This window comes from Echinicola rosea (genome assembly GCF_005281475.1).
In the GTDB taxonomy this organism is placed as follows: Bacteria; Bacteroidota; Bacteroidia; order Cytophagales; family Cyclobacteriaceae; genus Echinicola; species Echinicola rosea.
On the sequence record NZ_CP040106.1, the window covers coordinates 1,220,932 to 1,278,602 of the forward strand.

At 44.7% G+C, this 57,671-nt stretch carries 52 protein-coding genes (2 of these 52 only partly in view); 21 read left to right on the top strand and 31 right to left on the bottom strand.

Annotation, left to right across the window (positions count from 1 at the left end; genetic code table 11):
- The 3 genes from FDP09_RS05145 to FDP09_RS05155 all read left to right on the top strand — a co-directional run.
- Window positions 1-1,115: the 3' portion of a thiolase family protein gene (locus FDP09_RS05145; protein WP_137401629.1), read on the top strand. Its footprint begins 61 nt before the window's first position; only the last 1,115 of its 1,176 coding nucleotides appear in the window; the start codon falls outside the window, past its left edge; it ends in the stop codon at window positions 1,113-1,115.
- A 129-nt stretch (window positions 1,116-1,244) separates the two neighbouring features.
- Window positions 1,245-1,595, top strand: a complete 351-nt coding sequence (locus FDP09_RS05150) for a four helix bundle protein (protein ID WP_137401630.1) — start codon at window positions 1,245-1,247, stop codon at window positions 1,593-1,595.
- A gap of 59 nt (window positions 1,596-1,654) precedes the next feature.
- Window positions 1,655-3,454 carry an acyl-CoA dehydrogenase family protein gene (locus tag FDP09_RS05155; protein ID WP_137401631.1) on the top strand — a complete coding sequence of 600 codons (1,800 nt, stop codon included), beginning with the start codon at window positions 1,655-1,657 and terminating at the stop codon, window positions 3,452-3,454.
- 1,006 nt (window positions 3,455-4,460) lie between these two features.
- Here FDP09_RS05155 and tnpA read toward each other — a convergent pair.
- On the bottom strand, window positions 4,461-4,922 hold the full coding sequence (gene tnpA, locus FDP09_RS05160) for an IS200/IS605 family transposase (protein ID WP_137401632.1): 462 nt from the start codon (window positions 4,920-4,922) through the stop codon (window positions 4,461-4,463).
- Window positions 4,923-5,478: 556 nt separating this feature from the next.
- On the opposite strand from tnpA, the gene FDP09_RS05165 reads away from it, so the two are divergent.
- On the top strand, window positions 5,479-5,697 hold the full coding sequence (locus FDP09_RS05165) for a hypothetical protein (RefSeq protein ID WP_137401633.1): 219 nt from the start codon (window positions 5,479-5,481) through the stop codon (window positions 5,695-5,697).
- Between the two features lie 55 nt (window positions 5,698-5,752).
- On the opposite strand, the gene FDP09_RS05170 is transcribed toward FDP09_RS05165, so the two are convergent.
- Both FDP09_RS05170 and FDP09_RS05175 read right to left on the bottom strand, forming a co-directional pair.
- A complete protein-coding gene (locus FDP09_RS05170) occupies window positions 5,753-8,053 on the bottom strand; it encodes a hypothetical protein (protein ID WP_137401634.1) in 2,301 nt (766 codons plus the stop codon).
- Window positions 8,013-9,011 carry a hypothetical protein gene (locus FDP09_RS05175; RefSeq protein ID WP_137401635.1) on the bottom strand — a complete coding sequence of 333 codons (999 nt, stop codon included), beginning with the start codon at window positions 9,009-9,011 and terminating at the stop codon, window positions 8,013-8,015. The genes FDP09_RS05170 and FDP09_RS05175 overlap by 41 nt, the downstream gene beginning before the upstream one ends.
- Before the next feature lie 1,115 nt (window positions 9,012-10,126).
- Between FDP09_RS05175 and FDP09_RS05180 the strand changes: the two genes are divergently transcribed.
- Window positions 10,127-10,792 carry a class I SAM-dependent methyltransferase gene (locus FDP09_RS05180; RefSeq protein ID WP_137401636.1) on the top strand — a complete coding sequence of 222 codons (666 nt, stop codon included), beginning with the start codon at window positions 10,127-10,129 and terminating at the stop codon, window positions 10,790-10,792.
- Between the two features lie 101 nt (window positions 10,793-10,893).
- Here FDP09_RS05180 and FDP09_RS05185 read toward each other — a convergent pair whose 3' ends face one another.
- From FDP09_RS05185 to FDP09_RS05235, 11 genes are all read right to left on the bottom strand, one after another.
- Complete coding sequence (locus FDP09_RS05185) at window positions 10,894-11,226, bottom strand: hypothetical protein (RefSeq protein ID WP_137401637.1); 333 nt, start codon at window positions 11,224-11,226, stop codon at window positions 10,894-10,896.
- A gap of 15 nt (window positions 11,227-11,241) precedes the next feature.
- On the bottom strand, window positions 11,242-11,706 hold the full coding sequence (locus FDP09_RS05190) for a hypothetical protein (protein ID WP_137401638.1): 465 nt from the start codon (window positions 11,704-11,706) through the stop codon (window positions 11,242-11,244).
- A gap of 167 nt (window positions 11,707-11,873) precedes the next feature.
- Window positions 11,874-12,689 carry a GNAT family N-acetyltransferase gene (locus tag FDP09_RS23975; protein WP_229683358.1) on the bottom strand — a complete coding sequence of 272 codons (816 nt, stop codon included), beginning with the start codon at window positions 12,687-12,689 and terminating at the stop codon, window positions 11,874-11,876.
- Between the two features lie 27 nt (window positions 12,690-12,716).
- Complete coding sequence (locus tag FDP09_RS05200) at window positions 12,717-14,396, bottom strand: N-acyl-D-amino-acid deacylase family protein (protein WP_137401639.1); 1,680 nt, start codon at window positions 14,394-14,396, stop codon at window positions 12,717-12,719.
- Window positions 14,397-14,770: 374 nt separating this feature from the next.
- Entirely contained in the window at window positions 14,771-15,181 is a 411-nt protein-coding gene (locus FDP09_RS05205; protein ID WP_137401640.1) for a hypothetical protein, read from the bottom strand.
- Between the two features lie 329 nt (window positions 15,182-15,510).
- Window positions 15,511-15,777 carry a hypothetical protein gene (locus FDP09_RS05210; protein WP_137401641.1) on the bottom strand — a complete coding sequence of 89 codons (267 nt, stop codon included), beginning with the start codon at window positions 15,775-15,777 and terminating at the stop codon, window positions 15,511-15,513.
- A 70-nt stretch (window positions 15,778-15,847) separates the two neighbouring features.
- On the bottom strand, window positions 15,848-16,186 hold the full coding sequence (locus FDP09_RS05215; RefSeq protein WP_137401642.1) for a hypothetical protein: 339 nt from the start codon (window positions 16,184-16,186) through the stop codon (window positions 15,848-15,850).
- A gap of 286 nt (window positions 16,187-16,472) precedes the next feature.
- Window positions 16,473-17,060, bottom strand: coding sequence for a sugar O-acetyltransferase (locus FDP09_RS05220; protein ID WP_308421003.1), 588 nt, complete (start codon window positions 17,058-17,060; stop codon window positions 16,473-16,475).
- A gap of 196 nt (window positions 17,061-17,256) precedes the next feature.
- Window positions 17,257-17,670: a response regulator gene (locus tag FDP09_RS05225; protein WP_137401643.1), complete on the bottom strand. Its 414-nt coding sequence runs from the start codon at window positions 17,668-17,670 to the stop codon at window positions 17,257-17,259.
- A 15-nt stretch (window positions 17,671-17,685) separates the two neighbouring features.
- Window positions 17,686-19,467 (bottom strand): PAS domain S-box protein, encoded by a 1,782-nt coding sequence (locus tag FDP09_RS05230; RefSeq protein WP_137401644.1) that lies wholly within the window; start codon window positions 19,465-19,467, stop codon window positions 17,686-17,688.
- A gap of 349 nt (window positions 19,468-19,816) precedes the next feature.
- Window positions 19,817-20,287, bottom strand: a complete 471-nt coding sequence (locus tag FDP09_RS05235) for a DoxX family protein (RefSeq protein ID WP_137401645.1) — start codon at window positions 20,285-20,287, stop codon at window positions 19,817-19,819.
- A 404-nt stretch (window positions 20,288-20,691) separates the two neighbouring features.
- Here FDP09_RS05235 and FDP09_RS05240 point away from each other — a divergent pair, with 404 nt between their 5' ends.
- Both FDP09_RS05240 and FDP09_RS05245 read left to right on the top strand, forming a co-directional pair.
- Window positions 20,692-21,405: a ZIP family metal transporter gene (locus FDP09_RS05240; protein ID WP_137401646.1), complete on the top strand. Its 714-nt coding sequence runs from the start codon at window positions 20,692-20,694 to the stop codon at window positions 21,403-21,405.
- Between the two features lie 22 nt (window positions 21,406-21,427).
- Window positions 21,428-21,997, top strand: a complete 570-nt coding sequence (locus tag FDP09_RS05245) for a pentapeptide repeat-containing protein (RefSeq protein WP_137401647.1) — start codon at window positions 21,428-21,430, stop codon at window positions 21,995-21,997.
- Between the two features lie 1,255 nt (window positions 21,998-23,252).
- Here the strand turns inward: FDP09_RS05245 and FDP09_RS05250 are convergent.
- The 8 genes from FDP09_RS05250 to FDP09_RS05285 form a co-directional block, all read right to left on the bottom strand.
- A complete protein-coding gene (locus tag FDP09_RS05250; protein ID WP_137401648.1) occupies window positions 23,253-23,834 on the bottom strand; it encodes a DinB family protein in 582 nt (193 codons plus the stop codon).
- A 63-nt stretch (window positions 23,835-23,897) separates the two neighbouring features.
- Window positions 23,898-24,506, bottom strand: a complete 609-nt coding sequence (locus FDP09_RS05255; RefSeq protein WP_137401649.1) for a GNAT family N-acetyltransferase — start codon at window positions 24,504-24,506, stop codon at window positions 23,898-23,900.
- Window positions 24,507-24,745: 239 nt separating this feature from the next.
- Window positions 24,746-25,447 (bottom strand): ABC transporter ATP-binding protein, encoded by a 702-nt coding sequence (locus tag FDP09_RS05260; protein ID WP_244940522.1) that lies wholly within the window; start codon window positions 25,445-25,447, stop codon window positions 24,746-24,748.
- Between the two features lie 123 nt (window positions 25,448-25,570).
- Complete coding sequence (locus FDP09_RS05265; protein ID WP_137401651.1) at window positions 25,571-26,455, bottom strand: ABC transporter ATP-binding protein; 885 nt, start codon at window positions 26,453-26,455, stop codon at window positions 25,571-25,573.
- Between the two features lie 4 nt (window positions 26,456-26,459).
- Entirely contained in the window at window positions 26,460-27,551 is a 1,092-nt protein-coding gene (locus FDP09_RS05270) for an ABC transporter permease (RefSeq protein ID WP_137401652.1), read from the bottom strand.
- 21 nt (window positions 27,552-27,572) lie between these two features.
- Entirely contained in the window at window positions 27,573-28,964 is a 1,392-nt protein-coding gene (locus FDP09_RS05275; RefSeq protein WP_137401653.1) for a CmpA/NrtA family ABC transporter substrate-binding protein, read from the bottom strand.
- Window positions 28,965-28,988: 24 nt separating this feature from the next.
- Complete coding sequence (locus FDP09_RS05280) at window positions 28,989-30,260, bottom strand: alginate export family protein (protein WP_137401654.1); 1,272 nt, start codon at window positions 30,258-30,260, stop codon at window positions 28,989-28,991.
- A gap of 183 nt (window positions 30,261-30,443) precedes the next feature.
- Window positions 30,444-31,157: a Crp/Fnr family transcriptional regulator gene (locus FDP09_RS05285; RefSeq protein ID WP_137401655.1), complete on the bottom strand. Its 714-nt coding sequence runs from the start codon at window positions 31,155-31,157 to the stop codon at window positions 30,444-30,446.
- A gap of 275 nt (window positions 31,158-31,432) precedes the next feature.
- Here FDP09_RS05285 and FDP09_RS05290 point away from each other — a divergent pair, with 275 nt between their 5' ends.
- Window positions 31,433-31,807: a UDP-glucuronosyltransferase gene (locus FDP09_RS05290; RefSeq protein WP_137401656.1), complete on the top strand. Its 375-nt coding sequence runs from the start codon at window positions 31,433-31,435 to the stop codon at window positions 31,805-31,807.
- 3 nt (window positions 31,808-31,810) lie between these two features.
- On the opposite strand, the gene FDP09_RS05295 is transcribed toward FDP09_RS05290, so the two are convergent.
- On the bottom strand, window positions 31,811-32,041 hold the full coding sequence (locus FDP09_RS05295) for a hypothetical protein (RefSeq protein WP_137401657.1): 231 nt from the start codon (window positions 32,039-32,041) through the stop codon (window positions 31,811-31,813).
- A gap of 108 nt (window positions 32,042-32,149) precedes the next feature.
- Between FDP09_RS05295 and FDP09_RS05300 the strand changes: the two genes are divergently transcribed.
- From FDP09_RS05300 to FDP09_RS05315, 4 genes are all read left to right on the top strand, one after another.
- Window positions 32,150-33,055, top strand: coding sequence for an AEC family transporter (locus tag FDP09_RS05300; protein ID WP_137401658.1), 906 nt, complete (start codon window positions 32,150-32,152; stop codon window positions 33,053-33,055).
- A 265-nt stretch (window positions 33,056-33,320) separates the two neighbouring features.
- Window positions 33,321-34,799, top strand: coding sequence for an IMP dehydrogenase (gene guaB, locus FDP09_RS05305; protein WP_137401659.1), 1,479 nt, complete (start codon window positions 33,321-33,323; stop codon window positions 34,797-34,799).
- A 259-nt stretch (window positions 34,800-35,058) separates the two neighbouring features.
- A complete protein-coding gene (gene pnuC / locus FDP09_RS05310; protein WP_137401660.1) occupies window positions 35,059-35,679 on the top strand; it encodes a nicotinamide riboside transporter PnuC in 621 nt (206 codons plus the stop codon).
- Window positions 35,663-36,199 (top strand): AAA family ATPase, encoded by a 537-nt coding sequence (locus FDP09_RS05315; RefSeq protein WP_137401661.1) that lies wholly within the window; start codon window positions 35,663-35,665, stop codon window positions 36,197-36,199. Before pnuC ends, FDP09_RS05315 begins: the two co-directional genes overlap by 17 nt.
- 309 nt (window positions 36,200-36,508) lie before the next feature.
- On the opposite strand, the gene FDP09_RS05320 is transcribed toward FDP09_RS05315, so the two are convergent.
- Window positions 36,509-37,564, bottom strand: a complete 1,056-nt coding sequence (locus FDP09_RS05320) for an NTPase (RefSeq protein ID WP_187328801.1) — start codon at window positions 37,562-37,564, stop codon at window positions 36,509-36,511.
- 151 nt (window positions 37,565-37,715) lie between these two features.
- On the opposite strand from FDP09_RS05320, the gene FDP09_RS05325 reads away from it, so the two are divergent.
- Together FDP09_RS05325 and FDP09_RS05330 are read left to right on the top strand one after the other, a co-directional pair.
- Window positions 37,716-38,606: a M28 family peptidase gene (locus FDP09_RS05325; protein ID WP_137401662.1), complete on the top strand. Its 891-nt coding sequence runs from the start codon at window positions 37,716-37,718 to the stop codon at window positions 38,604-38,606.
- Window positions 38,607-38,675: 69 nt separating this feature from the next.
- Window positions 38,676-39,785, top strand: a complete 1,110-nt coding sequence (locus FDP09_RS05330; RefSeq protein ID WP_137401663.1) for an acyltransferase family protein — start codon at window positions 38,676-38,678, stop codon at window positions 39,783-39,785.
- 467 nt (window positions 39,786-40,252) lie between these two features.
- On the opposite strand, the gene FDP09_RS05335 is transcribed toward FDP09_RS05330, so the two are convergent.
- Window positions 40,253-41,413, bottom strand: a complete 1,161-nt coding sequence (locus FDP09_RS05335; protein WP_137401664.1) for a homogentisate 1,2-dioxygenase — start codon at window positions 41,411-41,413, stop codon at window positions 40,253-40,255.
- 186 nt (window positions 41,414-41,599) lie between these two features.
- Here FDP09_RS05335 and FDP09_RS05340 point away from each other — a divergent pair, with 186 nt between their 5' ends.
- Both FDP09_RS05340 and FDP09_RS05345 read left to right on the top strand, forming a co-directional pair.
- Window positions 41,600-43,858, top strand: coding sequence for a TonB-dependent receptor family protein (locus tag FDP09_RS05340; protein ID WP_137401665.1), 2,259 nt, complete (start codon window positions 41,600-41,602; stop codon window positions 43,856-43,858).
- Window positions 43,859-44,095: 237 nt separating this feature from the next.
- Window positions 44,096-46,339 carry a S9 family peptidase gene (locus FDP09_RS05345; protein ID WP_137401666.1) on the top strand — a complete coding sequence of 748 codons (2,244 nt, stop codon included), beginning with the start codon at window positions 44,096-44,098 and terminating at the stop codon, window positions 46,337-46,339.
- A gap of 3 nt (window positions 46,340-46,342) precedes the next feature.
- On the opposite strand, the gene FDP09_RS05350 is transcribed toward FDP09_RS05345, so the two are convergent.
- Window positions 46,343-46,909 carry a Crp/Fnr family transcriptional regulator gene (locus FDP09_RS05350; protein ID WP_137401667.1) on the bottom strand — a complete coding sequence of 189 codons (567 nt, stop codon included), beginning with the start codon at window positions 46,907-46,909 and terminating at the stop codon, window positions 46,343-46,345.
- Window positions 46,910-46,950: 41 nt separating this feature from the next.
- Window positions 46,951-47,433: a GNAT family N-acetyltransferase gene (locus FDP09_RS05355; protein ID WP_137401668.1), complete on the bottom strand. Its 483-nt coding sequence runs from the start codon at window positions 47,431-47,433 to the stop codon at window positions 46,951-46,953.
- A gap of 593 nt (window positions 47,434-48,026) precedes the next feature.
- Between FDP09_RS05355 and FDP09_RS05360 the strand changes: the two genes are divergently transcribed.
- A complete protein-coding gene (locus FDP09_RS05360; RefSeq protein WP_137401669.1) occupies window positions 48,027-48,308 on the top strand; it encodes a hypothetical protein in 282 nt (93 codons plus the stop codon).
- A gap of 243 nt (window positions 48,309-48,551) precedes the next feature.
- On the opposite strand, the gene FDP09_RS05365 is transcribed toward FDP09_RS05360, so the two are convergent.
- The 3 genes from FDP09_RS05365 to FDP09_RS05375 form a co-directional block, all read right to left on the bottom strand.
- Window positions 48,552-49,694 (bottom strand): cysteine desulfurase family protein, encoded by a 1,143-nt coding sequence (locus FDP09_RS05365; RefSeq protein ID WP_137401670.1) that lies wholly within the window; start codon window positions 49,692-49,694, stop codon window positions 48,552-48,554.
- A 144-nt stretch (window positions 49,695-49,838) separates the two neighbouring features.
- The gene (gene glmM / locus FDP09_RS05370) at window positions 49,839-51,230 is read right to left on the bottom strand and encodes a phosphoglucosamine mutase (RefSeq protein ID WP_137401671.1); all 1,392 of its coding nucleotides are present in this window, start codon (window positions 51,228-51,230) and stop codon (window positions 49,839-49,841) included.
- Window positions 51,231-51,299: 69 nt separating this feature from the next.
- Complete coding sequence (locus tag FDP09_RS05375) at window positions 51,300-51,530, bottom strand: hypothetical protein (protein WP_137401672.1); 231 nt, start codon at window positions 51,528-51,530, stop codon at window positions 51,300-51,302.
- A gap of 74 nt (window positions 51,531-51,604) precedes the next feature.
- Between FDP09_RS05375 and mazG the strand changes: the two genes are divergently transcribed.
- Both mazG and FDP09_RS05385 read left to right on the top strand, forming a co-directional pair.
- The gene (mazG, locus tag FDP09_RS05380) at window positions 51,605-52,405 is read left to right on the top strand and encodes a nucleoside triphosphate pyrophosphohydrolase (protein WP_137401673.1); all 801 of its coding nucleotides are present in this window, start codon (window positions 51,605-51,607) and stop codon (window positions 52,403-52,405) included.
- A gap of 128 nt (window positions 52,406-52,533) precedes the next feature.
- Window positions 52,534-54,309 (top strand): chloride channel protein, encoded by a 1,776-nt coding sequence (locus FDP09_RS05385; RefSeq protein ID WP_137401674.1) that lies wholly within the window; start codon window positions 52,534-52,536, stop codon window positions 54,307-54,309.
- Window positions 54,310-54,791: 482 nt separating this feature from the next.
- Here FDP09_RS05385 and FDP09_RS05390 read toward each other — a convergent pair whose 3' ends face one another.
- Window positions 54,792-55,262 (bottom strand): Fur family transcriptional regulator, encoded by a 471-nt coding sequence (locus FDP09_RS05390; RefSeq protein ID WP_137401675.1) that lies wholly within the window; start codon window positions 55,260-55,262, stop codon window positions 54,792-54,794.
- 234 nt (window positions 55,263-55,496) lie between these two features.
- On the opposite strand from FDP09_RS05390, the gene FDP09_RS05395 reads away from it, so the two are divergent.
- Window positions 55,497-56,747, top strand: a complete 1,251-nt coding sequence (locus tag FDP09_RS05395; RefSeq protein WP_137401676.1) for an aspartyl protease family protein — start codon at window positions 55,497-55,499, stop codon at window positions 56,745-56,747.
- 102 nt (window positions 56,748-56,849) lie between these two features.
- Window positions 56,850-57,671 carry the beginning of a PAS domain-containing sensor histidine kinase gene (locus FDP09_RS05400; RefSeq protein WP_137401677.1) on the top strand. Its footprint extends 2,472 nt past the window's final position, so 822 of the gene's 3,294 nt are visible here — the first part of the coding sequence; the start codon lies at window positions 56,850-56,852; its stop codon lies beyond the right edge, outside the window.

The window sequence follows — 57,671 nt, forward strand, 5'->3', positions numbered from 1 at the left end:
TCCGTTTTTATCGGCCGGATGATCTGGCCGTGGATGTGATCAAGAAGTTGATCACCGATACACCTGGCCTGGAGCCGGAGATGGTGGATGACCTGATCGTAGGCAATGCCGTGCCTGAGGCGGAACAGGGCATGCAAATGGGAAGGATGATCTCCCTAATGGCACTGGGCAAAGTGGTACCGGGATTTATCATTAACCGTTACTGTGGCTCGGGCTTGGAGGCCATCGCACTGGCCACGGCCAAGATCAAATCGGGAATGGCGGACTGTATCATCGCAGGCGGCACCGAGTCCATGTCCATGGTACCCATGATGGGCTATAAAACAGCGCTGAACTGGAAAATTGCTTCCGAACATCCCGACTATTACCTCAGTATGGGGCTGACCGCCGAGGAATTGGCCAAAGACTACAATATCTCACGGGAAGATGCCGATCAGTTTGCTGTGACTTCTCACGAGCGTGCCATCAGCGCCATCAAAGAAGGTAAGTTCAAAGATGAAATAGTCCCGATCAAAGTGGAAGAAACCTATGTGGACGAAGCTGGTAAACGACAGAAACGATCGTTTACCGTGGATACCGATGAAGGGCCACGACCTGGGACAAGCATGGACGTGCTGGGAGGATTAAAACCTGCATTTAAGCAAGGAGGACAAGTCACTGCGGGCAATTCCTCGCAGACATCGGATGGTGCGGCCTTTACCATAGTGATGTCTGAGCGGATGGTCAAGGAACTAAACCTAGAGCCGGAAGCACGACTAGTGAGTTACTCAGTAGCAGGTGTAGATCCTCGCATCATGGGCATCGGCCCGAAAGAAGCCGTGCCAAAAGCACTGAAGCAGGCAGGAATGAAAATGAGCGATATCAGCTTGGTAGAGCTGAATGAGGCTTTTGCCGCACAGGCGCTTGCCGTGATCCGGGAGCTCGACATGGACCCAGAAGTTGTCAATGTCAACGGCGGTGCCGTAGCACTTGGCCATCCATTGGGCTGTACTGGCGCCAAGCTCACGGTGCAAATGATCAACGAGCTTCGCAGAAGAAACCAAAAATACGGCATGGTCACCGCCTGCGTCGGAGGCGGCCAAGGCGTAGCCGGCGTGGTGGAATTGCTGAAGTAGAAGTTAGTAATGAGTCTTAAGTCTTGAGTAGTGAAACTTGAGATTTGAGATGTGGATTCTGAATAGGGGCTACTTTGTCGAGTAGCACGCTGAATAGTTAAAGAGATTTTTAAATTAAAAATATACATCATGAATAATTATAAAGAATTAAAAGTATGGAAAAGAAGCATTTTTTTGGCCAAAGATATTTACGTTTTGACAGCTACTTTTCCACACGTTGAGAAATATGGTCTTGTATCCCAAATGAGGAGGTCAGCTGTTTCTGTGGCTTCCAATATTGCGGAGGGAGCAGGAAGAGGTTCGGATCGAGAATTTCGACGATTTATGGATACAGCTTATGGTTCACTGTGTGAATTAGATACGCAGTTGTGTATTGCGAAACTATTGGATTTAGTGAATGATTCTGTATTCAAATCCTTGGAGAAGGAAATCAATGAAATGCAAAAGATGAGCTATTCGTTGATCAAAAGTTTGAAATAGCGATCAAACGGACAGTAGCCAGGCTCAATACTCTTTACTTACGACTCAATACTAACGACATGACTACAAAAACCAATACAATCAACGGCGGAGAGTTCCTTATCCGTGATACAGAGGCAAAGGACATCTTTATTCCTGCAGAATTTTCAGAAGAGCAGCGCATGATGGCGCAAGCTTGCCAAGATTTTATCGATACGGAGATTTTGCCGAAGGCTGAGGAAATCGATAGCATGAAAAATCCTGATTTAGTACCGGGCATTTTGAAAAAGGCCGGTGAGCTAGGACTATTGGGCATTTCGGTGCCCGAGGAATACCAAGGATTGGGCATGAGTTTTAATACGTCCATGCTGATAGCGGATATTATCGGTGCGGCGGGATCATTTTCGACCACCTACGGGGCGCATACTGGTATCGGAACGTTGCCGATCCTCTATTATGGTACCGAGGAGCAAAAGCAAAAGTACCTACCAAAATTGGCCACTGGTGAATGGGCAGCATGCTACTGCCTCACCGAGCCGGATGCCGGATCAGATGCCAATAGCGGCAAGGCTAAAGCAACGCTCACCGAAGATGGCAAACATTACCTGCTCAATGGTCAAAAGATGTGGATCTCCAATGGTGGCTTTGCGGATTTGTTTATTGTCTTTGCCAAAATTGGTGACGACAAAAACCTCACAGCCTTTATCGTAGAGAAGGATTTTGGTGGCATTACCATGAACGAAGAAGAAAAGAAAATGGGCATCAAAGGCTCATCCACTCGCCAGGTGTTTTTCAACGATTGCAAAGTTCCTGTGGAAAACATGCTTTCTGATCGGCAAAATGGCTTCAAGATTGCTGTGAACATTCTCAATATCGGTCGGGTGAAGCTTGGTGCGGGCGTGCTGGGAGGCTGCAGGCAGGTGATCAAAAACGCCCTGCAATATTCCTCGGAAAGAAAGCAATTTGGCGTAAGCATCAATACTTTTGGTGCCATGAAGTCCAAGTTGGCCGAAATGGCGGTGAAGACCTATGTCAGCGAATCGCTTTGCTACCGTCTGGGCCAAAATATCGAGGATCGGATTGATGCGCTCATTGTAGAAGGCATGGAGGTGAACCTGGCCAAATTGAAAGGCGTGGAGCAGTTTGCCATGGAATGCGCTATCGCAAAGATCCATGGCTCGGAGGTGCTGGATTATGTGGTGGACCAAGGTGTGCAGATCTATGGCGGTATGGGCTATTCGGCAGATGCGCCGATGGAGCGCGCTTACCGGGATGCGCGGATTTCACGCATTTATGAAGGAACCAATGAAATCAATCGCATGCTCATGATCGGTATGCTACTCAAACGGGCGATGAAAGGAGAGATTAACCTTTTTGAACCTGCCAAGGCGGTGGCAGACGAGCTGACGGCGGTTCCATCTTTTGACACGGGGGACACCTCGCAGCTTTTTGCTGGGGAAAAAGAGGTGCTAAAGAAGCTAAAGAAAGTGTTCCTGATGATTGGGGGAAAAGCTGCTATGGCCTTCGGTCCCAAAATTGAGGAGGAGCAGGAGTTGATGATGAACCTGGCCGATATCATGATCGAAATCTATGCGGCAGAATCCGCTTTGCTACGCACAGAAAAACGGGTAGGCATCCACGGCGAAGATACCTGTAAGCAGCAGATAGCAATGGTTCAAGTGTACCTTTCTGAAGCAGTGGATATCATCCAAGCAGCCGGTAGGGAGGCAATCGCTTCTTTCACCTCAGGAGATGAGCAGAAAGTGATGCTGATGGGCCTCAAGCGTTTCACCAAGGCAGATCCTGTAAACACCAAAACCCTAAGAAGACAAATCGCCGATCATATGATCGAGAAAGGGAAGTATCCGTACTTCGACTAAGGTACCAATCCACAGGTGCCCTCCCGCCCAGATCAACTCTCTGGCTGGGAGGGCACCTCTGATATATCAGTCGTACCTACGGCACTTGCGGGGTTTTGAGGTGTTTTTTGGCCCACGGATAAATCCATGGGTTACTGTAAAGTTCGTGCCGCCGGCACTTGTGGTACTTGCTGATGACCAGATATAATATCCATAGAACGGTTTTGCTATGGATTTTCGGTTGTGGAGGCGAATTTTTTCATGTTCGTTATCCCATCCGCCCTTGGCGGAGGATGATATAGATGCAGCAGGTACAATCTGCGGAAAAGATGAGGTATCTAGGTTGCGTCCAAGAGCCGTCAAGTGGACTGGGTTTTTCTGGTAAAGATAGCACCTGTGGTATATCAGTCGTACCTACGGCACTTGCGGATTGTGGGGTGGTTTTTATGTACCCACGGATAAATCCATGGGTTACTGTATAGTTCGTGCCGCTGGCACTTGGGGTAATTGCTGATGACCAGATATAATATCCATTGAACGGTTTTGCTATGGACTTTCAGTTGTGAAGGCGAATTTTTTCATGTCTGTTATCCCTACTGCCCTTGGCGGAGGATGATATAGAAGCAGCAGGTATAATCTGCGGAAAAGATGAGGTATCTAGGTTGCGTCCAAGAGCCGTCAAGTGGACTGGGTTTTTCTGGTAAAGATAGCACCTGTGGTATATCAGTCGTACCTACGGCACTTGCGGATTTTGAGGTGGTTTTTATGTACCCACGGATAAATCCATGGGTTACTGTATAGTTCGTGCCGCTGGCACTTGCGGTAATTTCTGATGACCAGATATAATATCCATGGTACGGTTTTGTTATGAACTTTCAGTTGTGGAGTTCAATTTTTTCATGTTCGTTATCCCATCTGCCTTTGGCGGAGGATGATATAGAAGCAGCAGGTTTTAGCCTGCTGATGAGGTTAAGAGCGAGCATTGCACCAAGTGCCGTAGGTACGGACCATCTCTTTGGCGTCAATATCATATCGGCTTATGAAAAATGTAATTTTCATCAAAATCAATTTCAAATTTCTTCAAAAGAGCAGTGTATTCATCTAAAAAGTCCCATTGTCTATGATGAGCTTCTTGGTTTTGGATATATTGATAGACATTTGGTATTTGTGATTTGCCGTAACTAAAACATCCGAATCCTTTTTGCCATTCGAATTTATGATTGACAAAGTTGGATTTGTTGATCCATTTCGATGATTTTGATTTTATTCTTTGCATGGCTTCAGAAATGGAAATATCTGGTTTTAAGGCAAAAAAGCAATGCATATGATCTTCAACTCCATTTACAATAATACATTTGTTACCCATTTCATTGATGAGGTTGCCGATTACTTTTTGAAGTTCTGGCCGCCATGATTTATGGATGTATGCATTTCTATATTTTACTGCAAAAATTGACTGGATATAGACTTGATGATAAGTATTGGCCATTTTATAATTTAGCTTTAGAAAGAGGTAGTACAGAAGATAATCATATTGATTTAAATACTGAAATCGATTTTGCACTATTGCTTGGGGATAATTATTACTTACTGAATTTTGTCATTATTAAACTGAATCAGGTATTATATCAGTCGTACCTACGGCACTTGCGGATTGTGGGGTGGTTTTTATGTACCCACGGATAAATCCATGGGTTACTGTATAGTTCGTGCCGCTGGCACTTGCGGTAATTTCTGATGACCAGATATAATATCCATGGTACGGTTTTGCTATGGACTTTCGGTTGTGGAGGCGAATTTTTTCATGTTCGTTGTCCCATCCGCCTTTGGCGGAGGATGATATAGGATCAGTATGTTGAAGAAAGGTTGCTTTATCTAATCTTATAGCATTTGTGAGGATATGTATCGTACCTACGGCACTTGCGGATTGTGGGGTGGTTTTTATGTACCCACGGATAAATCCATGGGTTACTGTAAAGTTCGTGCCGCTGGCGCTTGTGGTAATTTCTGATGACCAGATTTATTATCCATTGAACGGTTTTGTTATGAACTTTCAGTTGTGGAGTTCAATTTTTTCATGTTCGTTATCCCATCTGCCTTTGGCGGAGGATGATATAGAAGCAGCAGGTTTTAGCCTGCTGATGAGGTTAAGAGCGAGCATTGCACCAAGTGCCGTAGGTACGGTCCATCTCTTTGGCGTCAATATCATATTGGCTTATGAAAAATGTAATTTTCATCAAAATCCCGCTGTTCGGTATTTGTAATCCCGAACCAAAAATAATGGGGATTTGCAAATCCCCCATTTAATATAAGCTAGCGTTATTCCCTCTCCACATACGTTCTGAAATACCCGCATTCCTCGATCACCTCTTGGTAATATTGGGTGTCTGAGTATTCGTTGTGTAATTTTTGGAAACCTTCCCAGGCGATAAAATCTACATCGTCATCCTCTTCGGACCATTCGTTGGCGTATTTGCTGTAGTTTTTTTCGTAATAGTAGGCATTTCTCTCACACTTTGCCATCATGTACGTGCATTTGGCTTTTTGTTCGCGGGTGGTGGCCGCATCAAAAGCTTTTTGGTAATACATTTTGGCCGTTGAGCAATCGGTGATCATGCGGCGCTGGGTGGGACTGAAACCATATGGACTGTAGGAATAGCCTATAATATCGGATTGATAAGCCCGCACATTGCCATAGTGCGTGATATTATAAAAGGCATTGCCCAGCAAAAGGCTGTTCTGATAGACTTCTTCCTGCTTGGCCAGTTTTTCCTGCATCAACTTTACCGTTTTCAGGAATTTGCCCATGGGATAGCTCTTGCCCAGAGCATGCTCAGCATCATGATTATCCCAAATATGGGCATTGAATGGGTTGGCAGGGAACAGCTTTGCAAACTCCTGATCTTCATAAATCTGCAAGGCTTCATCGACACGATTGGCAAAGAGCGCCTTGATGGTTTCATAATAATAGACGTCATTTAGTGTGATTGGATAAAGCTTTTTACCAATTTGTTCTATTCCGGTATGGGTATCGGAGAGGAGAAATTGCTTCAATTTTTCCGTATTCTTTGCTTGGTCAAAATAGGTGGACTGGTTATCATACCCATAAAAATACCCTGCATAACTGTTCGAAAACAATTCACTCATAAGCCTATTTTCTCCTTTGGCAAAGAGCAGTGATAGGTATTTTTTACTCCATGATTGGGCATTTTCATAGCGGAAGACATCGCTATTGGGATATTTTTGAGCAGGCAGCTCGAAATAAAGCCAGTTTAGCTCAGCTACCAAGGCATCCAACTGATCTGCAACTGGATTTTCCAGCATGTTGAGCTGGTTGATCAGCCGTAATAGGCGCAATTGGTTTCGGGCCAGCTGTGTCTCGGGCAAGTGATCTTCGGCTTTGGCAAAAGCTCTTTCAGCGTCGTCAAATCGATCATTTAACGTCAGCAAATACCCGTGGGAAATGCTCCAAAGAAAGGGATTTTCAGTCTTTCCCGATTGGGCAATGTCAGCCACCAATTCCAGTCCACTACTGTTAAGTTCTTCGTGTTGCTGTTTTTTATACTCATCAAAATCCGTGTAACCGCGATAGCTTTCCGGATTATAGTTAGGGTCTTTGACATATCGCTCATGATGATTGATCAGGCGTGTAAGCAGAAAATTAAGGTGGGGGCTTGTAGGTTCCAGCGCAAAGATATTTCGAATAGCCTCTTTCTCACTGGTATAATAGCCCTGCAAGGCCCAAAGCGTGGTTTGTTCAGCTGAGGATTTGGCAAGCGGTAGCGTTTCCTGTACAAAAACCACTGAATCCTGCGGATGGTAACTGAAGATCGCTACCTTTTGGAGGGAAGCGCATTCGTTAAACACCTGGGCATAATACAGGTTGGATTCGCTAAAGGCCTTTTGGCGGTAATAGACGCCTGCCTTGTAGGCCAATGCCCTGTAATAAAGTGTGTTTTTGGGCATAGATGATGCCGTTTGGTCAAAAAATGTGATCACTTTTTCTTGGTCAGAAGCACTGTAGAAATAGGCTTTTATGACCTGAAACCAATATCGCTGTTTCAAAAACTCATCCGTTGCATTTTCATATTGCTTTTGGAGTTGCTGAAATAATTCTCCATCTGTCAATGGGTGGGTTTCCTTAGGTTCCCAGTAGCTATACCCGCTATTGAGTGAGGCCGTTTCTACCTGCTTGGCCAATGCCAAAAAGGTAAGAAAATCCTTGGTCTTTTGACTTGTTAGGTCGATTGATTTTGTCCAAGAAGGTAAACCTGAAGGCGTGGTATGTTCGGCATGATTGAGTTCACTGATAAGTGTAGCATCTGCCTGCAGCAACAAAGAATCTACTGCAAAATCGGGAACTGATGAGTCCAGATACCCGGACCAATCTTTGACGATTTTATCGTTAAATCGACCATTATGTTCATCGTCCATTCCGTCATAAAAGAAGAAATTTTCTTCCAATAGCAGTGGCTCATAGCTTTTGTCCACGTAGATTTCGGGGGTAAAATTGGAGGCAAGGATGTCATAATAGCCACCGCAGGCTTTCACCACCAAATATGTCAATAACAAACTGCCACTAAAAAGCAGCCCTAATTTGGGCAAAGATATCTTTTTCATAGTTTCTTAAGTTCAGTGAGTCAAGGTCAAAAAAAATAATTTCGTCCACCTTCATATAATTCCCCAGATCCTCGGCCATTTCCAGTAATTGTACTTGGGATACGGCTTCGATTTTCATTACATCACCTTTCCGGTAATAGGTTCCATTGCGCAGCATATCTTTTTTCACCTCAAAGAAATTGGGCTTGAGGGCTGCAAAGCCAGCATCCATTGTTAGTGCTGAGGCGGTCACTTTTGGTCTAAGTCCCACGACCTGACCATTTCGGAGATGGATTCCCCAACCAAATATCGGCATTGCCACCTTCAGGGGCAAAGGATAATCCCCCAAAGTATAGGTATAAAGATCAGCGATGGTCTTATCGTAGATGGAGCTGGCGTTGCTGGCATTGATTTCTCCCATGTTGTAATACATCAGCACGCCATAGTCCACATTCGGAACTTTGGTCTTTTGGGCGTATTTGATTTGGTGGAGACGGATGGTGGCAGACAGGGTTTTATCCGTGATCTTGCCCAATTCGTCGATAAAGGCCATAAAATGGTCACGGCTCTTTAGGCTCCAGTCGCAGTCAACCTGGATCTCCTGATAGGAAAGCTGGCTGTTGGCTGATAATGAATTGACATAGCTATTAATCTTTTTTGCCAGTTCGGCCACATCCAAATTAGAAGATAGCATCACTTCATTTTTGATGTACACGACCGGAACGATTTCCAATGTATCGGGAAAATGGCCGAGGTTCACTTCACTGACAGGATACGGCAGGCCATCAGCACTTAGCGCCACATCAAAATACCTCACATAAAGTTTCTTGACCTGATTGGCCTTGATGGTGTTGGCTTCTGTGTGATTTAAATTAAAGGCTGTTTTCCAATAGTAAAAGGAGACAGCAGGCGGTTTGGTCTGCTGGCAAGCCCCCAAGCAGGCCATAAACATAACCAGTTTAAAAATGCGTGTTTTCATAGCTAAAAAGGGTATGAACCATTCACCCTACCAAGTACAAAGTAACTACAAAAAGACGAAGAACCCCGATTTAATTTCGACTAATAGAAACCTATTCTTGACTTATTAAACAGGTGCTCACAGAAACCACAGAATAGCTTTATTTGATTTACTATGGGTAACTATTACTTTTCATGTCAAATTCTTGCTTGGCTTTCATCTCGTTGCCTTGTTACTTTTTTCCTTCAGGTGAAAAAAAAATCTACTGGTAAAAAAGCATATGATCGAAGAATAAGATTCATTAAAACAATTAACGTTCCGCGACAAAAATCAAACATAAAAAAGATCTCTTAGCGCAAAAAAAGGGAAATACCCTTAACTAATCGGTATTGAACCCGGGTTGTGGGTTCTGGGCAAACGCGTTTAGTGTTTTGAAAGGAAATAATTTTGGTGTAGGCATAGCTATCATCCGTGCCGCTGGCACTCCTTCGGGAGGTTGAGGAGCGCTTAAGCTCCTGCGGATTTATCCGCAGGTTACAAAATTTATCGTGCCGCTGGCACTTTGCCCCGATTTGTACATTGGAAACCGCAGTAGCCTAGGGGCAAGTCAACGCTTAAATGACGGGTAAGGCGGTAGTGGATTTTGGACGAGATCAAGGCGCAAAAAACGCTCCTAGCCGTAGCTAAGGAAGTCTTTTTGCAACATAGAGATAGGCCAAAAAACACACCGGATTACACGTAGGATTAGGTTTGGCTTGACCCTAGATTGCCGAATGGTGGGATAGGCTGAAATGATGATGAGTTGATTTGGATCGTACGAGCCGTCGCAGCTATCTCTAGTTCCGCATTTGAAATGCGAACTGCTGAGAAAGGCATTTGTAATGCCTCCTTGCAGTAAAGCCCCCCAGAAATATGGCTTGATCCCTGACTATTCTGCCTAATCCGCCTTTGGCGGAGGGTCATATAGAAGGTGCAGGTGACAACCTGCACCAAAAATGATTACACACAAAAGGGTAAGTTCCATAGGAACGGCAGCTATAAATGCAAATAGGAACATTCTTTTTAAATGCGTTTGCACTGGTTATGGGCTAGTGCTATGCGCTAAAATCAACTTTATTTTCTAACTTTATTCACCTATGGAAAAGTCATTTACCGAAGAAGAACTCAAGGCCATTGCTGCTCAGCTCAGCCATCCAAAAGGGGAGATGGGCATTGATGTGGCCGCAACCATGCATGAGTCCAATATTTCCATGACTGAAAAGGCCATTGAGCTGCTTCATTTGGAAAGTGGTGATAGGGTGCTGGAGCTGGGACATGGGAGTGCAATGCATGTGAGCCAGCTTTTGGAGGAGCAGGAAAACCTGCATTATACCGGTCTGGAAGTTTCAGAACTCATGCACCTTGAAGCCAAGAAGCATAACGCCCTATGGGTTGATAAAGGAAAAACGGCGTTTTACCTATATGATGGAGAGAGTGCTCCATTTGAGTCGGGTATTTTCGATAAGATTTTTACGGTCAATACCATTTATTTTTGGAGCGAACCGAAGAAAACCGCGATGGAGTTAAAACGGTTGTTGGCTGATGAAGGAAGCTTGGTGATTGCCTTTGCGCAGAAGCGGTTTATGGAAAACCTGCCTTTTGCCCAATATGGGTTTACCTTTTACGATGATGAGGATGTCATAGAGCTGATGGCAGCGGTAGGTTTGGTGCCTTTGGAACAGTCCGATGTGACCGAAACCGTCAAGAGCAAAGCGATGGAAGAAGTAGAGCGGGAGTTTACAGTGATGCGCTTTTCTAGATAAATGGAAACATACTGTGCCTTTGGTAGAACATAATTTTTTCAAATCTAAAAATTCAAGTTAAAACGAAAAACATTGAATATTTAAAAAAAAGGCATTAGGATCTATATCAAATTCCAACCCAGTGCTGTATTGACCGTGGCCTTGACCACGTCCAGTGCGGCATTAATGGCCCCTTCCACGGCTAATATGCCCAGGCCTTCGATGGTCAGTAAGACGATGCGGGCACTGCTTTTTTGGATTTCTAAGTAGTGTTTGGCTTGCTCTTCGGTGATTTTTCCCTGGAGTTTCAGCTCACCGATCAATTTGAGATTGTTGGCCAGTACTTTTAGTTCATTTTCCGCAAAGGGTTTGGCTTCTTCCCAGTGGTTGCTCAGGACACCTTGGGCAGCGGTGACCATTTTTTCGAAAATTTCCTGTGTGTTGATGTCGGGCATAATGGGATGGGTTTATCAATTTTCGTACTTTTCTCCACGTTTGAGGGCCATTTGCAGACGGATGATGGCCGTAAAGGCTGAGTTAAAGGCGGATTTCAATGGAGGCAGTTGTTCGGCAGATGCAAATCCCATCTTGTGCAAAGCCTCAAGGTTGGACAGCATGTTTTGCAGTTCCTGCACCTGCTCCTGGACAATGCGGTTTTTGTCCACTGCAGCTGCTCTTACTGCCAAGGTGTTCAGGTCCACTTTGGCTTCATCAAAGAATGTTTGGTAATGTTCATAAGCTGCCTCATCGGTGTCGATACTTCGCTCCAACCGGACAAAATATGCTGCTACCTTTTCTTCAAGTTCCGTTACCTTTTCGTCCGTGATGGGGTCGTATTCACTGATCAGGCGAACGGAGGTACATGCTTGAGCATAAAACAACAGTAGGAGACAGATAATCTTTCCCGAAGTGATTGTTTGATTCGATAATTTCATGCTTTTGGCGTCTATGAACAATTGAACGAAGTCCTTGGTTTTTTGATGTTTCCATTACGATTATCCGTAAATCCGCGGATAATGTGGTAGTTCGTAAGAAAGTGCACTATCAATATACAATTTAAGCAATAAATCCGAACCCGAAATAGGCAGTTTAGCACTGAAGGTTAATGTTCCTTTCCTTCATATTTCCACATGGGGACGGTCTTACCTGCACGCTGAAACCCCATTTTCTCGTAGAATTGCTCTGCCCCGACATCAGCTGTGAGCATTTGCATGTGGAATCCTTCGTATTTTTCCATCATCTTATCCATAATCATTCGGCCGATGCCTTTGCCTTGATGACTGGGCAATACCAGTAAATGGGGAAAATAAACGACCAAATGCCCATCCGAAAGGGCATTGCCCAGCCCTACCAATTGGTCATTTTTCCAGGCAGTGACCACGCTATCCGAATGGGTAAGGGCATTGAAAAGAACAGAAGGTTTATTTGCCGAGCTCCAGCCGTTTTGTCGGTAGAGTGGTAGCAGGTCTTCTATGGTAAAATCACGATTTTCTGAAATTTTTACCGTTGTTTTCTCCATGATGATATAGTCAATGCCTCCTTTAACAAAAGTTTGTGGGGTCTTTTCAAGCCCAAATTTTTCATAGAAAGCGGTTTTGTCCGCCCGGGCATTGCACCAAATACGATCTACTCCTTCCTTTTCCAGATAAGTGATGACATGGCGAAGCAACATACTTCCTAAGCCCTTTCCCTGCTGGGAGGTTTCAGTAGCAAATTTTCTAAACTGTGCCTGGCCATCTTTAACAAACGTTGAGATGACGGCGAGGATTTTATCCCCTTCTATCAACCCAAAATGCTGACCGTGTCGGTCTTCATCCAGCTTCACATAGTCAATTGGCTGATCCGGCCACATCACGCGATGGCGAAGATCCCATGTGTCTTCCGGCCGTAAGGAGATGATTTTATACTTTGGTTCCATTTGGTAATTGTCGTGATAAGTAGATTATTAGTGGTGGCCTTTCCAACCCGGTCCACGGACTACCCTGCCAGGAAAGGCACCGGTATGTTCCCCATGGCGAAGGACCTGCTGACCGTTTACCAGAACATGGACCATTCCTTCCGCATATTGGTGTGGTTTGTCAAAAGTTGCCCTGTCCTCAATTTTTTGAGGATCAAAAATAGCCAAATCTGCATAATATCCTTGCTTTAGCAGCCCCCTTTTCTTTATCCGGAGGTTGGTAGAAGGCAAGTGGGTCAATTTATGGATAGCTTCTTCCAAAGAAATGACGTTTTCCTCACGGACATATTTTCCCAGCAGCTTGGCGAAGTTGCCATAAGCTCGTGGATGTGTACTGGATTTCAGGAAAACACCCTCATTGGCCATAGACTGGGCATCAGAGCCAAAACTCATCCAAGGTAGCTGGAGCTGTTTTTGGACATTCTTTTCATCCATCAGGAAATAGACGGTTCCTACGCGGCTGCCGTCTTCCACTACCAAGTCCATGGCCGTTTCTTCGGGGGATTTGCCTCTAAGTGTTGCCACTTCTGCCAGCGTTTTTCCAGTAAGGTGTTTCAGGCTATCATTTTTGAAGCCCACCAGGATCATCTTGTCTGCCGAGCCAGCGGCTTGCATCAAACTTTCCCATGTGGTGGCAGGGCTTTTCATTTCTTGCAGGACTTTTTTGCGGATCTTAGGATCTTGGAGCCGCTTTGCCCAGGCATCATATCCGCCTTCTTGTACCCACGGCGGCATGGCGGCATCCAGGCCCGTGGCACCGGCGGTATAGGTGTACATGTCTGTGGTGATGTGGAGGCCAGCATTTCTGGCAGAATCGATCTTGCTGATCACCGCATCCAGCTTGTTCCAATTGGTAGATCCGCTTTGTTTTAGATGGTAAACTTCTGCGCGTATATTCGCTTCACTAGCAATTTTTATCAATTCATTCAAGCTTTCCAACAGTTTGTTTCCTTCGCTACGCAAATGGGAGATATACATCCCATCGTATTCAGAGGCCACTTTACAAAGTGCGATTAACTCTTCAGTACTGGAATAAAAAGCGGGAGCATAGATCAGTGATGATCCGATGCCCAGCGCGCCTTCTTCCATCGCTTGACGCGCCATCATTTTCATGGAGTCCAGTTCCTCTGGTGTGGGAGCGCGGTCTTCATAGCCGACCGTATTGACCCGCAGGGTGGTCGCTCCTACGAAGGAGGCGACATTGGCGGATACGCCTTTGCGCTCCAAAAACTCCAAGTACTCGCCCAAGGTGGTCCAAGGAATATCATAGGTGATGTTGCCTTGGTCTGCTTTCATTTCCCGACGGGTGGTCGGGGTCAGCGGTCCCCAGGAACTGCCTTCGCCAAAAACTTCGAGCGTTACACCCTGCTTGATGTCGCTCATGGAGCGGCCGTCCTCGATCAGCGATTCCACGGCCCAGCTGAGCATATTGATAAAACCCGGTGCCACCACGAGTCCTTCGGCGTCAATTTCCTGCATTGCTGTCTGATCAGATAGTTCGCCAATGTACGCGATAGTGTCCGCATTAATGCCTACATCTGTCATCAATGCAGGCTTTCCACTGCCGTCGATCACCTGACCATGGCGGATGATGATGTCAAAATCCTTTTGCTGCTTACAAGCACAAATAAGGACGATGAGTAAGAAGAATGTGGGTTTTTGGGGCATGGGAATGTCTGTTTAGCTAAGGTAAGTTAGGCTAAAAACCCTAGTTTCTAAAAAATAGCGTTAAGGATATTTCAAAGGACAAATGCAGTTTCTTTCTGCTATATTACCATTGGCCTAATTTTACTAGAAAAGGCGCGTGAGCCCGACGTAGCAGAGAGCCGGCGTATGGCATGCGGGAAGAAGCATTGCTGGCGCCTTGACTTTTTGGTCCTTTTGCGTCAAGGCAAAAGGACAAAGGGAAGTGCTTCATAATCGGGACACTTATCCTGAATGAAATAGAACTGCTGACAAGTAGAAAGGAAGCGATAATTATAAATTTAGCTTTCCGGATAATAGGTTTCAAATTCAGGTAAAACATATTATTGATCCTTTATTCAATTAAATTCCGTACGGATGTTTAATCCCGCTAGGTAAGCGGCCAATTGATCGGATGAGTGTCCTGGCCAGACGGTATAGATGGACTTTTCTTCACCATCTTTGGTCGCTATTTTAAAAGTCTTAAATCCCAAAAAGGATGTGGTATAGATCTTATCGATGTCTTTCAAATAGAAGGAAAGGGTGTGATCCTGCGGGGATAAAAAGCTCCAGAATAGCATGATACCACAAAATCCGGACAAAACGATCCAAAGTATGCTCAAAATGCTACCGGAATGGTTTGCAAAAAACACATTGATAAGGCCTATAAAAAGAATGAGGCCGAATTGTATCCTAAGCATTTGCTTGTTTACCGTGCCTGCATTATCAAAACTTACCGTTTCTGCCGTAGGGTCATAATTTGCATTCATCGTTTTGTTAAATATAAAAATGATGCTTAGTAAAGTGATAACTTGAGCTCGACTTATTTTTAGTATAAAAGCGAACCCTTTTTAGGAGGATGTGGGTTGGAAAAGGGTGTGGCAACTCGCCGCGGCGAGCTGCCACGGCTTCTACCCGCTCATGCCTACCTCTAAGCCTCGCAGTGACGGTTTTATAATCGAACTGAGGTTAATATACGAAATATCGTGTTAATTTTGAACCCGTTTCAGCTCGCAATAGATACGCTAGTGCATCATGCGGGCTCAATGCCGTTTAGTTAAGGCCATTTCCCTGTTTTCACCTGTTAGGAGTTTCTTTTCTATTTGACTTTAACTGTATGGCTTTGGCCATTTTGGTGGATTTTATCCTTTTCCTTTTTTCCATTGATGAAAAAAGAAAGAAAAAAATCTAGGCCGGTGGTCTGCCCTTTAAAATGGGACATGGATTTCCACTGCGACGTGGATCCGTCACCCATTTTAATTTCCACCCGATGGCTACGGCCTAAAAGCGAGTGGGTCTCGCTGTTCCACGACGCGAGCCAACTCCCTTTCTTAACGGCCTCCACCATCGGCAGGAAAACAGGCATACCAAGGGCCGGAATAAGGAAGCGATACCTTTTTTGGCTCAGGGGGGCTTATAGTTCCGGCTCAACTTGGTTACTTAAGAAAATATACCACTACATGGAATAATGATGATAATTTATCCATAAGAAACTTATTAATCGGATCCGCCTTGCAGGTATTGGGCGTTAAGAAATTCAATAGCGGGTGGGCAAGAAGGCAGGCTTGTTTGACGAAAGGCTGCCCAAAAAGAATGTTGGCAGCTAAAGAAGGTTTACCTGGCTTTTGATAGGCCTGCTTGGCTTTAGACAGGAGGAGTTTGCCTGCATGAGGGGAGGTTTTAATTTTAGCCCAATAGCTGCACAGCGGCGGGGTTTTTTGGTTACTTTTTTGACCTGAAGCAAAAAAGTAACAAAGGAAAAGGATAAAATCCACCAGGATGATCAGGTTTCCCCAGCCAAAGTCAATCAGAAAAAGACTTTTAGGTATATGAAAAGAAGGAAATCCCCTTAACTAAACGGCATTGAATGCGGGTTATAGTAAAATTACCAAAGGAAAGCGGGTTTCCGACTTAAGTAATTTTATAAAGTTGGACGTAATAATACAAAATGACCATTAAATACTTACAAAATACGTTATGACATTTTACAGTATGATGGCGAATTTTGTCAATTCAATTACAAAAATGTACGCTTGGTCATCAAAAACACCCCTTTAGGTCTCAAATATTGCGAATCACCTTACAGGGATTGCCAAAGGCAAGCACATCACTTGGGATATTTTTGGTCACCACCGAGCCCGCGCCAATGGTCACATTATCCCCAATGCTCACTCCTGGCATGATGCAGACATTTCCGCCAATCCAAACATTATCACCGATCGTCACGGGCTTGCTGGCGGTGCGATAGATGGGCTCTCCATCATTTCTTTCAGAAGGGTTTTTTATTCTGTCAGAGGCCTTCAGTGGGTGGATAGCGGTGTAGATATGTACGCCAGGGGCGATCAGGCCATTCTTCCCTATTTTGATCAGGTTGTCGTCCAAGAAAGTACAGTTCATATTGACGAAAGTCTCCTCGCCGATATGGATGTTTTCCCCATAATCGCAGTAAAATGGTGCTTCTATCCATACATTCTTTCCCATATTGCCGAGAAGGTTGGAGAGAATGGTTTTTCTTTCATCCATGTTTTCGGAGTCCAGGATATTGTAAGCTTTGATCAATTTTCTGGCCTTATGGTACTGGGCGATCAGCGTGGGATCAAGCGTATTGTACAACTGGCCGGCGAGCATTTTTTCCTTTTCTGTCATCATTACCAATAATACAATAATTGAGGCATTTGCTCCAGGAAAATCGCTTTTAAGCTATCAATGTCGAGATGTCAGCATGATGGGAGTCCAAGGCTAGACATAGCGCCTCGACTCCGCTCGGCCTGACCACCTAAAGGCGATTTACTTGGCTTCTGCCCTCAATCAAAACCGGAGGACTTAAAGTCAACAAACCTATAATCTATAAATCAGAGAAATGCTTTTCAATTATGTCTGTTATCTTTTCATAAGTAAGGGGCTTACTGTGGTATTCACTGATTTCCTGATAAGTTTTTGCTTTTTCATCATCATCAGGGTTCAGACTTGTCGTAAGCATGACGATGACATTCTTTGCTTTTTGATGTTTGGGTAGCTTCTTATATTCTTCCAGAAAATCCCAACCGCTTATACCGGGCATGTTAATATCCAAGAAAATCAGTTCTGGCCGCGGAATTTCATTTCCATCTGCCTTGTTTATGTATTCCAATGCAGCCATGCCACTTTGGACAGGGACTATTTTTTCGACGAATCCTGTCCGCTTAAGGATGATTTCGTTGATGAAGTTGGTTGGTTCATCATCATCAACCAGCAGAACGCATTTTATTTTTTTACTCATAGGATAATGGTGTTTTTAGATTGGAATAGTAAATAGAAAAGAGCTTCCTTGTCCCAGTTCCGATTGGACCCATATCTTTCCTCCATGGAGCTCTACAATCTTTTGGCAGTGGGCAAGCCCTATTCCTGTCCCGTCATAAGACTTTCTGGCATGAAGACGTTGGAATATTATAAAAATACGTTCTTTAAATTTTTTTTCAATACCTATTCCATTGTCCTTTATACAAAATAGCCAGTGATCGCTCTTTTTGGTAACATTGATCTGGATTTCAGGAGGGACTCCTTCTTTGTGGAATTTGATCGCATTGGTGATGATATTTTGGAACAATATTCGGAGTTCCGTGTAATTGCCTTTTATATGCGGTAGATTATCAGCATAGATTTTGGCATTTGTCGCTTTTATTTGGGAACCAAGGTCCACCTTAATGTTGCTGATCAAGGAATTGCCATCCACCATTTCGGGTTTTCGCTCCCTTCCAAGCCTACTATAGTCTAGAAGGCCCTTAATGAGCTGGCGCATCCTGCCTGTAGCTTCCGTGATGTATTGCATACTTTTTCGGCCCGTTTCATCAAAATGCGGCCCATAGTTTTCCGACAGAAATTCGGTAAAGCTCATCACCGTTTGTAATGGCTCCTGAAGGTCATGTGATGCCACAAAGGCAAATTGCTCAAGCTCCTTGTTTTTGACCTGTAGCTTTTTATTAAAATCCTGAAGCTCTTTTTTGACGATTGCCTTTTCACTGGTATCCCGGATTACGGCGATGGCCATTGCTCCATCTTCGGTTTCCAAAGGACTCAGTGAGATTTCTACCGGAAATTCCTCACCAGACTTACGTACTCCAGAGAGCTCCAAGCCCGATGCCATGGGGCGGGTTTCCGCAGAATGGAAGAACTCATCTCGATGGTTGGTATGGCGGTGGTGGTAGCGCATGGGGACAAGCATTTCGATTTTGTTGCCGATCAGTTCCTTTTTGCTATAACCAAAAATATTTACGACCTGCTCATTGGCCAGTTGGATATTGCCGTGCTTGTCGGCGAGAATGATCGCGTCGGGTGCGCTTTCCAGCAATCCTTTGAATTTATTCTCGGCCTTTTTTCTATCTGTAATATTCCTGATAGCGGCAGACACGAATAGCCCATCCTCGGTCTTGAGCGGGCTGAGGGAAATTTCTACCGGAAAGACTGAACCATCTTTGCGCTTCCCAAAAAGCTCCATGCCTTGGCCCATGCTGCGGGGCTTTGGTTGTTTGGCGAAATTTTTTCTATTCTGTTGGTGTTTTTCAATGTACTTATCGGGAATGAGCATTTCCAGTTCGTTTCCGATCAGCTCTTCTTTCGAATACCCAAATTGGTTTTCGGTTTGGGCATTTACCAATACAATTTGGCCTTGGGAATTGACGATCACCATGGCATCTGGAGCGGTTTCTACCAAGGCTTGGGCTTTGCTTGCCACTTTATCTGATTGGTTTACCTTTCTGAAAAATGCCGAAATGCCGGTGATTTTTCCTTCCTTGTCCTTCACAGGCGAAAACTGGGCTGATACCAGCTTCTTTTTTTCACTTTGTGAAAGGATGTCAAACTTGGTCGACACCTGCGGCTCATTAAAAAGAATGGCCTCCCGCAATTGGTCAAATTCCATCCGCTTGTCACGTATCAAACTACCATATTCCATACCCAAAAGAGTATGGCGCTTGTACTCAAACAACTTGCAACTTGATGGATTGCAATAGACCACTTTTCCTTTCAGGTCGAAGGCTATAATTGCATCTTGCGCATTAATTAATATCTGACTATCCACTTAACTTTTCCTGATAGATGCCACGAATCATTTTATTAGTTCACCCTTTAGGAAATGACATCGTATCACACATTAGCTACCTCATGCCCCTTTATTGTGGTAAATGCATCTTACATTTTTGTCTGCAAAGGAATGAAACTAATGTAAATATAGACTGAATTTCACTAAAATCTAATGATGAGCTTGAAATGGCAATATTACGGATAAAATATGTATTTTAAATCAGCTTATATGTTTTTTGGCACCACTTGTTGTCTTTTTTCTGCCATTCACTTGAGATAATAGGGAGGGATTAAACGAATCGGGATTTCTCACTGTATCACATAAAGCCTCCCCTTTTTGAGGTGGTTTATTTGAATAGGAATGGTTTTTTGCGGATGGCGCACCAGGAAGTCCATATCATAAGGAAGAGCTGAAAGGGAATTCTAAACCAAAGGTATGCCACGCCGGGACCGTTGGACTGGCCAGTCTTGTAATTTAACTCCTGCAGGGAAGCGTTGATATTGGCAGGCAAAATCAGTATAAAGAAGATAAGCAATAACATGCCCGTGAGTCTTTGTGTGGATCTAAGGTGGAGCCCGATGGCTGCAGCTATTTCAACCAATCCGGTAAAATACACTACGGCTGTTTTACTTGGAATAAATGCCGGAACCATTTTGGCCATTCCGGAGGTAAACATCACATGGCCCATGGCGGTAAAGACCAGCATGGTGCTGAGGGCGATCCTTCCAGCTAATGGCCAGTCGGTTTTTTTCCTCCTCAGGTAAATCACGAAGGAGGAAAGTGCAAAGCTAATGAGTAGAACATACAGAGGAAGCATATCATTTAATCTTGGTGTTGGCAAAGTTCTAAATCATATCCGTTGTGAGCAATGAACCTGGGTTAATAAAAGGAATGGATTTGCGGTCAGGTAAAAATCACGGTGAATGCTTATATTTTATTGTCGTCCGAGTAAAGATTTATGATAGTAAAAAATTCGTCCAAATCTGCCCCTAAATCCCCTAAAGGGGACTTTCTTATCATCAATTCAAAGAACGGGTAGTTTTACGAAATCAAGTAAATCTTATCTGTTTTCATTTAAAACTACGTTTTCAGCGTAAATGAAATTTTATCGGGCGACAGTGCTTATATTTAATAAAGGAAAAACAGTAGTGACTTTGGTTGCCTGCAACATTGCAGATAGTCATTAAAAGTTAATTGCCTTAATCGAAAATCGAAATACCCATGGATACCGTAAGTAATATTTTAGTTTACGCCGGCTTTTCGGGCATTACGGTTTTTATCGGTGCCCTTTTGGGAAATGCGTTTAATAATCACATTAAAAAGCGGACAGTAAAGTACGAGATTTCACATGCTGCGATTGCCTTTGGAGGGGGAATTATCCTATCTGCCGTGGCCTTGGTGCTCGTGCCAAAGGGCTTGGAGGAGTTGACCTTGTGGCCCATGCTCTTTTCTTTTGGTGCGGGGGCGGTGGTCTTTTTCCTGATCGACCGCTACTTGGCGCGAAAGGGGGGCAAAATGGCGCAGCTATTGGCAATGCTCATGGATTTTGTTCCAGAGTCGATTGCATTGGGGGCATTGTTTGCCAGTGATCCTTCCACGGGAACCCTCTTGGCCATTTTCATAGGCCTGCAAAATCTGCCCGAAGCCTTTAATTCTTTTCGGGATTTGGTGGAAAGTGGATTTACCATAAGGAAAACGTTGACGCTGATGTTTTTGCTGAGTTTTGCAGGAATCGTAGGGGCAATGGCCGGGCATTTTCTGCTCAGGGATTATCCGGACGTGACGGCGCACCTGATGGTGTTTGCCAGCGGAGGGATTTTGTACTTGCTCTTTCAGGACATTGCCCCAAATAGCCGGATGAAAAACCACCAATGGGGTGCCATGGCAGCTTGTTTGGGTTTTATGGTGGGCATGGTCGGGGAAAAGGTAATATAGTAGAGAATGATTATTTTTGGATATGCAAACAACCTATTTTGAAGGAAAAGAATATCGAGATGACGATTTTAGCTTGTCATTTACCTCGGGCGAATATGAAGAATGTGTTTTTGTGGGATGCAAGTTTGCTGGAGTGGATCTCCGTGATACGGTTTTTTCGGAATGTGCCTTTGAGCGCTGTGATTTCAGCAATGCCCAGTTGGTAAATACCAGTTTTAGGGATGTGGAGTTTTCTGATTGCAAACTGCTGGGACTACGTTTCGACAAGTGCAATGCCTTTTTGTTGACATTTTGTTTTATCAATTGTCAGCTGGATTTTTCTTCATTTTATGGCTTAAAACTGAAGCAGACTACCTTTAAAAGCTGCAAAATGCATGAAGTGGAATTTGTGGAGGTGGATTTGACTGCTTCTACATTCGATGAGTGTGACTTGCTTCATGCGGTATTTGATGGCGCCAATTTGGAAAAAGTGGATTTTAGGACTGCCCGAAATTTTTCCATTGACCCAGAAAGGAACCAGATCAAAAAGGCAAAATTCTCCCTTCCCACCGTAACGGGATTATTGGATAAATACGATATTTCTGTGAAGTAAATGTCGTGGCGACTTGTGGCTTCGTGGTCTCCATTTTTAATGCCACGAAGGCACAAGTCGCTAAGCGATTTGTGAATAATGGATCAAGCGGAAAAGCTGAGGACTGATGGAACGTTGATGACGCAGATGATTATGATTTGCGCTGATTTTTTGCTTAAACCCGCATTATGCACTAGCCTATCTATTACGACCTGATCCGCCGCGGCGGACAAAATCAATCGCTTCGCTGCTGTTTTCGATTTCACCATCCGCCGCGGCGGATGATTCAATCTCCAAACAGCCTGATTTTCTTGTAGTTTCAGCTCTCATAACGATTCCTAATGCCTAAAGCGGGCAATGTCGTTTAGTTAGCGTGTATCTGGAAATATTGGTTTAATTATTTTTCTTGTTAAATTCCAAGATGGTTTTCATCCCTTTACCTTTGTTACTTTTTTGCTTCAGGTCAAAAAAGTAACCCAAAAACCCCGCCGCTACGCCACGGCGCACAGGTGTGCAGGTATTGGCCTAAAATTAAAACCTTCCCTCATGCAGGCAAACTCCTCCTTTTCTAGCTGCCAATATTCTTTTTGGCTAGTATTTTGTCAAACAAGCCTGCCTTTTTGCCCGCCCGCTTTTTAATTTCTTAACGCCCAATACCTGCAAGGCGGATCCATTTTATACCGGTTTAAAAAGACGATGGATTAAAACCATAATTTTCTCAATGGACGATCCGTATTGGAAAATCTCTTTAACTAAACGACATTGATAAAGCGGGTTAAATTGGAAGAGGCAAGTAGCATAAAAAACCCTGAATGGGCGTAACATCCTTAGCCATGGGCAACGCCCATGGTAAACATTAAAATTAATAGGGACCTTAGCTCGACTTATTTTTAGTATAAAAAGCGTCATAGCGAACCCTTTTAAGGAGGATGTGGGTTGGAAAAGCGTGTGGCAACTCGCCGCGGCGAGCTGCCACGGCTTCCACCCGCTCAGGCCTCCCTCTAAGCCTCGCAGTGACGGTTTAAAAATCGAACTGAGGTTAGCGAGTAAATTTCAAGAATGTGGGTCGAAATTTATTCGCCCATAAATATTGCTTGACCTTAAATAATGATGCCAGAGGATGCATTATTACCACCAAAATCTCCTTGGTGACTTAGAGACTTTGTGGCATAAAAATAAGCCACAAGAGGCACAAAGGCGGATGAGCTTGAAAACACGGATCAGTTAATTATAAGCCTAATGTGACCTATGTTCCTTAGTGGTTAACGACAAACGCCTATTCTTCCACCTTACCGTTGTATTTTCCCAGAAAGACATTGACACCTTTTGGCATGGGATTACCAGCAGCCCTTCTGAGCGTGGCGATCTGTCCACTGTGCCAAAGGGCGTCCGCCAAAGGACCATTGATCAAGATCCAAAAGGGATGATCTCCGCGGACATTTATTGCCTCTACTTCGGCATCATTCATGCTCAGGAGCCGGTCGTAAACGGCTTTTAGCAAATGAAGGCTTTCTTCTCGTGCTTGCATAGGGTTAAGTCCCTCTTTTTGGTCATAAGGCTCATTCAGCACAGCATCATGGATCACCATGGTCAATCCATAAATGTGCTGGATAGTTTCTCCAATGGTACGGGCCTCCTCTGAGGTGCGAAAGTCCATGTTTTCATCTTTCAATCCTTGGGAAGCATAGCGGTATCGAAAGCCAAGGCTTTCGACCATTCTTGCCGCTACCGTTCCTGTGGTCAAGCTACCTGGATAGGTGCTGATGTCCTCAAAAGGCAAGGCTTTGGTATCTTGTGCATGGACGGAGTTCATAAAACAAAAAAAGATGATCAGGATAATGAAAGAATAGGATTTCATACTTTTTTAAATGGATAGGTATAAGTTACGGCAATTAGTCGAAAAGGTTGGTCAGCAGATGAATTATGCCATCAAATCATACTGCTTCAATTGGTATAGCAAGGATTTTTTGACGCCATGCCATTCCTGTTTGATAATCGAAAAGACCACCGTGTCCCGATAGGTCCCGTCTGCATTCAAACGGTCATTACGGAGGATACCGTCCTGCTTGGCGCCCAATCGAGCTATGGCATTTCTAGAGTTTTGGTTAAACCAATCCGTTTTAAACTGCACACAAATACATTCCAATTTTTCGAAGGCATGTGTTAGCATGAGGTACTTACATTCCCTATTGAGGCCGGTTCGCTGGGCGCTTTTGGCAAACCAAGTGTAGCCGATTTCCAATCTTTTGTGTTTGGCTTCAGCGTTGCAGAACCTGGTGCAACCTATGATTTTTTCGGATTGGTTGTCGATGATTACAAACGGCAGACTGGTATGTGCTGATTTTTCTTGAAGGGCTTTTTCGATATAGGAATCTATAGTCATTTGTGAAGGTACAGAGGTGTACCAAAGCTCCCAAAGGTTTCCGTCAGTGGCGGCAGCGACTAGCCCAGCTTTGTGGGAAGGCCGCAGCGGGACCAACGATACTTTTTTGCCAGTGAGGGATACTGATTCCAGCCAGTTTTTTTCCATGATGGACAGTTTTAAGATTTTCTGGCTTGAATTTACAATTAAAAATTATGGTCATCCGAGAAAAGCTTTTAGGATTAAAGAAAAACGTCCAGATTTACCCCTAAATCCCCTAAAGGGGACTTTATATTTCCATTTCAAAGAATGGGACAGTTTTAGAAAATCCAAAAGATCTTTTTTGATTTCATATAAAACCAGATGTTTAGCGTAGTAAAATTTAGTCGGGGGACAGTGATTAAAAATCAGTGATTCAGGAAATTCATAAGATAACCCCTATAATCATAGTATTCGGGATGCTCGAGTACTTCCCTGCGTTCGCGGGGACGAGCAAAGGGAATGATCAGTTCATCCCCGATTTTGGCATAAGGGCCACTGGTCATCATGATCACCCGATCGGCCAAAAAGATGGATTCGTCCACATCGTGGGTGATGGCCACAGCAGTGATTTTCTCCCGTTGCCAAATTTCCAGCAAGACGTCCTGAAGCTCGCCCCGGGTCAGGGAATCGAGCATTCCGAACGGCTCGTCCAGCAGCAGTAATTTTGGCTTCAGCGCAAAGGCTCTGGCAATCCCAACCCTTTGTTGCATACCTTGGGAGAGGGAGTGCGCTTTCTTGTCAAAATCTCCACCAAGCCCGACTTTGTCCAGATAATATTTACAAATATCAAGTTTTTCGACCCTTTTGGCATGGGGAAATACCTGCTTCACTCCGATCATTACGTTTTCCAATGCGGTAAGCCAAGGCAGTAAACTGGGTGACTGGAAGACCACGGCGCGGTCAGGACCTGCTTCAATGACAGGCGTACCATCGACAATGATCTTTCCACCAGAGATGTCATTGAGTCCGGCAATCATGGTGAGCAGGGTTGATTTGCCACAGCCCGAATGGCCAATAATGGACACAAATTCTCCTTTGCGGATGCTGAGCTGAAGGTCATCCAACACGACGTAATCGCCCTTTGGGGTGGGATAGACCTTTCGGAGTTGGTCACAGACGAGCAGATAGGGCTGGTCTTTTAGATGGGGATTGGTGTTTTCGTTCTAGTAAAGCTTGCATGATCAGTGGATTTAGAAATACTTGACTTTTTCACTTTTACGCTTGATACCCGGGAACACCCTTCCAGGCATCACAGGTTTTAGGTCTGGCAGGATGTATCGTTGATCATGGGATTTTTTCCTGTTGGCGCCTACTTCGATGAGGTATTCCATGATCTCATTCCTGAGCTTTTTATAGTGATCGTTTTGGTTGATGGCAGAAAGGTCCCTTGGCCGTTCGATGTCGATGGCAAACGCTGGTCCCAATGTGGCCTTGGGCCCTGGCGTCAGTGGTATGATGCGGTCAGCCATCAGGATGCCCTCATCCACGTCATTGGTGATCAGCACGGCGGTCTTTTGGTCATGGCTCCAGATGCGGACGATTTCTTCTTGTAAGCTGCCTCGGGTGAGGGCATCCAGGGCGCTGAGTGGTTCGTCCATCAGCAATATTTCAGGATTCATCGCCAAGGCCCGCGCCACCGATACCCGTTGACGCATGCCGCCGGAAAGTTCTTTGGGAAATTTGTCCATGGCCGGTGTGAGGTTTACCATCCCGATGTACTTTTTGATGTGGTGGCTTTTTTCATTGGAGGACATTTTTGGAAATACCTCGTCCACTGCGAGTTTTACATTGTTATAGACCGATAGCCAGGGAAGCAGGGAATAGTTTTGGAAAATCACTCCACGGTCGGGGCCGGGGCCGGTTACAGGAAGTCCGTGCAGCAGCACTTCGCCGCTGTCGGGAAACTGCAGCCCGTTCAGGAGGTTGATCAAGGAAGTTTTTCCAGATCCTGAAAAACCTACGATGGCCACAAATTCGCCTTCTTGGACACTTAAGTTGATATCCGCTAACACCTCAACCCTTGCGGCACCTGTGCCATAGGATTTTGATACGTTTTTGAGTTCTATGATGGCCATGGTCTTATGCTTTTTGAAAGGTCATTAATTGCTGCACGGTAAGCATGATGCGGTCCAGTAGGAAACCGATGATGCCGATGATAAACATGGCCACGATGATCTTGGCATTGGAATCACTGGCGCCATTTTGAAATTCCTCCCAGACGAAACTCCCTAGCCCAGGGCTCTGTGCCAAGAGTTCGATGGCGATCAATACCATCCAGGCCACGGACACGGTGATCCTTAGGCCGGTAAAGATCAAGGGAAAGGATGCCGGGAGGATGATCTTGAAGATTTTTTTACCAACGCCCAGTTTGAGAACTTTGGCGACATTGATATAGTCCTTGTCCACAGAGGAGACGCCCAAGCTGGTATTGACCAAGGTGGCCCACATGGCACAGAGCCCTACGCTGATGGCAGAGATAATGAATGATTTGTCCATTTGAGGATCAGTGATCAGGGTTTTGACCACCATGAATACGAGTAGCAACCACACTACTGGAGACACTGGCTTCAGGATTTGGATAAGCCAATTGAAGGAATTGCGCAGTACGTCGCTTAGTCCAATGATGATACCGATGGGCACTGCAATGACCAGAGCCAATACAAATCCCGCCGCGACGGTTTTCAGGCTGGTACCGATTTGGTCCACAAAGGACGGCCGGCCAGTGTAGGTAATGGGATCCAAGCCCTGTTCTGCCCGTTTGGCATTGGTGTCGGCTACTTTATGGCGGAATTCCCTTTTTTTGTCCGTAATTTGGAGATGGTCTTTCCATAAGGCGATGTAAGCGGCATACACCTGCTTTGGAGATGGTAGGGTATTTGGCTGACAACTGATGTCGCCAGAGGCAATGCAGTCTGCCATGGCTATTGCGGCTTCCTCACCCTGTTCTGTGCGTGCTTTTTCTATCCGGGCCTCTGCTTCTTTGTTGTAAAGGGCAGTGGCGCCGAGGTGCCAGAGCAGTATAAAGAGCAAAATGGAAAGGAGAGGAAACAAGGTGCTTTTGATCAAGGCAAGGGCGTTTTTCTTTGGCTCTTCCCCGGCAACAAGCCTTACCAAGGGCTCCAAAAAGCCCAAGCCTATCGTACGCATGGTGTGTATCGTTCTATCTTTCATGGCTTTTTTGGTTGGATGGTATTAGTCTTTATTTCCAATTTTGAAGCTATTGATATACTCAATGGGTGCTTTACCGTCATAGGACGTGCCATCAATAAAGTCGGTGCTGGCCGGCTTGTATCCGTCGGTTTGCGGGATTTCATCAGCAGTTAGATGGCCTTCCGTGACCAGCATTTCTGCGGCTTTTTTCCAGATGTCCGGGCGATAGATGTCCTTGATGGTTTCATGGTACCATGCTTCCGGTTTGCTTTCCGGGATCTGTCCCCATCGGCGCATCTGTGTCAGGAACCATATACCGTCTGAGTAGTACGGGTACGTAGCATGATAGCGAAAGAAGACATTAAAATCGGGCATGGACCGTTTGTCGCCTTTTTCAAACTCAAAGGTACCTGTCATGGAATTGGCGATGACCACGGAATCTGCACCGACGTACTCAGGCTGGGAGAGGATCCCAACTGCTTTTGGGCGGTTTCCGGGAGTATCCAACCATTTTCCAGCGCGGATCAAGGCCTTAGTGACAGCGATTGCCGTATTGGGATTTTCATCCACAAACTTTTTGGACATCACAAATACCTTTTCGGGATTGTTTTTCCACACATCATAATTGGTCGTTACCGGTACACCGATGCCTTTGAAGACTGCCTGTTGGTTCCAGGGCTCACCCACGCAGTAGCCATAGATGGTTCCTGCTTCCAGGGTAGCGGGCATTTGTGGTGGAGGTGTCACCGAGAGCAGCACGTCAGCATCCACTTGCCCTTGGATATTGTCTGCAGTATAGAAGCCAGGATTTATTCCTGCCGCCGCCAGCCAATACCTAATTTCATAATTGTGGGTGGATACCGGAAAGACCATCCCCATTTTAAAAGGCCTGCCACTGTTTTTGTATTGCTGGATTACAGGGGCCAGGGCGTCGGCTTTGATGGGATGTTGGGGGCGTCCTTCGGCATCTTTGGGAATGTTTGGCTTCATGTCGGACCACACTTCATTGGAGACTGTGATGCCATTGCCATTCAGGTCCATGGAAAAGGGCGTTACCAGTTCTGCCTGTCGGCCAAATCCAGCTCCTGCAGCGATCGGCTGCCCTGCAAGCATATGGGAGCCGTCCAGTTGACCGTCGATGACCCGGTCGAGGACATTTTTCCAGTTGGATTGTGCTTCTATGGTTACGTATAGTCCTTCGTCTTCGAAGAAGCCCAGTTCTTTGGCGATGGCCAGGGGAGCCATATCTGTCAGCTTTATAAAGCCAAAGGTCAGCTGTGGTTTTTCGATGGGGAGTGGGTTGCTATGGGAAGTATTTTCTTCTGTTTTGACGGAGGATCCGGAGGTGTTTTCTCCTCCGCAGCCGGCCAGAGCTCCTGACAAAAAAGGCACAAGTACACTGGCCACAATCCATTTAGATTGTAGAAATTTCATAAGGATGTTATTTTATAGGTTAACTTATTTGGATGAGGTAAAAAGGGTAGGTTTGAAGGTAATCATAGTCCAGGCCCAGTTTTGGATATGGGTGCGGTCACCGCCGCGGATGGTTTCCATGGTTTCCGTGGCAAACATCTGTGAATAGCCGATGTTCCAGGTTACTGCTTCGGCCAGTTTGATGCCATAGACTAAATCGATCTCAGTACCCATGGCCTTGGAGAGCTCTTCACCCGTGCCATCGAATTGGCTGGATCCGGTAAAGAATTGGTGCAAATGTCCTTGGAGGCTTCCTTTGCCAATTTTCCATTTGGTTTTTAGGTAGATGTCATTGACACCTACGGCTCCATTGGCAGGCCCTACAAAGAAATAGTCCATAAAGCCATTAAAGGCGTGATTGGTGCCGAAATCTGGGCTAAAAGCGGTGTTTTTCCCATCCGAGAGGTCTCCATCACCAGAGATATACTCCACACCTAAGGTCAGTGGTGTGACTGCGGTGGGAATGGTCGCATTAATTCCTGCCAGAAAAGCACTGACATCGTTGGTGCCTTGTTTGCCAGATTGGTAGTAGAAGTCTCCAGCGAAGGACACCTTACCAAGGTTTACATTAGGGATAAAACCAAATGTTTGTTTATTAGAGACTGTGCTATCTGCATTTTGATAACCGGCATTGTGTGCCAATAATGAAAAGCCTCCTGCCTCGTAGTCTTTGTGAAACCAAGCATATTGCATGGTTTTGTAATTACCGGACACACTATAAAAATTGGCACCGTCGCCCTGTAAAAAGCCAGGCTCGGGCACGTCATCATCTTGGTTATAGGCAAGTCCGACGTGAAGTTGCGTGCTTTTTTCCTGGCTTTCATATATGAAGAGAAGGGCATCATGCCTTCTTCCTTGTTGTGCCCATTCCAGTCCACCAAGAAATCGTTGGTTATCATAGGAGAGTATCTGGCGGCCTACTTTTACCGAAAATTCCGGATTGAAGAAATATTGGCCCCAAGCTTCACTGAGGAAAGTATTGCCGGGTTCCTCCTTGAAGATTTGGGTAGTTTCGCCCCAAATGCGGACATCCTGAAAGGCCAGTTTGAATACAAAGTCACTGTTGGAATAATCCAAGTACAGCCTTGATCGCTGCTCTGTGAAGAAAGCAGGATCCTTGCTGTCGTCGGTGAGTGTTTTGAAACCATTGCGAAATTCAGACCTTGGGCGCACCTCAGCAGAAATGCGGATTTGTGCAAATGTCTTGGAGACCAAGATTCCACACATCAATGCGGTTAGGAGATAAATCTTTTTCATTGGGTTGTTTTGTGGTGGTGTTTTGTAAATAAGTATTATTACGTAATGTTTATGCAAACATAAGCTACGTAAGACAGAGGTTCTATGCGTTAATACAGCATAGAGTCCTTTTTTTATCATAAAAAAACCTGCGTTTTGGCAGGTTCTAACTCAGGAAGGCATCATGTACTGTAATAAAGCGATTTAGCTGTCGATAAAATAGTTGTGTTCGGAAATCTCGTTTCTAAGTAAATCTACGTTTTTTATGCCCAAATTTTTTCCTGATGCCTGAATCAGCCCTTCTTTTTTTAAGGAAGAAATAATGCGAATGACCTGTTCATCGGTGGTACCGGCAAAATCCGCAATCTCTTTTCTAGATAATTTCACATTAAAAAAGCCATCTTTCTGGCCAAATTTTCTATTAATATACAAAAATGCATCGATAACTTTCTCACGAACAGTCATTTGAGCAAATTTTTTCACTTTAGTTTCACTTCTGCTAAGCTCTTCAGCATAAAATGTCATCAGATCATAGGTCAAGGAAGGTAATTGCTGGAGCATGGCTTTCATGGTGTCAGTAGAAAAATTGCAAAGTGTGGAATCCTCCAAGGCGGTGGCAGAGATATGGTAGGCTTGGCCTGCTCCGAATCCACGGTGACCGATAATGTCACCGTCCTTGGTCAGCCGGACAATTTGCTCTTTGCCATTAAGGCCTGTTTTGGCCACTTTTACCTTCCCTTGGTTGATAAAATACAGCCCATGGATCGGCGCTCCTTCGATGATAAAATTTTGTCCTTTCTTACAAACAAGGGTGTTTTTTTGACATAGGAATTCAGCCATTTCTTGGAGATGACAGTTTTTCTTGATGATGCAAGAAGTATTGGTACAGGTGAAGCAGTCTGTTGTTTGCGTTTCCATACGTAGAACTGTTTGTACGTAAATATACGTATTTTATATTAAAAATGACTACAAACTGTTTTTTATCATGAATCGTGGCAATTGGTATTAGATTGGAAGAAAAATTGTAGGCGATGTTTTTGACGGCATGTAAATTTCCATGATGTGACCAGTCATTAAGTTCTTTATCCTTAGATAAGCAGATTGCGCTAACTTTACCGCTTGCCCTTGTCTTGGGGTGAAAGAATAAGCATGGCAATTGCGGCTTTCCGGGACATAACATTTACTTTTGGGGCATGATTGATTTTGATTTTGCACCGGAAAGTTACTTTGACGGAACCGGCCCTTCTGCGCTGCTGGCTAAGCTTTCGTATCCCGAAAGCCAGTGGGGAGAGGAGATCAGTATTTATGCAGTGCCGCTAGATGGGAAGATTTATTATGAGGTGGTGGATTTTTACGGAAATGATTTTGCCGTAAATCCTGAAAGGTCAGATCATCCCTTGAACCTGCAGGAGTTTATTGTTCTAATAGAGACATTAGAGGTAATCGATCAAGGAGCAAAGGGAGACATGAATCTTACGCTTTCCGGTATTCCGGAAGCAAAAAGCAATGTGTATCCAGCGCTTGGGGCATATTTTATGGAAAAGCGCAAAAATTTTGGGATGCTTTGATCATCAGAAATCCCAAATGGTAGAGGTGGTTCCGTTTTGGACATGATTGGTCTGGAACCAATACTCATACGTTTCAAATTCAATGCAATCTTGAAGCTCCATTCCCTGATAGGTCATTTGCTTGATACTGGATCCTGGCAAAAAGCTTCTCAAATCATTGGCTTGGTCGATGGTCAACTGCGAAAGCTGCACGATGCGCTTGTTGTCGATTAGAATAGGTACAAGTTTTGTCATAGCAATTGGATTTCATTCATTAAAGAAAATTAATAATATCAAATTATTGATTAACAACAGATTACATTACTGTTAATTTAGCTAAAAATTCTTGCAAACCTTTGTTCCATGACCAACCTTATTCTCGTTATTCTTTGCCTGATCATCGGAATCCTACTGCAGCGGGTAAAGGAACTGCCCGACAGCGCTCCCAAGTCCCTGAACACATATTTGATTTATATTGTGTTGCCCGCATTGGCTTTGCTTCATATTCCCGAGACGGAACTTTCCATTGGATTGCTACTTCCCGTACTGACAGCTTGGATAAGTTTTGGACTATCATGGTTGATTTTTGGTACCCTCGGTAGGCAGTTGGGATGGAGGAAAACCACTACCGGATGTCTCATTATAGTGCCTGGGCTGGCCAATACCTCTTTTATAGGCTTTCCGATTATCGAGGCCCTTTATGGAGAGGAAGGGCTGAAGATTGCTTTGTTGGTGGATCAAGCGGGCTCATTTATCATCGTGAGCAGCGTGGCAATTATCGTCGCATCGATTTATGGTCATGGAAAGAAGCGCAAAAGAGACGTTACCAAAAAAATCCTGACCTTCCCTCCATTTCTGTTTTTCCTGATTGCTATTGCCATGAACCTTGGGGAGGTTACGCTTACGGGTATTCCACATGACATTTTGGAAGCATTTGCCGGCACCCTCACCCCCATCGCACTCATTGCTGTCGGGCTTCAAGTGAAGATCAGTTCCCAGACGCTTTCCTCAAGGGGTTTATGGTATGGCTTAGGCTATAAGCTATGCTTTATTCCGGTGGTGATTTTTTTGGTTTACAGATGGATTTTCAGCCCAGATGATATTTTGTATAAAGTCAGCGTCATGGAAACAGCCATGGCCCCCATGATTACGGGTTCCATCATTGCGATTAACCATGACCTTAATCCCAGGCTAGCTTCCTTGTTGGTGGGGATCGGGATTCCGCTATCTTTCATAACCTTGGTAGGTTGGTATTACATGGTAGGATAGGGGATACGATGATGTTGACAGAAATCTTTCTACCGTGTTTTTCCGCATATATATCAACTATATAGGTTGTACTTTCTACCTGCCAATGATCGTTTGGTAGGAGGAGTAAACGTTAAAAGGAACCTTGTGGAGCGATTCCAAAGAATATTCCAGCATTGATAAAAAAAAGCGGAATTTTTTAAATTATTTTCTTACTGACGTTGATTCGCATTCAAAATTGTTCGTATCTTTGACGGGCAAATAGGGTTCCTTAACCAAATTTGCCATGAATCTAAACACCGATAAATTCCTCTTCGAAGCACTTACCTACGACGATGTGCTTCTGGTGCCGGGATACTCAGAAGTATTGCCGCGAGACACCAACACTTCCACCCAACTTACGAAGAACATCCGGCTGAACATTCCCTTGGTTTCTGCAGCTATGGATACCGTCACCGAAGCCGAATTGGCCATTGCCATTGCGCTTGAAGGCGGGCTTGGTTTTGTCCATAAAAACATGACCATTGACCAGCAAGCTGCCCAGGTACGTAAGGTAAAACGTTCCCAAAGTGGGATGATCTTGGATCCGATTACCCTTCAAGTGGATGCCAAAGTAAAGGATGCTGAGTCCATCATGCGTGAATACCACATAGGTGGCATTCCTGTGGTGGATAAGGAGAGAAACCTGAAAGGCATCATCACCAACAGGGATTTGCGCTTTATCAAAGATCAGCAAAAGCCTGTGAAGGAAATCATGACGGTCCATAACCTGATCACTGCAAAAGCTGGCATCACCCTAGAACAGGCCGAGGAGATTCTCCAAGAGCACAAAATCGAAAAGCTTCCCATAGTAGATGAGGAAAACAGGCTTACTGGCCTTATTACTTACAAAGATATTTTAAAAAGAAAGGATAAGCCGAATGCCTGTAAGGACGAATATGGCAGATTGCGCGTCGGTGCAGCTGTGGGCGTAACGGCCGATATCGTGGAGCGTGTACAAGCTCTCAAAGACGCAGGGGTGGACGTCGTTTCTATCGATACAGCTCACGGCCATTCCAAAGGGGTCATCGAAACCTGTAAAAAGATCAAAGAAACGTTTCCAGATCTGGAGGTCATCGTAGGCAACATTGCCACACCGGAAGCAGCTACTGCACTGGCTGAGGCGGGAGCTGATGCCGTGAAAGTAGGTGTCGGTCCAGGCAGTATATGTACTACGAGGGTAATTGCTGGGGTCGGTGTTCCTCAGCTCTCTGCAGTATTTGAATGTGCCAAGGTCCTTAAAGGAACGGGTGTACCGGTGATCGCTGATGGTGGAATCCGCTATTCCGGTGACTTGGTGAAAGCTGTTGCTGCTGGTGCCAGCTCTATTATGATTGGATCGCTACTGGCGGGGACAGAAGAAGCGCCTGGCGAAATGATCATCTACCAAGGCCGTAAGTTCAAGACCTATCGCGGTATGGGATCACTGGAAGCAATGGAATCCGGTTCCAAAGACCGCTATTTCCAGGATGCCGAAGACAATATCAAAAAACTTGTACCTGAAGGCATCGTGGGACGGGTGGCTTTCAAAGGTCTCGTCTCTGAAGTGCTTTATCAACTGGTAGGCGGACTTCAGGCTGGTATGGGTTATTGTGGCACCAGGACGGTGGAGGACTTGCAGGAAAATGGCAAATTCGTGAAAATCACCGCTGCAGGTGTACACGAATCACACCCTCACGACATCAACGTCACCAGAGAGGCTCCCAACTATAGCTTGAAAGGATAATATTAAGAACATAATGGCAAAGAAGGCTATCCAAATCAATGGGTAGCCTTTTTTTATCAATGGCAAGCTCAACGGCACTCGTTTGTAACGAGCTGCCACCGAGCTTGGCATTTGAAATGCCCCTGCGCACGTTCAAAAAAAATTATGCTTTTCCAAATTCTTCCTACCCAGACAGTTTACAGCTTAGATTCTCGAATAGTAGTCGATTTATTCATAAGGATCGCTTTATTTTCACGCTTTTTTACTGTTATTTCGGGGCATGGATTGGCAGTGGATCATCAATAGTTTTGTAGATGGACTTCAGCAAATGACTTGGCTGGAGGCTTTTGCGGTAGTTTTTGGCATTGCCAGTGTCTTTTTTTCCATGAAGGAAAATATCTGGGTCTATCCTACAGGGATCATCAGCACCTTGATTTATGTTTGGATTTGCCTACAGGTGAAGCTCTATGCGGACATGGGGATAAACGCCTATTATTTTTCGATGTCCATTTATGGCTGGTACGTCTGGACACATCCCAAACCAGGAAAGTCCGTGCTGCCTGTGACGTGGCTCAAATGGAGGGGGTGGCTTTATACACTTTTATTACTGATCGTTTCATACGGCGTTCTATATGTGGTATTGTTACGATATACCGATAGTGATGTTCCTTATTGGGATTCGTTTACGACTTCCTCAGCCTTCGTGGGGATGTATTTGATGGCAAAGAAGAAAGTGGAAAACTGGATGGCATGGATCATTACCGACTTGGTTTCTGTTCCCCTGTATTTTTACAAGGGGTTGATCCTGACGTCATTTCAATTTTTGTTTTTTACAGTATTGGCGGTCATAGGGCTGATCGCTTGGATAAAATCGGCAAAGAACTATGCCCAATCAGCTTAAAAAAGTCGTCATTATTGGACCCGAATCCACTGGGAAGAGTACCCTTTCAGCGGCATTGGCGGCTCATTTTGGGGAGCCTTGGGTGGAGGAATACGCCCGCGAGTACGTTGACCAGCTGGACAGGGACTATCGCTATGAGGACCTGTTGGAAATCGCCAAAGGCCAAATCCACTTGGAGGAACTAAGGGCGAAACAGGCGAAGAAATTGCTTTTTTGTGATACGGATCTGCACGTCATTCATGTCTGGAGTGAGCACAAATACCAGCAAACGGCTGAGTGGATCAGGGAACAAATGGCTCGGCGGAAATATGACCTTTACCTCCTGACGGACATAGACATTCCATGGGAGGAAGACCCGCAGCGGGAATATCCTGACCCAACCATGAGGCAATTTTTTTACGACTGGTACGATCGGTTAATGAAGGAAGTAGGTGTTCCAGTGGTAAAAATATCAGGGGACTTGAACGTACGTCTGGCCACATCGCTCCATGCGATCCAAAAGCTATCCAAAAGCACTTAACTCGGTTAATATAATGTGGTTAAAAACGCTAATTACATCATAGCGCACGCAGCGACAGCAGCGGAAAGCAATTTCGTCTCCCAGACACGGGACTGCCTCGTCGTTACTCCCTGCCTGAGCAGACCATAGCCGTCAGCCTAACGTCTGTAAACCTAGCTTTTATTGATGTCCAGACTATTGACAAATGGCCCGGGGGGATTTTAAATGCCCACTATCTCGGTTCCAGATTTGTAATCTTGAACATTACAAATCTCCAACAACTAAGTCCAGGTATTTGGATTGCGAATTTGGTGCGCAATGGAGCAACAGTTAAGGTGCAATCTGTAAATTTTTCAGGAAATTGACCAGTGCAATCTGACCATCCGGATCAGCATCCCATTTTGGGCCGATATAGAGTTCATTTCTTACCAAGAACTTAATATAATACTTGACTACAATCCTGTCCGGATTGTTAAGGCCTGAAGGATTAAGTCCCATGCTTTCCATCAAATCTGCTTCCCTGCCTTCTACCCGTGTAAGGACAAACTGGATACGATCATCGATTAACTGATCATCAGAACGGATTTCGGTAAGGAATTCCGTTTGATGTGGATAATATTGGTCAAAAATACGCTCCAAATTGGCTTTTTCTGCCTTTTGGGCTGCTAGCGCTTCCTCTTCGGATTTGCCATACAGGTCGTAGCGGTACCTGGTGAGCAGTGCCGTTTCCCCACTGGCTCCCGATAAGGGGATGCCCAATTTGAAAATATCCAGGTTTAGCGGATTTTTGGCCACAAAACGTGCAGAAACCGGAATACTGCTTGCTGCAGTGCTGTTGGCAGATTGCTGACCGCCGACAAGTGGTGGTAAGAATGTAGGTACATCCAGCGGCATCAGGTTTTTACTACGCCTACCTTTTCCTGCTGCGATCAAGCTTTCTTTTAGTGTTTTGATATCGCCTGAATGTAAACTCCAGGGGCTTGTAGGATTGATAATACTTTCATTTCCTGAATATTCCAAGATATTCGTATAAAAATCACCGTTGCTGGTACGCGTAATGATGAGGATATTTCTAATTAGCCGTTGGCTAAAAGTGCTGGCATAGGCACGTTGTATCTCCTCAGAGAGGGTGACTTCTTCCAATTCATAATAGGCTACTGGATCACCACCGGCTTCTACCACAGCAGGATGAACCTCTTTTGCGATGCCTTCCCACTGCATGATGGGGCGAGCCCCCGGCGCATTGGAGATAAATACTATGGTCTTTCCATCCAAAAACTGCGGGGGAAGCTGACTTTGGCAGAATGTTTGAACTGGTACCAAAAAAGCGGAAATCAGGATCAAAAAGGACTTTACGGACAGCGCCAATATTTCATTATATTGCATGAAATGTATCCTTGATTGTATGAGCATATTTGTCAGCAAGTGTACTTTTGTCAAATTCATGGAAGCTTCATCAGCGTTTGTTCTTTCCAAAAGACTAAATTAGTATTTTCATTGATATACTTTATCCATAGTTATGCATAATCCCTTGAGAATGCCAAAAATCATCATTTTCATGCTCTTTATCCTCAGCCCTTTGTGCGTGTCCGGCCAGAGAATCGACCGCTCACAGCTGATGGAGGATTTCCAGTTTCTGGCTTCCGATGCCCTGGCAGGAAGGGCGCCGCTGACCGAAGGTAGCATGAAAGCCCGTACACTGATCAGGAGCCGTTTCGATGCGCTGGGCATGACCAGCCAATATGATGATTTTACCCAGTTTTTTAGCTTTGGCGATAATAAAAAGATTGAAAATGCGGCCAATATAGTAGGGTTTATTCCTGGCACCGTTTCGGAAAAAATCATCGTGATCACCGCTCATTATGATCATTTGGGTGTAATAGACGGTAAAATCTACAACGGCGCCGATGACAATGCTTCTGGAACCGCTGCACTCTTGGCAATGGCGGCGTACTTTTCCGAAAACAGACCCGCACACTCCATGATCTTTGCTGCTTTGGATGCGGAGGAAATGGGCCTACAAGGCGCCAAAGCTTTGGTGAGGGATTTTCCTTTTCCACTGGACCAGATCATCTTAAATGTAAACATGGACATGGTCAGTAGAAGCGATAAGAATGAAATTTTCGCTTGCGGGACGCATCATTACCCAAAGCTCAAACCGATGCTGGAGGAAGCAGCCGATGATTCCAAAGTCAATTTAAAATTTGGCCATGACCTTCCCGACACAGGCCATGATGATTGGACCAGTGCTTCTGATCATGCTCCTTTCCATGCCAAAGGGATCCCATTTGTCTATTTTGGCGTGGAGGATCATCCCGATTACCATAGGGATACCGACACATTCGATAAGGTAAACCAGGACTTTTATTTTCAGGTGGTCCAATTGATCATCAATAGTGTCCTTAAAATGGATGAAGGGATAATTTAAAATTTTTAATAATTAATACTGCTTAATTTAATATATTAACGATTAGTTTATTACTAATCGTTTTTTTTTATGGTTAAACAGCGCATACTTGCCTTAGACGTATTCCGTGGCATCACCATATTTGCCATGATTCTGGTCAATAATCCCGGCTCATGGTCCCATGTTTATGCTCCTATGCTGCATGCAAAGTGGCACGGATGCACGCCCACTGACTTGATATTTCCCTTTTTCCTGTTTATCGTTGGAGTGGCCATAGAGCTATCCTTGGGTGGACAGCTCCGGAAGGGACAAGCAAAAAGAACACTTGTCAAAAAATCACTGATCAGGTCGCTTAAGTTAATTGGGCTTGGTTTGTTACTGACTGCTTTCCCCTATTTCGACTTTGCCAATCTTCGATTTCCTGGTGTCTTGCAGCGGATTGGCATTGTGTATTTTATCAGTACATTGATGTACCTTTATTGGTCGCCTCGGACACTGGTCATCGCTTCAAGTGCGATTCTAGTGGGATATTGGCTGTGCATGACCTTGATTCCTGTACCTGGAATTGGCCCAGCAAACCTTGATCCGGGGACGAATCTCGCGGCTTGGATCGATCAACAAATACTTACGGGCCACATGTGGTCCCAGACCAAAACATGGGATCCTGAAGGGCTTTTTTCTACTTTGCCTGCCATTGTTACTTGCCTTCTTGGCGTAGCCTGCGGAAAAGTCCTCACCGGATACAGTAATCATCAAGAACGACTGACAAAATGGGGACTGTCAGGTGTGGCCTTGCTTATCGCTGGTGTGCTGTGGTCGCTGGTATTTCCGATGAACAAGGCCTTATGGACCAGTTCTTTTGTACTTTACACCGCAGGCTGGGCATTTTTGGGATTAGCGGCCTGTTATTGGATTTTGGATGTCCAGGGTTGGAAAAAATGGTCCGTGCCTTTCGTTATTTATGGGATGAATGCCATTACGGTGTTTTTCCTCTCAGGCGTTATTGCCAAACTATTTGGACTGATAAAGGTTAGCTGGGAAGGAGAAGCCGTTAGTGTTATGTTTTTCTTGCAAGAAGCCCTTTTCAACGGTTGGCTTGCGCCAAAAAATGCCTCACTTGCCGGAGCCATTCTGATGATGGTCATCCTGTTTATTCCTGCATATTTGATGTGGAAAAGGAATATTGTGATAAAGGTTTAGCGGTTTGGAAGTGTTATGGGATCAAGCAGGGAAATCGCTGTAAACCCCATGGAGTTATTTAATTCAGGCAAAAAGCGTCAGACCGGGCGGAGTCGAGGTCCAACGTCTAGCCTTTGACTCCGCTCAGACTGACATCTTTCTAACCTGAGCTCGACTTAATTTTAGTATTAAAAGCGTCATCGCGAACCCTTTCAAGGAGGATGTGGGTTGAAAAAGGGTGTGGCAACTCGCCGCGGCGAGCTGCCACGGCTTCCACCCGCTCAGGCCTACCTCTAAGCCTCGCAGTGACGATTTTATAATCGAACTGAGGTTTCTACTATAAGTTTAAAAGTGATTTCCCTGAGGGATTAAATAGTTTTCAATAACTAGGAATTTGTCTTTACGAGCGGTAAAAGCGAAAATTTGGATGCTGGGCTGTGCTTCACCACGTGTCGTAACCTTTTTATCGCATATTCAAAATAGTCCGTTTATTCTGTCCAACTCATCGGGTACTCTTTATCCACAAACTGGAGGGCATCTTGGGTCAGCTGAAGGGGGCTGAAGGTATCGAGCATCACAGCGGTTTCTTCCGTTTTGGTAGCGCCGATGCTTTTTTCGACCATGCCCGGATGTGGGCCGTGGGGAAGCCCGCCCATGTGGAGTGTAAAAGAACCTCTTTGAATGCCTTTTCTGCTCATAAACTCCCCATCCACATAATAAAGCACTTCATCCGAGTCGATGTTGGAGTGATTGTAGGGGGCGGGAATGGACAGTGGATGGTAATCAAACAGCCTGGGGACAAATGAACAAATCACAAAACCGGCAGACTGAAACGTTTGATGCACGGGTGGTGGCTGGTGAATGCGACCTGTAATAGGTTCAAAATCATGGATACTCAGGGCATAGGGGTAGAGGTATCCGTCCCAGCCTACGACATCTAGCGGACTATGTTCATAATGATAGGGATATAAGCGTCCCTGCTTTTTGATGTGTACGGTATAATGCTCCTTTTCCTGTTCAAGGACAAGCTTATCCGGCACCTTGATGTCTCGCTCACAATACGGGGAGTGTTCCAATAATTGACCAACTTCATTGCGGTACCTACGGACAGTCTCTATTGGGCTGGCGGCTTCAATGACCAGCAGTTTCACTTTTCCTTGTTGCCAATCAAATCGGTAAATGGTCGTTCTGGGAATCACCACATAATCACCGGCTGTTACCTTTAAACGCCCAAATTGTGACAAGAGCGTTCCTGTACCTTCATGGACAAAAACCACTTCATCCCCATCGGCATTTTTGAAATAATCGTCCATTTTTGTGGTTTGGGGAATACAGAGCCCCATCATCACATCCGGATTTTTGAGCAGCATCTTGCGGGCAGTCAAGTAATCCCGACCGGTGAATTCCACATTTGAGGTATTGAGGTGGGTTTGTGTCAAGCCATAGTCATCGGCGATTTCCCAAGAGTAGATTTTCGGCTTACCTATTGAGGCTACACGGTTAGGGTTGTGGATATGGTACATGGTAGAATATATGCCCGAAAAGCCTTTGGAGCTTACGAGTTCTTCTTTGTATAGGCTGCCGTCAGGCTGACGAAATTGGGTATGCCTTTTTGGGGGAATTTCACCAAGACGATGATAAAATGCCATAGTTTTTTGGGTTTATATCTCTATTTACAATTTACAAAAAATTGATCACGTCCTTTAGCTTGGGGACGGATTTTATCGGTTCTCGACCGCTTATGTAATTTACCACATAAATCAGGGTACGATTCCGAACAAAATTTCCATTTTGATGCTTCTTCTATTCCTGATTATCTGGTTAAATTTACTTTTATGAGACGTATAATTTCCACTTGCTGCCTGCTATTGGTCAGTTTTTTTCCATTTACCGTTGTCGCACAGACATCCATTTTGCTTATCGATGCCGAAAGCGGTGATCCCATTCCTTCGGTGATTGCCCAAGTGGATAATAGTGGACGCCATCTTTCCGATGAAAGGGGGCAACTATCCTTGGAATTGTCTGCAAAAACTGATGCGCTGTTTTCGCATATTGCTTATGAAACCAAACGGGCAGTCCTTGCTCCTGATCGTGCCGTAACCATAGAGATGGTAAAAAAGACCAATAGTCTTTCCGAGGTGACCATTACCTCTTTCGAATCGGAACGGGGACTCATGGAGCAAGCTGCTGCGGTCAGCAAGGTGGATGAAGCAGACCTCAACCGCTTCAATGAAACCTCCATTGTCAATGCGTTTAACACCAAACCGGGGATTCGGCTAGAAGAGCGGGCACCGGGGAGTTATCGGGTATCCATCCGGGGAAGTTCGCTCCGCGCTCCTTTTGGTGTACGGAACGTAAAAATTTACTGGGACGGCATTCCGTTTACGGCTCCAGACGGTACTACCGCCCTCAACCTACTGGACCTTACCAATATCCAAGGAGCAGAGGTGATCAAAGGTCCCGCAGGAAGTATCTATGGTGCCGGAAATGGCGGGGTGATTTCCTTTACCCCCGGTAAGGTCACCCAAAACAAGGCGGAAGCCTCTGTGATGGGTGGAAGCTACGGCCTCCTTAAATACCGCGTAGGAGTGGACCAGACACTGGAGAACGGTAGTTTTTCGGCCAGCTATGTAAAGCAGCAATCTGATGGTTACCGTGATCACAGCGCATTGGACAGGCAAGTGTTTCAGTTGCAGGGGAGTTTTGAGCCATCTGACCGGCAGCAAATTACCACTAAGCTGCTTTACTCGGACTTGTTTTATGAAATTCCCGGCGGCTTGACTGCGGAGCAAGTGGCTGAAAATCCCCGACAAGCCCGACCGGGTTCTGCTGAGCAAAATGCGTCCATTAAGCAAAAATCCCTCTATGGGACCTTCGTTCATGATTATGAATTTAATGACCACTGGAGCAATCACACCACGGTATATATTCAAACCACGGATTTCGAAAACCCATTTAACCTTGACTACAAAAAGGAAACGCAGTATGGATATGGAGCGAGGACCAAGTTTACATTGAACGATCAGTGGGGGGCATTTCCGGTGCGGCTACTCTTTGGTGGAGAATACCAATTTGCCAATACCAGTGCGCAGAATTTTGGCAATCGCAATGGCCAGGCAGATACCATACGCTTTGCGGATGATCTGATCACGACACAAGGATTCCTGTTTCAGCAAATAGAGGTCAATTGGACGCCTACTTTGCTGATGACCTTAGGCGTAAGTGAGAATTTTTCACAGTATGATATCAATAGGACTGTGGATGCCAGTGCCGGCGATCCGTATGCCGCTACACGTACATTTGACCCAGTGGTCGTGCCCAGAATCGGCCTTTCCGGGCAATTGACGGAGTATTCTGCTGTTTATGGTAGCCTCAGCTCAGGATTTTCTCCACCGACCATCGACGAAGTGCGGACCAATGAAGGCAGCATCAACCTGGGCTTAAAGGCTGAAAGGGGAGTCAATTACGAAATCGGCTATCGTGGGGAATATTTGGGAGGAAAGGTGCAGCTGGATGCCAGCGCTTTTTTCTTTAAGTTGGACGAAACGATCACCACCTATACCAATGAGCAAGGGGTGGTCCTTTTCCGTAATGCGGGTGCTACTGACCAGAAAGGCATTGAAGCGCAACTGGATTATTTTTTGGTCAGTAATCCTGTCGGACTGATTCAGGAACTCAAAGTGGGCCATGCGTATTCTTATCATCACTTTCGCTTTAAGGATTATGTGAATGACGGAGAGGATTTTTCGGGAAATGCCCTTACAGGGGTGCCGCAAAACAACTTGGTCAATAAACTGGACCTTATTTCCCGGACGGGCATTTACCTGAACCTCACCTATCAGTGGGTGGATGAAATCCCACTTACCGATGACAATACCGTGATGCAGGATCCCTATCAGTTGATGAATGTACGCCTGGGATGGCGCAAAAACTTCGGCACTGCGTGGCAACTGGAGTTGTTTGGTGGAGTGGATAACTTGCTGAACGAATCATATAGCCTTGGAAATGACCTCAATGCTTTTGGCGGACGCTACTACCAACCTGCAATGGACCGAAACTACTATGGGGGTGTCAAAGTGAAAATGAGGTATTGAGATGGGGAATGACCCTATTTAGGTACGAGGTATGCTGGTAAAGTACCTGACTTATATTCATGCCAAACACCAACCTAGCATTATCACCATATTGACCATTGATGATACATGCTTAACAAATAGCCTTCCGATGTCAATCATAAAAGGGAAATTACCTGATTATGCTTATTTTTAGATTGATCTTCATGCCTTTTCAAAGAAAATGAAGCTGTACCCAATCATAATGAAGTGAACACGATGAAGAAGTTAACCCATATTGCATGTTGCGGAGTACTTTTGCTCCTTGGCCATTTTGGCCATGCCCAGCAATCCCAGCTTGATATCAACAGGATCTATTCTGGGGAATTCCAACAGGAAAGCATGAGCGCCTACCAATGGATAGCGAATGGAGATGCCTACGCTGTGGTCGAATACACTGCGGAAGGCATGCCTCAAATCATCCAATACCAAACCGCTACTGGTGAAAAAAACCTTTTGGTATCGGGCAGCCAACTGGTGCCCAGCGGAGCGACAGCCTCCATTGGCGTTGAAAATTTCTCCTTCTCACCTGATAGGACCAAGGTGCTGATATTTACCAATAGCTCTCGTGTCTGGCGTGCAAATACCAAAGGGGATTATTGGGTATTGGATCTCGAGACAGAAAAGCTAAGGCAGCTGGGCAGCGCGTTTCCTTCATCTTCCCTGATGTTTGCCAAATTCTCAGCTGATCAATCTCAAGTAGCCTATGTCCAGGATTTTAATTTATACGTGGAGGATATTGCCACTGGAGGGGTGACGCAACTCACTGACCGCCAAAATGAGTCCATTATAAATGGTACTTTCGATTGGGCATATGAGGAGGAGTTCGGTGCAAGAGATGGTTTTCGATGGAGTCCTTCCAGCCAGCATTTGGCTTTTTGGAATTTTGACATTTCCGGTGTTGGAACGTTTTATATGATTGATAATATTGATTCCATTTACTCGAAACCTATTCCGCTCCAATACCCGAAAGTAGGCCAAGATCCTTCCATCGTAAAAGTGGGCGTGGTCGATCTGAAAGGGGAAGAGGTTCATTGGGTGCCTGTCCCCGGCGTGGCCAACCAAAATTACTTGCCTGGGATGCAATGGGTAGATGACCAAACCCTGCTCATCCAGCAGCTAAATCGCCTCCAAAATAAGCTTACGGTCTGGAAATACAACCTTAGTACTGCGGAATTGCAGGAGCTCTATGTAGAAACAGAGGAGACATGGGTGGACATTTATTATCCCGATGTTTCTGCTGGAGGCTGGGAAGAAAATGATTTGAAGTTAGTGGATGATAACACTGCCTTTTTGCGATTGACTGAAAATGATGGATGGCGTCATGCCTACAAGATCGACATTGCGACTGGAGAAAAAACACTACTTACGCCTACCGAATTTGATGTAGCCTCTCTCGCAGGAGTAACGGACAAGACCATCTATTTCCATGCCTCTCCGGCAAACACAGCGCAGCGCTACCTGTACCAGGCCAATATGAAGGGGAAGGTGCGGCAGGTCACCCCCCAAATGGAGACTGGCATCAATATCTACAACTGCGCACCGAATGGTAAATTTGCTATTCAGCAACACGATGAGGCCTTGGCACCTACCACTTACACCTTGGTCAGTCTGCCAGACCATAAAGTCATCCGCTCAATGGTGGACAATAAAACCTACAAACAACAGCTGAATGCCCTTGCGCTTCCCGAGGTGGAGTTTTTCCAGGTTACTACCGAAGAAGGTGTCACGATCGATGGACGCATGATCAAACCGGTGGATTTTGACACACAAAAGCAGTATCCTGTGCTTTTTCATGTTTATGGGGAGCCTTGGGGAGCAGTGGCAACGGATAATTTCATCGGACTATGGAATATCATGTTGGCCCAGAAGGGATACGTTATTATCGATATGGACAACCGCGGTACACCGTGCCTAAAAGGTAGCGAGTGGCGGAAAAGTATCTATCGGCAGATTGGACGGATAAACGCCCAAGACCAAGCAATGGCAGCCAAGGAAGTTTTTCGTAAATTTTCATTTGTAGATCCAGACCGGGTGGCGGTTTGGGGCTGGAGCGGTGGAGGTTCCATGACCCAAAACCTGCTTTTTAGGTATCCTGATATTTACCATACTGGCATGGCGGTGGCCGGTGTTTCCTTACAGCTGATCTACGATAATATCTACCAAGAGCGTTACATGGGGCTTCCACAGGAAAATGTGGAGGATTTTATCCAAGGCTCGCCGATTTCACATGCTGGTGGGCTGGAGGGTAACCTGCTCTTGGTTCACGGCACCAATGATGACAATGTCCACTACCAAAGCCAAGAACTACTGGTCAATGAACTGATCCGGCAAAACAAGCAGTTTGACATGATGGCCTACCCAAACCGTTCGCATGGGATTTATGAGGGAATGAATACCAGGCGCCACCTTTACACGCTATTGACCAATTATCTTATGGAAAATGTGCCCGTGAATAAATAGAAGTCATAAAGAAATCCGCTTGCGGATACGACTTAGGGCTTGAGGGGTAATACCAATATAACTGGCAATGTACTTTAGTGGTATTTTGTGGATAAGCTCCGGTCGATCTGAAAAAAGATTGAGGTAGCGCTCTTCCGCTGATTCATTCAGAAGGGCCAATTCCCTCTTTGCTTTCTTTAGGAAGAGGCCTTCCGCAGCATGTCTTCCTATTCTATCGCCCATAGCTGACCCCTCGTAAACTTCCTGCAAATCGGCATGACTAATGCTCCAGAGGGTCGTTTCGCTCAGTGCCTCAATGGTATATCGGCTCGCTACCCGTGTCAAGAAAGCATCATAAGCACTCATGAATTCACCTGCAAAGGAAAATCCAAAGGTCAGTTCATCTTCTCCGGGAATATAATATCTCACCATGCCCTTTTGGATAAACGACAAGTAATCTTCTCTTGCCCCAGCTGAAATCACGGGGCTCTTGGCAGGGAAATGTCGCGGTGTTAGCTTTTGCGAAAAGAGAGACCAATCCTCATCTGTCAGCGATACCTGTGCTTCGAAAAGCTGCCTTATTTCATCCATGGGCCTTTGTTGCTTGTGAATGCCTTGAGCAAATAAGCTTGCTATTCCTCGATGACTTTTTCCACGCGATAATTAATGAGCGCTAACCCATTGACCACTTTGGTGTTTTCCTGGACTTGGTGAAAACCCATTTTCTCAAAAAATGGAACGGCGGTCTTACTGGCATCGGCAATAATAAGTCCTGCATTGTTTTCCTTTGCTTTATTTTCCAGTGCTTTAAGTAATCGTTCCGCTAGGCCTATCCGTTGGTAGTCATGCTGGACATACATGAAATCAATATAATTATCATCCTTCAGCGCACCAAAGCCAACGATCTTTGATACGTATTCTGCGACTAAAAAAAATTCCTCTTTCAAGGCCAGCCTCCATCGTTCCTCATTGATCACCGATGATATCCATGCAGCAATCTCCTCTTCAGAATAATCATTTTTACAGGAGCTTTGGATCGTTTCCACGTACAGCTGTTGAACCTTGACTATATCATTCATTTCAGCTTGGCGAATAATAATGTCGTAAGCATTCATATCAAGGGTGATTTATGGGATTATAGATAAATAATTGTAGAATTTAGCTAAATAATTTCGATATATTTTCTTTATAATGCCACAAAATTTGTTGATTTCTCTTGTATGGGTAAATCGGCATCAATGCCGTTTAGTTAGTGTGTATCTGGAAAATATGGGTTCTATATTTTTTCCTTGGGCAGTTATTTTTCTAGCTAAACCCTAGGTGGTTTTCATCTCTTTACCTTTGTCACTTTTTTGACCTGCAGCAAAAAAGTGACCAAAAAACCCCGCCGCTACGCCACGGCGCACAGGTGTGCATCTATTGGCCTAAAATTAAAACCTCCCCTCATGCAGGCAAACTCCTCCTTTTCTAGCAGCCAACATTCTTTTTGGCTAGTATTTCGTCAAACAAGCCTGCTTTTTTGCCCACCCGCTATTTAATTTCTTAACGCCCAATAGCTGCAAGTTGGATCCGATTAATAAGTTTCTTATGGATAAATTATCATCATTATTCCATGTAGTGGTATATTTTCTTGAGTAACCAAGTTGAGCCGGAACGATAAGCCCCCCTGAGCCAAAAAAGGTATCGCTTCCTTGTTACGGCCCTTGGTATGCCTGTTTTCCAGCCGATGGTGGAGGCCGTTAAGAAAGTGAGTTGGCTCGCGTCGTGGAACAGCGAGACCCACTCGCTTTTAGGTCGTAGCCATCGGGTGGAAATTAAAATGGGTGACGGATCCACGTCGCAGGGTAAATCCATGTTCCATTTTAAAGGGCATACCACCGGCCTAGATTTTTTTCTTTCTTTTTTCATCAATGGAAAAAAGGAAAAGGATAAAATCCACCAGGATGATCAGGTTTCCCCAGCCAAAGTCAATCAAAAAAAGGACTTTTAGGTATATGAAAAGAAGGAAATCCCCTTAACTAAACGGCAATGAAATCGGCATCATTTAATTTTAGGCTAATTTTTTGGCTCCTTTATACCTGTGTTAATCTACGTTCATCCGTGGCCGAGTAGAAATCAAAGGTGGCAAAGAGTATATTTTCCCATCGAAATAGGCAAGCCCCAGCTTTTCGGCTTGAGCCAAAAAAAGCCGACCAAAATGGCCGGCTATATTTACTGTTCCACTCTTTACTTCCTAGGCCATTACGCCATAGAGTTCCTTTAATTTTTCTACGGTATAGTCGATTTCTTCCTGTGTATTGAAGCGGCTAAATGAAAACCTGACGGAGTCCCTTTCAGGCTGAGCATTGAGCGCGCGCAAGACGTGGGAACCGACTGTGGCACCGCTGCTACAGGCAGAGCCACCCGAAGAAGATATTCCATTTAAGTCCAGGTTAAAGAGCAGCATGCCGCTGTTTTCTTCTGACGGAGGGAGGCTGACATTGAGTACAGTGTACAGGCTGCGATTGAGATCAGCAGAGAGCCCGTTAAATTCCACCCCGGGAATTCCTTCTGTTAGTTGATCGATAAAACGCTTCTTAAGCTGCTGTACATGTCGCTTGTGACTTTCCATGTCCGTATAGGCCAGTTCCAGTGCTTTGGCAATTCCGACGATGCCATAGACATTTTCGGTTCCACCCCGCATACTTCTTTCCTGTGCTCCTCCATAAATAAACGGCCTGATTTTATTTTTCTTGTTCAGGTACAGAAAACCAGAGCCTTTTGGTCCGTGGAATTTGTGTCCACCCGCTACCACTGCATCAATGGGAAGCTCTTTCAGGTTATGCACGTAATGGCCCATGGTCTGAACGGTGTCGGAGTGAAAAAACACCTCATGCTCTTTGCATTGCTGGCCAATGGCTTTGATATCGTTAATATTACCGATTTCATTATTGGCGTGCATAATAGAAACGAGCGAATGGGGGTGCGTTTTTATCCACTCATTGAGATGGTCCATGTCGATCTGACCATTTATGTCGATTTGGGCAAAGTGCAGTGTGACAAGGCCGCGCTTTTCACATTCCTCCAGGGTATGGAGCACGGCATGGTGCTCGATTGGAGAAGTTAGCACATCCTTAATCCCATAGGTTTCGATGGCACACACCAAAGCAGTATTGTCGGCTTCGGTGCCACCAGAGGTGAAGAATATTTCACCCGGAGTGGCATTCAGGATTTCGGCTACCTTTTTCCTTGAACGCTCGATCGCTGTTCGTACTTCTCTTCCGTGCGAGTGCACAGAGGAGGGATTGCCATAATGCCCCTTCATGTAAGGCAGCATGGCTTCCAGCACTTTTTCATCCAGTGCGGTAGTGGCTGCATTATCTAAATAAATGTTCATTATCTCTAAATACTTGGGTACGACGATTATTGATAGCCTGTGGCTATCTGCTATGATAAGATAAACCATCCATTTTCCGTCAGGATACACCTTTCTCCACAGAAAATGGATGATTTACAGGTAAAATACCAGCTCAAAAGCTGATTATTTGCTTGCAGAGATGACCTCTTTTATGTCCAGAATGAGTTTATTGGCCAAGTGCTCGGCAGTTGCCTTGGTTTCGGATTCTGAGTAGATCCTGATGATCGGCTCCGTGTTTGATTTCCGTAGGTGAACCCATTCTTTTTCAAACTCTATTTTGATACCATCAATGTCATTGATGGGCTGTTTGCTGTACTTTCTGCTGATTTCGTCCAAGATAGCATCCACGTCGATTTCTGGAGTCAGCTCGATTTTATTTTTTGAAATATAATAGTTTGGATAGCTTGCGCGAAGCCTATTGGCCGTCTTTCCGAATTTTGCCAGATGTGTCAGGAAGAGCCCTATTCCCACCAAGGCGTCACGACCATAATGGGATGCCGGATAGATGACGCCGCCATTGCCCTCACCACCGATGATGGCATTGGTTTCTTTCATTTTATTGACCACATTGACTTCACCCACTGCTGCGGCAGTATAGGTGCCATGATGCTTTTCGGTCACATCTCTTAGTGCTCTGGTGGAGCTGAGGTTTGACACGGTGTTTCCAGCAGTTTGGGACAGCACATAATCAGCTATGGCCACTAAGGTATATTCTTCGCCAAATGCCGAACCGTCTTCTGTCAGGAAGGCCAGCCTGTCCACGTCTGGATCCACTACGATCCCCAAATCAAATTTTCCATTTTCCAATTTACTGGAAATGTCTCTGAGGTTTTCAGGCAATGGTTCAGGATTGTGGGGAAAGTGTCCGTCTGGTTCACAATACATTTGTTCCACATGCTCCACGCCAAGGGCTTTTAGGAGTTTTGGCAGGGCGATGCCTCCGGTGGAGTTGACGCAGTCAATGACTACGCTGAAGTTACGGGCAGCGATAGCCTCCTTGTCCACTAAGTCGAGGCTCAGCACATGGTCGATATGCCGGTCGATGTAGTCTTCGACCAAGGTATAGGCGCCAATTTCTTTCACACCAGCAAATTCAAAATCTTCCTTCTCTGCCTTTTCGAGGACTTCTTTTCCATCTTGGTCAGAGATAAACTCTCCTTTGTCATTGAGCAGTTTCAGGGCGTTCCATTGGATGGGGTTATGGCTGGCGGTAAGGATGATTCCTCCTCCGGCTTTTTCCAACGGCACGGCAAATTCTACCGTAGGAGTTGTGCTAAGCCCCAAGTCAATGACGTGAATGCCCAGTCCCTGAAGCGTAGCAGTGACCAATCTGGAAACCATGTCGCCAGAAATTCTCGCATCTCTGCCGATGACGATTCGAGGGTTGTTGGTTTTTTCTAGGATCCACGCACCATAAGCGGAGGTGAATTTTACGATGTCAACAGGAGTCAGTCCTTCTCCCGATTTTCCTCCGATAGTACCACGAATACCGGAAATAGACTTGATTAATGCCACTTTGATAGCGTTTGGTTTAAACTAAAAGAAAAAATCCCACCTGGCACTGCAGGCAGGAACTCTTGGTGATTATTTAAATCTTTCCATTACTTTGGTGACTTCTGAATCGGGATTGCCACATGCTTCACCTTCATCCATTGACTTTCCACAATAGCTGCATGTACCACCCTCTTTGTTAAGGTATGGGTTTTGAGACGCACACGTTCCCTTAAACTGGCCGTTTTTGATGAAAATCAACCTTACGGACATTAGAATGAAAAACAGTGCAAGAAATCCCAAAGTCAAATATAGAGTTGCCATATCCAATTAATTTGCTCAAATTTACGTAATACTTTGAAAACGTCCACACAATCCAAATAGTTTCCCAAATCCTTATGAGCAAATCCTCGTCCCGCCCCCAACAACTAGAAGCATTTGACAGGCTGTTGACCATCATGGATGAGCTGAGGGAAAAGTGCCCCTGGGACCGCAAGCAAACGATTGAAAGCCTGCGTCACCTGACCATTGAGGAGACTTTCGAGCTGTCAGATGCCATTCTCGATGATGATTTGGAAGAAATAAAAAAAGAACTCGGGGATATTTTGCTTCATATTGTCTTTTATGCCAAAATCGGAGCTGAAAAACAGGCCTTTGACATCGCTTCGGTAATCGATAGCCTATGCGATAAGCTGATTCGTCGTCATCCACATATCTATGGCGATACTGAGGCGGACGATGACGAGGCCGTCAAACAAAACTGGGAAAAGATCAAGCTCAAGGAAAAGGGCAACAAGAGTGTTCTTGGTGGCGTGCCGCGGTCATTGCCGGCTTTGATCAAGGCCATGCGAATTCAGGAAAAGGCGAGAGGTGTGGGCTTTGACTGGGAAGAAAAGTCTCAGGTCTGGGAAAAAGTGGAAGAAGAAATGCAGGAGTTCAAGGAAGAGTTTGATGCAGCTGCGCCCGATAAAATAGACAAGGAAAAGGCTACTGGGGAATTCGGTGATTTATTGTTTTCGCTGATCAATTACGCAAGGTTTGTGGATATCAATCCTGAAGAGGCATTGGAAAAAACCAATAGGAAGTTCATTCACCGGTTTCAATATTTGGAGAAATCAGCAAAAAAAGCGGGAAAGAGCCTGGCCGATATGACCTTGAACGAGATGGATGTTTACTGGAATGAAGCCAAGAAACAATAAAGTCTCAGATTTATAGCATTATTTTAAGATGGAATCCAATAAATTTTTACTTTTGGCTTTGATTATCAGAAACTAGCCAAATAACCTAAAATGAATCTGAATAAATTGATTATCAACTTCGTTCCGTTTTGGCAAAAGATATCATAACCCGGTTTTTAATCTGGCGGCTCAAGCATATTAGCACTAAGAATTTTATGCTGATTCTTAGTGGAGTCATCGGTATTCTTACGGGATTAGCCTCTGTGATGCTTAAAGTTTCGGTGCATTCCATCCAGCATTGGTTGATTGAGGGTTTCCAGATTGAATATGCCAACTTCTTTTTTATCCTTTATCCCCTGATTGGTATTTTTCTTACATACGTGGTGGGCAAATACATTGTCAATGACTACGGCGGCCATGGTATTCCAGAGATACTTTATAATATTTCCAAAAAGAAAAGCCTGATTCCCAGGGTAAAGATGTACAGCCGTGTGTTCACTTCTTGCCTCACAGTGGGGCTGGGAGGATCGGTCGGGTTGGAGGCACCGATTGTGGTGACGGGATCAGCCATTGGCTCCAATTCCGGCTTATTGATGCACCTTAACGCCAAAAAGCGGAATATCCTGATTGGGTGTGGTGCGGCAGGAGGGATATCGGCCATCTTTGGTTCGCCCATTGGAGGGGTGATTTTTGCGATAGAAGTTATCCTGATGGAAGTAAATACGGGAGCCTTTATTCCCTTGTTGATCGCTTCTGTATTGGGGTCGCTGACCACCATGGTGCTTATCGGAAATGATCCTATTTTCTCATTTAACCTATCCGGAGAATTTATAGCGGCACATACTCCATATTACTTGGTGCTGGGGGTATTGACCGGTTTGGTATCAGTCTATTTTATCAAAGCCGTGTTGAGGACAGAAAATCTACTGGAGAAACAGTCCAATCCCTGGCTGAAGATTTTGATCGGGGGCGCAGTACTCGGACTTATTATCTTCTTTTTTCCTCCGATTTACGGCGAAGGTTATAATACGCTAAACTCGCTTATCTTGGGAGATCCGGCGGTATTGCTAAACAGGAGTCCATTCTTCTCCGAGATCAACAATACCTACTTTATATTATTCTATCTCCTGATGATCATCTTTGCGAAACCCATCGCTGCGGCATTGACGATCGGCAGTGGTGGTAGTGGAGGGATTTTCGCACCGTCTTTGTATGTAGGAGGGATTACTGGGTTCCTTTTTGCTTTTGCCAATAACTTCTTTGGGATCTATATTCCTATTCCGGTGGCCCATTTTACCTTGGTAGCCATGTGTGGAGTGATGAGTGGTGTACAGCATGCGCCACTCTCTGCGATATTCCTGATCGCAGAAGTGACTGGGGGTTATGAGCTGTTTGTGCCTCTTATGCTCGTTTCGGCCATTTCTTTGGCCACTACGAATTACTTTGATAAAAACTCCTTGTACAAGAATCAGTTATTGGAACAAGGAAAGCATATCCCTGAAACCAAAGATGAAGAAGTACTTGGCCTGATCGATATTCGTCGGATCATGGAAAAGGATTTGCTGCCGATTCACCCGGATGCGGTACTCAAGGATCTCTGTGGCTTGGTCAAGCTTTCCAATCGTAATATCTTCCCCGTTGTCGATGAAAAAGGAAATTTGAACGGTATCATTACCCTGGATGACATCCGGGATATTATGTTTGATCGGGAGAAGCAAAACGAAGTACAGATCAGCAAATTGATGCACAGCCCACCTGATACAATCCAGCCTTCTGAAAGTATGCGGGAGGTGATGGATAAATTTGAGCGCTCTGGCGCTTGGAATTTGCCCGTGGTGGATAATGGTATCTATCTAGGATTTATCAGTAAATCACGTATCTTCAATGCCTACCGGACACGGCTGATAAGACAACAGCGGGAGTAAGATAAAATTATATTCTGTTTCGTATCTTATCCACGGTTGCCCACATTGGGTAAAAAGGTATAAAATTCATTTACAGCGTTTTATCCACAAATTAGAATTATCCAATACCGATTTATATTACTGGTATTCAGTAGGTTATAGCTGCTTTATATGAGTATGTGGATAAGTGTGGATAATTGTGGATAAATTTTGGCCTTAATTTTTGGAGCTTTTTTCTGACAGTATAGGGCGATTTTTTGTTGCCAAATATGTCCTTTTGACCTTTACAAATCACGAAAGATTTTTCCAAAATCAGAATAAAATATTTAAGTAAAGCTCCAGATGAAGCAAAACTTAGCACAGCACTTTGCCGCTTGGGCCGTAAAGTACCCGAGAGACCTAGCCCTAGAAGGGCGATACATGATGTATAGCCATGTGTAAGTCCTGTAGTAGCATACCTCATCCTACGCATGAATTGACTGGGAATATACTCGTCAATGCTGCTAAATCAGTTTCAGGTTTTTACAATTTGGGATTTGACAGTCACCATAGAGTACCAAGGAATGGCTGGTGATGGCTGAGGAAAACTCTTCGCCCATGGCTTCCTTGATCAGGTTTATCCGTTCGTCGGAAAATTCACGGATTTTGCGGCACTGGTTACAGACATGGTGGTCGTGGTGCTTGTAGGTGAGTGCCTGTTCGTATAAGGCCACTTTGTCCTTAAATTGGTGCTTGACAGCGAGGCCGCATTCCACCAGCAGGTCCAAGGTATTGTAGATCGTGGCACGACTGATAGAATAACCTTTGTTTCTCATCAGTAAAAAAAGTCCCTCTACATCGATATGCTCATCTTGGGGCAAGGCGTAGAGTTCATCGATCACCGAAAACCGTTCAGGTGTCTTTCTACTTCCCTGTCTCAACAAGAAATTCTCAAAAATTTTCTTTGCTTTATCTACAATTGACTTTTCTGCCATAGTTTTTTATTTACTAAAAAATAAAGATGGTGCATTTTTTGGATTATGTCAAACGGAGGGCATATACAGAGGTTTATTATTGCTAATTTGCTTTCAATCTAAATTAGTATTGGGGAAATTTTGGCATATTTCATTGGCGTTTTAGCAAGCCAATATCCTAAATCAATGCAAAATCCTATGGTGAAAGCTTAACCTTGTTTTTATTTTAAAGCTATAGTGCTAAATTGGTTAGGTATGACCCTGACAAGACTATTTATTCTTTTTACTGCAGCCAATTTTTTTATTAGCTCACCACTATGGGCACAAGTGCCTGGCTTTTATTTTAAAGAAGACCAGAAGCGGGTCAATATTCCTTTTCTAAACTACAATAACCTAATTATCGTCCCACTTTCTATCAATGGTGGGCCAGAGCTAAATTTTTTGTTGGATACAGGAGTGAAGTCAAACATTCTGTTCAGTAAATCCATTGGTGACGAGATAGGGCTATACTATACACGTACACTAAATCTGATGGGTGCGGATGGCCAGTCCGTACTTACGGCACTGGTATCTCCAAATAATTATTTTGATGTAGGTCCCGTGGAAGGAAAGGTGCAGGCAATACTGGTATTGGAAGAAGATTTTTTGGAATTGGAGCGGGTAATTGGCGTGCCCATCCATGGCATCGTCGGATATGAATTTTTTAAGTATAATCCAGTCAAAATCAACTACGATACCGACATGATCACTTTTTACCGACAAGATCGACTAAAATGGCGTCCATTTGGCTATAGGAAAATAGGATTGGATTTTGATAATTATAAACCCTATGTAAAAAGCACCATAGATCAGATCGGTGGCGAGGTGATTCATGGTAAATTACTGATCGACACCGGAGCCAACCACGGATTGATGCTTAACCGAGAAACCTCTGATGAGATCGTTCTGCCTCCAGAAAATATCGAAACGGATCTTGGCCGTTCGTTGGGTGGGGACTTATATGGGTATGCTGGAAGGGTAAAAAAATACAGCCTGGGCAATTTGAACTTTAGAAAGGTCATTACATCCTATCCAGATGAAACGGAGTTTTCGTCCATCATTATCGAATCAGGAAGGCTTGGCAGCCTAGGATCCGATATATTGTCCAGGATGACCATGATCATAGATTATCCTAGAGAAAGGATGCTTTACAAAAAGTCAGGAGACTTTCATAAACCATTTGAATACGACATGAGTGGGTTGAAAATACGACTTACTAGCGCTGAGGAGAGACGCTATTATATCAGCAGTGTTCAAGAGGATTCTCCTGCTAGCCGCCAAAATTTCAAAGCGGGAGATGAAGTGCTAACCATAAATTTACTCCCTGTTGAATATTGGGACCTGTCGGAAATCAATGATTTATTACGTTCAGAGCCTGGGAGGAAAATATTACTTACCATTAGGAGAAATATCAACGGTATAATGGTGGAGCTGGAAAAGGAAATTACACTGAAAAAACAAATTTAATGTTCGGATATTTGTCAGTAATTCACTAGCGATCTTGCAGATTTACTACTTTTTGTAGTAAAATAAACTAAAATTTAATAAGCTTGTATTTTTTTAATTCATATGGACAGTAGTAGAGAAATAGGGGCTTCAATGCTTACCTATCGAAGGTTTAGCTTTGGAGAGTATGACGGCCTGTATTTGGATGGGTATTTGAGGAATTTGGTAGAATTGCCAGACGAAGAAAACCTGTCTAAGCTACTTTTTGCTTTGTCTGAGACGCCGCTTGAACAAATTTATCAGTTTTTATCTGTTGAGCAACCACTGGTATCTTACCTGCTAATTGATCAGTACCGGTATGTACCTGTAAAGATCACGGGAAATGTAATCAAAGAATCCTCCTATTCTAATGTCAATGTACTGATTGCACCAACGACCCAGCAGGGCACTGTCGAAAACCAGTGGATCTATAATGTCAACAATGGTAGCTTTTACAGTCATTTTCAAAATCATCCAGCCTATAGCCCACAGGACAGGGACATCGCTACCTCACTTGGCACTTGGTTTCCGAATGTAGATAAGGCATCCATTGCCGATTTTATCCGAGGATCAGAAAATGGGTTCCTGAGTGTTGAGAATGAACATACATCGATCGTGGAGAAAAAGAGCCTGCCTAATGAAAATTACTACCTATTGGTAGAAAAGAGGCACCTCCTCCATGCTGAAGTTCCCCATTTTTCCTTATTGCAAACCGAGCGATTTGATAAAAATGTGCCTAAGTCCCTCTTTTACCACTATCGGTCCGAAAAAAACCAATTGATCCTCACGGGAGATGTGAAAGATATGCTTGGCTACAGTGAAAGTGTACCAATAGTCTTGGATTATGAAACCTGGTTGGACATGGTACATGAGGAAGATCGTGGAATACTGGGTTTTTTATTGGAT

What these genes read in the sequence shown, in the direction of transcription:
- FDP09_RS05150 (WP_137401630.1), top strand. Translation starts at nt 1,245, where the DNA reads ATGAATAATTATAAAGAATTAAAAGTATGGAAAAGAAGCATTTTTTTG.
- FDP09_RS05155 (WP_137401631.1), top strand. Translation starts at nt 1,655, where the DNA reads ATGACTACAAAAACCAATACAATCAACGGCGGAGAGTTCCTTATCCGT.
- tnpA (WP_137401632.1), bottom strand. Translation starts at nt 4,922, where the DNA reads ATGGCCAATACTTATCATCAAGTCTATATCCAGTCAATTTTTGCAGTA.
- FDP09_RS05165 (WP_137401633.1), top strand. Translation starts at nt 5,479, where the DNA reads ATGAACTTTCAGTTGTGGAGTTCAATTTTTTCATGTTCGTTATCCCAT.
- FDP09_RS05170 (WP_137401634.1), bottom strand. Translation starts at nt 8,053, where the DNA reads ATGAAAAAGATATCTTTGCCCAAATTAGGGCTGCTTTTTAGTGGCAGT.
- FDP09_RS05175 (WP_137401635.1), bottom strand. Translation starts at nt 9,011, where the DNA reads ATGAAAACACGCATTTTTAAACTGGTTATGTTTATGGCCTGCTTGGGG.
- FDP09_RS05180 (WP_137401636.1), top strand. Translation starts at nt 10,127, where the DNA reads ATGGAAAAGTCATTTACCGAAGAAGAACTCAAGGCCATTGCTGCTCAG.
- FDP09_RS05185 (WP_137401637.1), bottom strand. Translation starts at nt 11,226, where the DNA reads ATGCCCGACATCAACACACAGGAAATTTTCGAAAAAATGGTCACCGCT.
- FDP09_RS05190 (WP_137401638.1), bottom strand. Translation starts at nt 11,706, where the DNA reads ATGAAATTATCGAATCAAACAATCACTTCGGGAAAGATTATCTGTCTC.
- FDP09_RS23975 (WP_229683358.1), bottom strand. Translation starts at nt 12,689, where the DNA reads ATGGAACCAAAGTATAAAATCATCTCCTTACGGCCGGAAGACACATGG.
- FDP09_RS05200 (WP_137401639.1), bottom strand. Translation starts at nt 14,396, where the DNA reads ATGCCCCAAAAACCCACATTCTTCTTACTCATCGTCCTTATTTGTGCT.
- FDP09_RS05205 (WP_137401640.1), bottom strand. Translation starts at nt 15,181, where the DNA reads ATGAATGCAAATTATGACCCTACGGCAGAAACGGTAAGTTTTGATAAT.
- FDP09_RS05210 (WP_137401641.1), bottom strand. Translation starts at nt 15,777, where the DNA reads ATGCCTGTTTTCCTGCCGATGGTGGAGGCCGTTAAGAAAGGGAGTTGG.
- FDP09_RS05220 (WP_308421003.1), bottom strand. Translation starts at nt 17,060, where the DNA reads ATGATGACAGAAAAGGAAAAAATGCTCGCCGGCCAGTTGTACAATACG.
- FDP09_RS05225 (WP_137401643.1), bottom strand. Translation starts at nt 17,670, where the DNA reads ATGAGTAAAAAAATAAAATGCGTTCTGCTGGTTGATGATGATGAACCA.
- FDP09_RS05235 (WP_137401645.1), bottom strand. Translation starts at nt 20,287, where the DNA reads ATGCTTCCTCTGTATGTTCTACTCATTAGCTTTGCACTTTCCTCCTTC.
- FDP09_RS05240 (WP_137401646.1), top strand. Translation starts at nt 20,692, where the DNA reads ATGGATACCGTAAGTAATATTTTAGTTTACGCCGGCTTTTCGGGCATT.
- FDP09_RS05245 (WP_137401647.1), top strand. Translation starts at nt 21,428, where the DNA reads ATGCAAACAACCTATTTTGAAGGAAAAGAATATCGAGATGACGATTTT.
- FDP09_RS05250 (WP_137401648.1), bottom strand. Translation starts at nt 23,834, where the DNA reads ATGAAATCCTATTCTTTCATTATCCTGATCATCTTTTTTTGTTTTATG.
- FDP09_RS05255 (WP_137401649.1), bottom strand. Translation starts at nt 24,506, where the DNA reads ATGGAAAAAAACTGGCTGGAATCAGTATCCCTCACTGGCAAAAAAGTA.
- FDP09_RS05265 (WP_137401651.1), bottom strand. Translation starts at nt 26,455, where the DNA reads ATGGCCATCATAGAACTCAAAAACGTATCAAAATCCTATGGCACAGGT.
- FDP09_RS05270 (WP_137401652.1), bottom strand. Translation starts at nt 27,551, where the DNA reads ATGAAAGATAGAACGATACACACCATGCGTACGATAGGCTTGGGCTTT.
- FDP09_RS05275 (WP_137401653.1), bottom strand. Translation starts at nt 28,964, where the DNA reads ATGAAATTTCTACAATCTAAATGGATTGTGGCCAGTGTACTTGTGCCT.
- FDP09_RS05280 (WP_137401654.1), bottom strand. Translation starts at nt 30,260, where the DNA reads ATGAAAAAGATTTATCTCCTAACCGCATTGATGTGTGGAATCTTGGTC.
- FDP09_RS05285 (WP_137401655.1), bottom strand. Translation starts at nt 31,157, where the DNA reads ATGGAAACGCAAACAACAGACTGCTTCACCTGTACCAATACTTCTTGC.
- FDP09_RS05290 (WP_137401656.1), top strand. Translation starts at nt 31,433, where the DNA reads ATGATTGATTTTGATTTTGCACCGGAAAGTTACTTTGACGGAACCGGC.
- FDP09_RS05295 (WP_137401657.1), bottom strand. Translation starts at nt 32,041, where the DNA reads ATGACAAAACTTGTACCTATTCTAATCGACAACAAGCGCATCGTGCAG.
- FDP09_RS05300 (WP_137401658.1), top strand. Translation starts at nt 32,150, where the DNA reads ATGACCAACCTTATTCTCGTTATTCTTTGCCTGATCATCGGAATCCTA.
- guaB (WP_137401659.1), top strand. Translation starts at nt 33,321, where the DNA reads ATGAATCTAAACACCGATAAATTCCTCTTCGAAGCACTTACCTACGAC.
- pnuC (WP_137401660.1), top strand. Translation starts at nt 35,059, where the DNA reads ATGGATTGGCAGTGGATCATCAATAGTTTTGTAGATGGACTTCAGCAA.
- FDP09_RS05315 (WP_137401661.1), top strand. Translation starts at nt 35,663, where the DNA reads ATGCCCAATCAGCTTAAAAAAGTCGTCATTATTGGACCCGAATCCACT.
- FDP09_RS05320 (WP_187328801.1), bottom strand. Translation starts at nt 37,564, where the DNA reads ATGCAATATAATGAAATATTGGCGCTGTCCGTAAAGTCCTTTTTGATC.
- FDP09_RS05325 (WP_137401662.1), top strand. Translation starts at nt 37,716, where the DNA reads ATGCCAAAAATCATCATTTTCATGCTCTTTATCCTCAGCCCTTTGTGC.
- FDP09_RS05330 (WP_137401663.1), top strand. Translation starts at nt 38,676, where the DNA reads ATGGTTAAACAGCGCATACTTGCCTTAGACGTATTCCGTGGCATCACC.
- FDP09_RS05335 (WP_137401664.1), bottom strand. Translation starts at nt 41,413, where the DNA reads ATGGCATTTTATCATCGTCTTGGTGAAATTCCCCCAAAAAGGCATACC.
- FDP09_RS05340 (WP_137401665.1), top strand. Translation starts at nt 41,600, where the DNA reads ATGAGACGTATAATTTCCACTTGCTGCCTGCTATTGGTCAGTTTTTTT.
- FDP09_RS05345 (WP_137401666.1), top strand. Translation starts at nt 44,096, where the DNA reads ATGAAGAAGTTAACCCATATTGCATGTTGCGGAGTACTTTTGCTCCTT.
- FDP09_RS05350 (WP_137401667.1), bottom strand. Translation starts at nt 46,909, where the DNA reads ATGGATGAAATAAGGCAGCTTTTCGAAGCACAGGTATCGCTGACAGAT.
- FDP09_RS05355 (WP_137401668.1), bottom strand. Translation starts at nt 47,433, where the DNA reads ATGAATGCTTACGACATTATTATTCGCCAAGCTGAAATGAATGATATA.
- FDP09_RS05360 (WP_137401669.1), top strand. Translation starts at nt 48,027, where the DNA reads ATGCCTGTTTTCCAGCCGATGGTGGAGGCCGTTAAGAAAGTGAGTTGG.
- FDP09_RS05365 (WP_137401670.1), bottom strand. Translation starts at nt 49,694, where the DNA reads ATGAACATTTATTTAGATAATGCAGCCACTACCGCACTGGATGAAAAA.
- FDP09_RS05375 (WP_137401672.1), bottom strand. Translation starts at nt 51,530, where the DNA reads ATGGCAACTCTATATTTGACTTTGGGATTTCTTGCACTGTTTTTCATT.
- mazG (WP_137401673.1), top strand. Translation starts at nt 51,605, where the DNA reads ATGAGCAAATCCTCGTCCCGCCCCCAACAACTAGAAGCATTTGACAGG.
- FDP09_RS05390 (WP_137401675.1), bottom strand. Translation starts at nt 55,262, where the DNA reads ATGGCAGAAAAGTCAATTGTAGATAAAGCAAAGAAAATTTTTGAGAAT.
- FDP09_RS05395 (WP_137401676.1), top strand. Translation starts at nt 55,497, where the DNA reads ATGACCCTGACAAGACTATTTATTCTTTTTACTGCAGCCAATTTTTTT.